This window comes from Pseudomonas sp. 008, assembly GCF_016861935.1.
Classification (GTDB): Bacteria; Pseudomonadota; Gammaproteobacteria; order Pseudomonadales; family Pseudomonadaceae; genus Aquipseudomonas.
This window is the reverse complement of sequence record NZ_BOMA01000001.1, coordinates 173015-230685: the sequence shown is the minus strand read 5'-3', so window position 1 is coordinate 230685 and position 57671 is coordinate 173015. Positions and strand designations below refer to the sequence as shown.

The window sequence follows — 57671 nt, the reverse complement described above, 5'->3', positions numbered from 1 at the left end:
CGGCTGCCCGTGAGCAGGAGGTGATTGCTGAATATGATGAGCGCCTGGGTGCGTTTTACGAGCGCGAGGGACTCAAGTCTTCAGGGTGGTCAGAGCAGGTAGTCAACAGGCTGCGGAGCGCTGCGAACCTGCATGGGCGAGAAGAACTTCTTGGTGAACTGACTCGGATGGGGTTCGGGCTGCGCTGACCATGGAGCTCTAGGTGTGTCATAAGTACCCCGCTTACATCGGCTTGTTTTTTTTAGCGGGAAAGAGTCCGCACACACCTCAAGGCACTAGGGTTATTTGCATGCGATGAAGGATTGGGATCCTTCACGACGGCCTGAATTGGCGCTGAATCGTAAGCGTCTTTGGGGAAATCAATGATAGGTACAGTTTGGTTTGGAAACGACCACAGGGGCTGTGATAAGAGGTCTTGAACTGGAGCGGTGGCTTAATCAGCCTTAACGAATTGGTGCCGATTGTTATTTTCTCACCTGTCACAGATACTCTTTGTTGCGACAATCGAGCGGCCCGAAGCGGTGCACGCTGGCAGAAAGTCACCATGCTATAGAAACATTTCAAGGGATTGCCAGGTTGGCGCAGGAAGCGATGTTTAGGATTGGAATGGCAGTCCGGATAGCATCCCTAAAATACCTTCCTAAAACGTCTACTGGGTACCTAGACCAAATACTCGTCCATTAGAGAAGGTTGAAGTAAATGGGTTTCCATCCAGCGCAATGCCCTTCGTGCCTGAAAGACATCCAGGTGCCTGACGACGCAAAGATTTCACTTTGCATGTACTGCGGCGAAAAAATTTCCATCGCGCAGGTGTCTCCATCCAGCACAGCGCCAAGCGTCGTCAACCTGCTAGGCATGGCACGGACGGCATCTTCCGCTGGTAACCAAGCAGAGGCAGAAATCTACTTCAATCGTGTCCTGGAAATTGATCCGACAATTTCCGAGGCGTGGGTAGGCAAAGGAAAGGCTGCGGGCTGGCTGTCCACTATTGTCCATATGCGTTTCAGCGAGATGCTTGTCGCGTTTGGCCACGCGATTGCGACAGCGCCAACCGCTCAGAAAGAAGATCAATCGAAAGAGTGTTTGCACGAAGTCAACCTGCTCGTGGTGGCACTGTATGGAATGGCTCGCAAGCATCTGATTGAATTCGTGGCGTTGCCTAACATCTGGGCGGATTACCTCGTACAGGTAGCCGAAATGCTGGCGACGTTGGAGCAGGGTTTGGCTTGGGCTCCGACGGATAAGATCACGCTGGAGAATATTGTTCACCTCTGCAAGGACAATATCGAAGGGATAAATTATCGTGATCAATACGATAATAACCTTGCCAAGGTTTGGTACCTGACGCCGGAGTACGAGATCCTTATCCGACAGAAGCTCGATGCTGCCGCCACTGCTTTGAAAGCGCTGGATCCTGACTATGTGCCGCCAGTGGCTCAAGCCAAAAAAGCTGATGCATGCTTTGTCGTGACGGCGACCTTGGGAGATGAAGATCACCCGACGGTTGTGTTCATGCGGCAATTTCGTGATACGTGGCTGGTGGAAAGGCCTGGCGGCAAGGCGTTCATATCCTGGTATTACGTGTATGGGCCTATTGCTGCAAACATCATACGGGATAAGCCTCTACTCAGGGTGCTTTGTTATGCGTTTGTGGTTCAACCTGCTGCTTGGGTTGCGAAACAAATCATAAACCTCTCAACGCCTAACCGGTGATTGGCATCAACAGATTGAAAGCGTGATTGCTAAGTGATGCTCGCTAGATCGACAGGGGCGCGATCTGTTCGTAAGCGCCCGCTGAAGTAACCATGCGTGACGCGGACCGGTATCCACTGATGCGGCAGTAGTTGATCAATCTCGCTTGTCCGCTACGTCGGCAAACGAGTGAGCACGACCATCAGATAAGTATATGGATCCTGCACCTTTAGACGTGCGGACTGGAGCAAGTTCATCATCGCTGTCGCCCAGTTTCCGCTGTGTGGTGATCCGGTAGCCAATCAGTCCGAGCGCCCAATTCCCGCAAGGTCGATCGGATTCTCGACCTGAAGGTTGTCGATGGCCACAGCTGCGTCGCCTAAGTACCGCGTCAGCGCCACCCAGCGTTTGAGGTTGCAATCCAGGGCAATGGCAGTTGCTGATCAACGGGCACCGATCGCCACCAAGCACTGGAGTCGATCTCTACACCAAAGCAGGCCCCGTGCAATATCACAATTATCCGAGTCAAACGCTGATCAACGATTGCTCATTAAACTGGTCGCCTTGATGGCACTGAGTGCCGGCCAACACGTGCTTGTCTTGAGAGGCCACAGGGCAAAGGTTGATCAGGTGTCGAGGTTTTGCGCGACATGCCTCACGAGCTCAAGCGGAGTCGGGCTATTAATTACGTTGTAAATGAGGTCGCGCTTGCCTCGAGGAAGTTTCTTGACGACGCTCTTGGCCGCCTCCCGCACGCCCTCGTCAGTGCCGTGTATACGTTCTGCAAGTAGTAGTATGAGTGTGGCGTCGGTGATATTCATGCGCTGTCTCGGGCAAAAAACGCGTACGAGTATACTGGCTTTTTTTGAAAGGGGCGTTCGTCCTTGGTTAACCCCGCTTTGCAAATGAGGAAAGAGAAAGTTCTAAGCTCGGCGCAAGGATCACTCAACAATATTGGTGCAGTGAAAGTGATGAGAACGGGCACCTGTTTAAGCGACACTCGCAAGAGAGAGATCTCTATTACCCTACATACCGTCGCTCCATGAACGCTAAAATTAACTACCGCTGAAATGCGCTAAGGAAGCATCTTGTCTGTCATCAATATCAATGAGTTTCCTGCCTTCTTTCGTGCCTACAACTGGTCGAACGCAAACCATAAGGCCAGAGGGTATCCGGGTGACCAATATCCCACCTTCCCGTGGATTAAATCCTTAGAAGAACGGGGGCGTTGGCTGGTTGAACAGACATCACTGACCAGTGCACCGACGGATTATGTCCGTGAGCTTCTCGCATGGGGCGCCGGAAAAAATGATCCGCGGATGAGATTTGAGGTGGGCTTGGGCAACGTGTCGCTACTGGGCATCTTCGCGCCAGTGTTGGCCAACATCGATGATCCAAAAACAGCGATCACTGCGGCGCTGCAAATCCCAGGTTGCGGACTAACCTACGCATCGAAACTGTTGCGTTTTCTGCGACCGGACATGCACGCCAGCCTTGATGGGCGTATACGCGAAGCAATGCTTAAAACCCGGTTGTTGGACAGGATCTACGACAGTAATGAAAACTCGATGGTCCGAGGCTATGTCGCGTTCCAGGCTTTTTGCGTTGAGTTGGTGGCGCAACTGGAGGCGGCAAAGATTGCCCGGCCGGAATGCAACCTTCCGGCGGCAACAACCCAGACAGGCTGGCGAGTGGCAGACGTAGAGATGGCGTTGTTTGCTTGGGCCGACCGTACGAGCACGGTACCTGACGCAGAGAGCCAGATGGCTGCCGCTGAGTGAAAATGTGCGGCCCGGACTGGGCCGCCATTTAGGGTGTCACACGCTCAAGGATGTTGAACACTCAAAACACCCGCACCGCGCCGGCGGCCGTCGGCAGGAAAGTCCATCCTTGTGCTACCGGTTTGCCCGACGCCAAATGGATTGCCTTGGCATAGGCTTCGAGTTGGCCGACGTGGTCGTCGGCTAATTCATCCCAGCGCGCCTTCGGTGATGGGTTCGATTTATGATCGATCAGCACCCAGCCTTCATGGGTATCGAGCAGCAGATCAATACGCCCGTTCAGGACCTGACCGGTCTCTAGCACTTGTTGTACGGGATATTCAGCCATTGCCCGAGATCCCTGCCACCGAGACGTAATCCAGTCGTGGAACGCTAGCACTTGATCGGTAAGCGTCTAGCGAACACACCTTCAGAATCTCGCCCTTATAGCTGTAGTCGGGTAGGTGACTTTGTTGGCCGGATACTTTTCGATTGCACGTCCTTACACTTAGGGGACTGCGGCGCAGTGATGCGCTGCGGTTACCCGACGAAGGTGCAATTAAGCCCTGCACCTTTTTGCCCCCATTGACCGGCACCGAGGACGATCTCTTGGATGCAATGAATACACGCGAGCTCGCAGAGCGCCTGTTAGAAGAAGGATGCAACCCGTCCATGTATGCCATCGGCTCCCGTGGCGGGGCGTCAGACGCCTTTTGCCTAAGCCACAGGGACGCGCAGTGGCAGGTCTGTTATACGGAGAGGGGTCTAGATTCACCGCCAATCTATGCCTCAGGCAGTGAGTCCCAAGCATGCGAGTTCTTCTTTAAGTACATCATGGCTATGCGTCATGACCACTGTGTTGGCTTCTTTAAGTCCCAAGACAACGCCGTGGCCCTAGAGCACGAGCTCAGAGAGCTAGGGGTAATTAGTTGGTCTGATCAAATCCCCTACGGTGGTAAACACGATCCTCGGTACCGAGTCTTTGTCACCGGTAAGGAGATATTCGTGGCCAGAGAAGCCCTTGGCGAATTACCGCGACGCGACACTGGTGCTTAATCGGTGAGCAATGGAACAGTACGACCTGAAGTCATACGTCCGGGCATCAAGCTTTGCGTGATTAGACCGGCTGCCACCTATGCGGCAGCAACTCGGAAATTTCACACGCCCGCTGCGTCGGCAGGCGTGTGAGGACGTCCTTCAAATAAGCATACGGATCATGGCCGTTGAGCCGCGCCGACTGGATCAAATTCATGATCGCCGCCGCCCGTTTGCCGCTTCGCAGCGATCCTGCAAAGAGCCAATTCTTGCGACCTAACGCCCACGGCCGGATCAGGTTCTCTGCCCAATTATTGTCAATGGGTACGGCCCCGTCATCAAGGTAGCGCGACAGCGCTGTCCGGCGTTTCAAACTGTAATCCAGAGCTTTACTGATAGCCGAGCCATCATGCACAAGATGGCGCTGGGCGATCATCCAGACATGCATGGCGTCCATCACTGGCACCGCTTTTTCTTGCCGTATTCGGCGTCGTACATCCGGCTCTAGGTCGCGGACTTCACGCTCTATTTCGTACAGCAACTGGATGTATCTCAAGGCTTGCTCGGCAAGATGGCTCTTGTTGGTGGCGTGCAGTTCGAAGAACTTACGCCGCGCATGAGCCATGCAGCCGATTTCGGTAACGCCGAGTTCAAAGCTGGCCTTGTACCCGCCAAAATCATCGCAGACCAACTTGCCCTTCCAGCCTTGCAGGAAGTTACGTGCGTGCTCTCCGGCGCGGCTGGGGCTGAAGTCGTAAACGACCGCCGCCAAGTTCGAGAACTGGCTTGTGGCGTAGGCCCAGACATACGCTCGATGAGTTTTCTTTGCGCCCGGCGTGAGCATTTGTACCGGCGTTTCATCGGCATGGATTACTTCATGTTCGAGCACAGCATCGCGCAGGGCATCGACCAGCGGCTGCAACTCCAAACCACAATTGCCGACCCATTGCGCCAGGGTCGAACGGGCGATGGCGAAACCGGCTCGACCAAAAATCGACTCTTGGCGATAGAGCGGTAAATGGTCAGCGAACTTCGCGATCATGACGTGGGCCAGCAGCCCTGCGGTCGGGATGCCCTTGTCGATGACCTGCGCCGGAACCGGTGCCTGGATCAGGGTTTCGCAGTCATCGCAGACCCACTTGCCACGGATGTGGCGCTCGACGGTGAACACGCCCGGCGTGTAGTCGAGTTTCTCGCTGACATCCTCGCCAATGCGCTTGAGGGCGCAGCCGCACTGGCAGTGACTGTTGTCCGGTTCGTGGTGGATCAGGGTGCGCGGAAACTGCGACGGCAAGGCAGTACGCTTGGGTTTTTGCAGAGTCTCGGTCGAAACAGGAGCGGGCTGTAGCGCTTCAAGTTCGGCTTCGATGACTGCGATGTCGGTGTCGATCAGGTCATCAAGCAGGCTGGTCTGATCCGGGCTCAGTTGCTCGCTGCGCTTGGCAAATTTGAAGCGCTTGAGCTGCGCGATCTCGTGGGCCAGTTTCTCGTTGACCGTTTTGTGAAGATGGATTTGCTTACCCATCATCTCGACTCTTTGATCGAGACTCTCGACACGCTGCATCAACTGCGCCGCCAGAGCGCGCAGTTGTTCAGGGCTAAAGTGGTCGAGATTAGGAAGCGAAGTCATGCCACCGATTTTGCCAGAACAGTCCGAACGCAACGATAGGCCCATCGGACAATTGCACGGCCTAGCTGGTCGTGGCGGGCGTTATATGATGGAAATCGCGCCGCCTGGGCCGACTCTTTGCCAAGGCAAACCCAGCACCAGGGCATGTAGTTGTTCGGCACCCAACTCCATTTGTGAGCCGTGCCGAGAACCCGGCCAGAAGAACTTGCCTTGATGCAGGCGGCGCGCTGCCAGCCAGATACCCATTCCGTCGTGCACCAGCACTTTCATGCGATTGGCCCGACGGTTGGCGAACAGATAAGCACAGTGCGGCTGCGCCGCACCGAACACGGCGACCACACGCGCCAGAGCGGTTTCGGTGCCGGCGCGCATGTCCATGGGCTCAGTGGCGAGCCAGATGGAGTCGATGCGGATCATCGCAACAGGTCTCGCAGAAAAATCGCGCAGTCAGCCGCACTTTCGGTCGGCCAGTTCACTTTGACAGTGCCACGCGGGTGCTGGATTTCAACGCAAATATTCGAGGATGCAGCCTGCGAATTTGCTCCGGCGAGTGGCATGGGTAACGGAACAAACGTAGGTTGCAGCTCAGTGTTTTTCTGCGTTTGGATTCGAATCCATTTGTGGACGAGGTTCGCGTTCAAGCTATGGCACAGCGCGACGCTGGCAATCGAGGCACCGGGCTGGGCGCACTCTTGAATGACTTGGACTTTGAAGGATTTGGAGTAAGAACGGCGTTGTGGCTGCATGGAAAACCCGCTTAAAAGGCTAGAAATGGTGTCCACTTAAATTTAAGTGCACACCATGTCTTGGCTTTGCAGGGCTGGGTAGATGACTTGGCCGGACGGATACGATTTTCTAGGCTAACGAGGCCAAACTCCATACCGGATTGGAAGCCGATTGGGTTGCAGTAAGCACAAATGAGCCGCAGGCATAACGAATAGGATGACCGTATTTGGCCGATTACTGCCTGTCCAAAAGGGAGGGGCAATCGAGCGATTTCTATCGATCAGAAGGGACATCCAACGATCAACGTAAATGCAGGGCAGCCGTTTGTGGCCGCCCTGCAGACATTATCCCCAGCGACGGCTTTTGCGAAAACGGCGTTGTGTTGTTTTCCCGGTCTGGGAACTGGCCTTGCTGCCCTTACAGATCATGCACACGCGGCCGAAACCGCCAGCACCACCGCCTAGTGCCGGATCGTAATAATCCGTCTTTTCCCTAATTTGGCCGCATTTCGAGCACGGTTTGAGCTCTTTGTTTGCCAGGCCTTGAGCCTGAGACTGAATATGGTTGACCGCTTCTGAAATCTGCTCACCCACGGCAATTTCCACTAACTGGTAAAGGCGATCTGAAATAGTTGCGACAGGGTCGTCACCCAAGTTGAAGCGATTGATGCGTAGGAACCGATAGCCGTAGCTCTCCAGCGTTAGCTGGCGTTCCACGTCGGCCTCATTCAGGTAGCGTTCGTGATTGCCCACGTGAACGTGTTTGCCCTTGGCAAAGTGATAATCGAAGCCGTCGTACTCGATCACGATCTGGATGGGGCCCTTGCTCGACTGGTACGTCACCAGAAAGTCAACGCGCCATTTGGGATGCTCGTAGGTCGGGTCAAGTTGCTTGAGATAAGTTCCGATCTCGAACTGAGCAAAGACATCGATGGCGTCGATATTGGACTGATAGAACTTGGTCTGGCGAAACCACTCCAGAACCTTTGCTTCCATAGGGCTGGACTGATCGGTGTCTTCGGCAGAAGGTATTCTATTGGCGTTCTCAAGAATGTTCGCATAGTGGTTAAGCGCTTGTCCGATGGCGCCGCGAAACTCATTGAGTGGCTTGGAGTGAACAAACCAAATCATTTCCTGAGCGCGGCTAAAGCCGACGTTGAGACGCTGTACCTTCAGTTTTTGCTCCACTGCCTGTTCTGCGTCACTCAGCTCAACCGGGAAGATATAGTTGAGCGCGTCCTCATCAGCGGTTGCTACCATCGAGTAGAAAATGATGTGCCGCTCCTCTCCTTGGCAGCTGTCGAAGGTCATAACCTTCAACCGCAACAGACGTTCGAAGTCTGCTCCGCGGGGGTGATTGAACAGCTTCTTGGACAGTAGGGTCTGCTGTTCACGAAAGGGCGAGATAATGCCTACGGTCGGTGGCGATTCCTCCTCGATCAACTCAAGAAGACGGTCAAGAATGAACTCCGCCTCCGCTTCATTGGTACCCCGGGTCACTCTCTTGTCTGTCGTATCGACTATGTCGAATCGGATGACTTCGTCGACCGGGATGCCGCGGATTTTGATGGCCTGCAATTGGTGCCCATAAAACGTGCCCGAGGAGTATCCGATTAGCTCCTGGTAAGAGCGAAAGTGCTTGCGCAGCATGACTGAGTAAGAGGCCGCGTGATTGCAGAATTCCAGAATGGAACGCTTAACGTCGAACATGGACAGCCGCTGCAGGGCATCGGCTGCGCCGCTGACGTGGGAGGTGAAATAGTTTTTCAGCTCATTGCGATACTTGTCATTCTGTTCAATGCTGGCGTTCGCCGATTTCACGTTTGAAAATTGTTTGTCATCACCCAGCACAACGACCTTCTTCGCGCGCAACAAAGCCGGTAATGCTTGGGCGACCGAGACCTGCGAGGCCTCGTCGATGACGACCACATCGAACATGTCCGGGGCCAATGGCATGTATTCACCAAACTCGCGAATACTGGCGATGATGACCGGGAAGCTCTCGCGTACGTGCGTGAACTTGTCTTCTGGAAATTTTTGTCGGTTAGCGATTACACCAGCTAGCGCCCGTGCGTCTGAGCGGTAATTCTCCATGAAACTCAGTAGGCGCGTGTCTACGTGTGCGTTCATGACCGAGGTGTTGAGGCGCTCGAGCTGGGTCTTGGTGCCGGCATAATCATACTGGGGCGCCGATGCGAAGGCCTCCCGAGTGCGCAGCCAGCCGTGCAGGAACCGAACGGACAGGGGCCAGAGACGGGCATCATCCTTTGGTTGTTCAAGCAGCACATCCACTATTTTGCTATCGACACGACGCAGAATGGCCATGGCTTTTGCCGCATTGCCTGCGTTGAGTTTTGGCGTTTTTCCTCGGGCAAGCAGCCGATAGCAGCCCTCGAATTCGTCTTCTAGATCTTCGCTCTGCAGCTTCAGTCGCAGCTTATTTGCCGCCTCAACGAGGTTGGACAACATTGCTTGCCGTTGCTTGAGCTGCAAGGGGCTGCTGACGGGTAGGGCATTAAGCTGACGTTCAACTTCGCGCACCTGTGCGCCACGGAACAGGTAACCGAACAGAGGCATCTTCAGTTGACCATAGCTGACTAGAAGTCCGCCAAGCGCGCGCAGTTGGGAGGGCGACATCGACTCGAACAGATCCCATGGGGTGTCAGAATGTTCCTGAGTGAAGGCTACCAGTAATGCATCCCTGCGCGTTCTGTTCCAAAGGCTTTGTGGGTTAAAGTCTCCCTCAGAAAAGACCTCAAGAAGATACTGTTCCACCCCCGTAAGGTGCTCGGTGATGCCCTCGAGCTCTGAAATCAGATTGGCTCCACTTGCGCGTTTCAATACTTCCAGTACTGACGGGGCAAGCTCAGCGAGCTCGGTTTCGTCTTTGAGCATTGCTTGTACGCTGGTCATTTCGATGGCGCCTAATGTCGCCACAGTCAGCTTGATCTGTTCCTTCAGGTTCTCCGACCGACTTTTTCGCTCCTCTTCGAGCCGGGGCTGATTCGCCTTCATTGCCTTGGCGTAGGCTCCGATCTGGGTCACTGCCTGATTCGAGGTCAGTTTGCGGAAGTTATGGGCTTGCTGGCCGAGACGCAGTATCGGATTCGGGAAATCGCGATCGTGGCGTACGCGTGACATGGCTTCCGACAGTTTGTCGTAGACCACATCCAGCGCCTCGGTCTTATCCGACAACACCAGGCAGGATCGTTGGTTAAAGGCGCAGTCGGCGGCGATTGCTGTGATCGTATGGCTCTTGCCGGTACCTGGAGGGCCGGAGACTACAACGATCTTGCCTTCTGGCTGTCGCACGGCAATCAATACTTTGCGTTGCTCTTCATTCAGCGGGATCGGTGAGTCGAAGACCATTCGGTCCACCATCGGAAGCGCATCCCAGGTGGTCTCCACGGCCGCAGCGATGGACTTTGGGTTCTCGCGCAATACACCACCAACGATGCCCTCGAACAGTTCAACCACGGCCGATCCGCCATGTTTCAGTGCTTCGAGGATCTCTTCGTAGTCGTTGAGTAATGCCTCGTCCGAACGTTCATACGCAGCCAGGGACAGTGAGCTGGACAGTCCGACCGCTATTGTCGAGGCATCGGTATCAGTGGAAGAGAGGCTGATCTTGCCACCGAGGTCCATAGCATTGGCTACGCGCTGGAACAGGACGCGTGCCTCTTCGTATATGGACTGCTCGGGTTTGATGTAATGGATTCGTTCGGGGATCGGAGAAACCCACGCGCGCTCGAGCCCAGCAGCCAGCTCCTGCAGAACGAAGTCTATAGCCTTGCGGTTGGTATAAAGCTGGTTAAGCAGCTTTAACTTATAGCCGGCCCCTTTTTCCTCCCTCTGTACCTCAATGGGGAGAAAGAAGAGTGGGTATTGGTTTCCACCGTACTTCACTGCACCGATGTATAGGTAAAGCTGCATCCCGTCGCTGGTGGCAACATAGGTCTCAAGATCGCGGAATTCGTGGTAGGCGTCAGCCGCCACAAACCCTTCAAAGAACGCCATCAGTGCCTGGCGAGTTCCTTCAAGAGTCAGGAACTGTGGGATCGCCTCCTTGAGCGGGGCTGAGTCCTGGGTGGCGAGCAGCTTGGCCAGCAGCTCTGGGAGGACTCGGGATAGGTCACCGCAGACACGATCAACGAGGTCCTTCTCCGCGGCGAATAATGAGTCCATTACCCAGTACGCCTGATTGCCCAGTGGACCATCCAGGTGTGCAATCAGGGGCTTGATGATGTGTTCAGCGACTTTGCTGCCCAAGTGGTTTTGGACTGACTCCACCCATAACTCAGGGTCTTCTATCGCTTTTGCGTAGGACTCTGCGGCTAGTTCCTCCACCGAAGTATGTACAGTTTGTAGGGATGAAGCGGGGATGGCGTTTACTTGCTCGTGGATCACTTTACGAAGCACATCACTGATCGGACGCGTATAACGCCGTGGGTCGATCGTCAGTGACAAGTCTTCGCTAGATGGACGCCCCAAAAGATTCCATAGGTCGCGATCCAAGGAGGGGTAGGGTGAGGTACGCATCCCCGATCTGAATCCGGTGTCGGTGGTCAGCACGATTCGGCGGCGCGGAGCTTGTTGACGCTTGAAATCCGAGTCTAAAAAGTCGCGGAAATACTGACTGATCCGCGTGGCGACTGGCCGAAGTTGCTGCCCCAGAGCTTCCATTAGATTCCCCTAAAAACGAACACTGGACCTCGCTGCTCGAAACCCCGTGAAATCGGTATCGAGAGCAATCCAAAAAAATGACAATGAGATGGGCGTCACAATACTGGCTCTGGCTCGACCGCGCCAACACACTTGCGTTTCCGCTACCGCCCGGCATATCGAGACCGCAAGCAGCTAACCGGAAACGGTCTTTACTAAGCCGCAACACGTGCGTCAAAGTGGCTTGACGGCTACAGTGGGCCATCATGGTAGGGAGACAAGAGCATGCCACGAGGCGCAGCTTTTTTTGCAGGGATGACCAAGGCTCAGTTGCGAGCCTGTATCCGGTTACGACTGAAAGAGCGAGAGCTTGAAGAGGTCTTTCACTTAGAGTTCCGGTGGATCCCAATCCTCAAAATGCTTGAGAGCGTCGAAATCACCGATCAGATCCTTCGCTTGGGCTAAGCGATCTAATACAGCTTGCCGCTCTCCTGATTCGAGAAGCTCCGCTTTTTGGGCGATGTCGTCGAAGAATACCCGAATGCTGTTCACTTTTACCCAGGCCTGAATAACCGATTCGAGTCGATCGCGGCTGTCCTGGATCGCCTTGAGCCGGCGCTTTTCCTCTTCCTTACACCTCCACTCTTCCATCTCTAACTTGTGCCGCTGTCGTTCCTGCTCGTTCCGCACTCGTTGGATCTCAACCTTGGCAGCCAGCATCGGAGCCTCGGCGATAAGCGACTTTATGATGCTCGGGACTTTCCTGACCAAATGACCAGGCTTGTCTTCAATCCACCGCTGAACCCACTCCACACCGTAGTACGGGGAGTACACCTGCAAGCAGAGTCTGCCGCTTGGCATATCGGCGCTCATCATCCATCCATCTGGAAAATCGGAACGTCGTTTACTCACCGGCAGCGACGTCATTCGGATGTATTTCTTGTCTGGGCGCGTTACGTGAACGTATTCGCTGATCTCATAGATGGACAGGCCAAATACGACCGTCCCGATGTAAGTCACCGTTGGACGCTGTGGCTGCCAAAGGGCAGGGTGGACGTACCTATTTGATGCTTTCTCCCGATGGTCCACGGACTCCCGTCCCATGTGAGTCGTAGGATCAGATAGCGCGACCGCGAGACTCTTCTTCATCAGCGCCAAGTACAGCTGATTTGCAAAGTCGACGGCATGGCTTACTCCAGAGCGGCTTACTATCAGGTCCGCCATGGAGCGTTTCGATGGACGAAGGTAGCCTTCATCTGTTTCGTGGGCTTTCTTAAAATGCTCCTCGATGTCTATCAATAGCGGATGCCGACGAGGAAGTAGTGCAAGACGATCAGCCTGCTTACCGCGGCTCTTTACAGGGGCTTTTGGAAGAGAACGGGAGATTTGCTCGGGCGCTCCATTCCTGCTCCAGGCAACGAGCGCACCTGGTTGAGCATCAGGGAGTGCCGGCAGCGTTTTACGCTTCCCCGCAGCCACTTGGGCCCAATATCCCACCGGAGGGCGGGGTATATTAAGGTTGGTAAAAATGCGTGCTAGGTAACTGGAGGAAACGCCATACCGTTCAGCTATTTTGGTCATGGGTGTAGACCAAGCCTGTTCGTAGAGAGACTCCCGAGTAATGGTGTCCTCTGACGAATCAGCAGTAGTGGCTAAGGCGTTTGGAATGTCTTCCATACATGAGCTTCTTGAGGGTGATTGGCAAATTCAGTAATGACCACACCAGCCTAGCTCAAGGCTTATGACGATTATGGGATTGAACCCCGCACGCACACCAACACCCACAGCGCCCCCGATGATGAAGTTCCGGCATCGCCGGGGCCAGCAGCACCTTTTTAGAACAATCCATCATGTCTCCAAGATGCAGAGTCATACACACGCATGGATCATTCTCCCGAAGTACATCGTTTCGGCCACGTGAGTGGATAAGACACGGGTAGGCCGATTTCTGCCTGTCCCCATCGTCAGCTTTGGGTCGATCCAAGTCATACAGCCGCCAATCATCCGCCCCGTGAAAGACTTCGTTGGAAACCTTTTCTTATATCGCTGAAGGGTGCACGTGTCAGTGAGGCACGTGCCCGGGCTTTCTCTTATGGTTCTAACATGACGTCCAGGCGACCAGCGTCATATTCGTCGAAGAACAGCGCCATGGGCCGGTAGTGCCCAGGACAGGATGCCTTCCTGGAAGTCACAAGTTCGGTATGTGCTGCGGACAAGATGAGGGCTTAGTTAACCATCACCTCGTCCAGTGCCTGCTCGAGGGTGCTGACCGTGCGCTCGATATTGTGCAGCTTTTCAAGTCCGAACAGACCGATGCGGAAGGTCTGGAAGTCGGCCGGCTCGTCGCATTGCAACGGCACTCCGGCGGCGATCTGTAGGCCGTGGTTGGCAAACTTCTTACCGCTCTTGATGTCGGCATCATCGGTGTAGCTCACCACTACGCCAGGGGCCTGAAAGCCGGCTGCGGCCACGCTTTTGATGCCTTTGCCGGTCAACATCGCGCGCACCCGATCGCCTAGAGCCTGTTGTTCGTCGCGGACCTTGTCGAAACCGTAGGCTTGCGTCTCTTTCATCACTTCGTTAAATCGCGCGAGGGAATCGCTGGGCATGGTGGCATGGTAGGCATGTCCGCCTTGTTCGTAGGCCTGCATGATCTGAAGCCACTTTTTCAGGTCGCAGGCGAAGCTGCTGCTATGTGTCTGTTCGATGCGCTCAAGGGCCAAAGAACTAAGCATCACCAGGGCGCAGCAAGGGGAGGCGCTCCAGCCTTTTTGCGGTGCGCTGATCAGCAGGTCGACTGCGCATTTCTGCATATCAACCCAAAGCGTGCCTGAGGCGATGCAGTCCAGCACGAACAGGCCACCCACCGCATGCACGGCGTCGCCCACGGCCCGCAGGTACTCGTCGGGCAGGATAATCCCTGATGAGGTTTCAACGTGGGGGGCGAAGACAATCTGCGGCTTCTGCGCCGCAATGGCTGCCAGCACTTCGTCCAGAGGGGGTGGGGCGTAGGCAGCCTGGCGACCCGTGTCGACCGGTCGGGCTTTGAGCACCGTGGTGGCCGCCGGGATGTTGCCCATCTCAAGGATCTGGCTCCAGCGATAGCTGAACCAGCCGTTGCGTATCACCAGGCATTGCTGGTCGGTGGCAAACTGTCGCGCCACGGCTTCCATGCCAAATGTGCCGCTGCCCGGAACCACCGCAACAGCCTGGGCGTTGTAGACCTGTTTCAGGGTGCTGGAAATGTTCTTCATCACACCTTGAAATGACTGCGACATGTGGTTGAGCGAGCGGTCGGTGTAGACCACTGAGTACTCGACCAGCCCCTCGGGATCGATACTGGGATATAGCTTTGACATGGGATGACTCCTTTGGCAGAGATCTCAGTGGTATCGACCCTGCCCTAAGCGTTGGCAAATGACAAGATTGCTCGGGATTGAATTGTGCCTTCTGTCGAGCGGCTGGCATCGTCAGGTTGATTACTGGACGTAGCAATGCTCGCAGGTCGCTGCTGAGTTGTGGGAGGGTGGGGCTTAAAGGTTCCTACTTACTTACGTTCGGTCGATAACGACCAGTTACGAAGGGCAGCAGCCGACCCATAGCTGACGTTAGGGAAAGGTCCTGGGTACATACAAAAAGCCTGGCCGCTTTCCCAACACTCTTTCTTGGGGGCGTCCAGACTTTTGCGTAATGCTCGAATCAGATGACACCTCTTGGGAAATGGTCGATGCGAGCGGATAGAGCTCAGAGCGAGCCAGCCGGCGTAACGGCAGGGAAGTCCTTCTCGGGATCGAACACGTTATTGAAAAAGTTCGTCAGGGAGTACATGGCTACCAGCGCGACAATCTCCATGATATTCGCATCGGTGTAGCCCGCATCGCGGATGGCTTTCAGATCAGCGTTACTGACCTTGCCGCGAGTCTCGATGACTTTGTGCGAGAACTGGAGGGCAGCGTTGCGCTTCGGGTCGGGGGCATGGCCCTTCCGAGCGAGAATGATTTCATCGGCCGACAGCTTGGCCATATGCTCGGCCGTAAAGCTGTGAACCGTCAGGCAGTAGTTGCAGCCATTCGCTTCGGAGACTGCGAGGCCGATACTGTCACGCGTCTTCACATCGAGCGCTTTGCTCAAGGAACCGAGTAGAGTAGCCCATGAGTTGAACGCGATTGGACTCTGCGCGAAGGTCATCATCATGTTTGGAGTGAACCCGATGTTCCTGGTGAACGCATCGAGAGTCGGTTTCGAATCGGCCGGCACTTGTTCCGGCTTTAGAACTGCACTTCTAGGCATTGTAGTCTCCGTCAATTACCTGGTTTATTAACAGTTAAACGAGATCCAACACATCAGACAGCGGGCGGCGCGGCTTCTGAGCCCAGTTCCCCGGACGTTCCGCGCCTATAGACAACAACATGACCGGCACTTCGTTTTGAGCCAGTCCGAACTCGCGGGCCACTGCTTCGGCATCGAAACCGATCATCGGCGTCGAACCCAGGCCTAGCGAGCGGGCGGCGTAGATGATCGCCGACGCACCGAAGGTGCCCGTGCGTACTGCCTCGTCGCGCTGGCGCTGTGGGTGCTCTGAATACAAATCGCGCGCAGGGAGTTCCCAGTCCGGCACCATCGTTGCGGGCATGACGCCCGCTTCCACCAGCGGTGCAAGGCGTTCCGGTATGACGCTGGAATCGGCCAGTTGGCCGCAGATGATGAAGGTAACGGCTGCTTCAGTGATCGGGGGCTGATTCCAGGCGATAGGACTCAACCGGGCTTTGGCTCCAGGCGTACGGACCGCGATGAAGCGCCAGTTCTGTATATGGAAGGACGTTGGTGCCGTGGTGCCGATTCGTACCAACTCACGGATTTGGTCGTCGCTCAAAGTGGCGGCAGGGTCGTAGTACTTGGCGGCACTGCGACTCACGATACATTCGATGACGGCGTTGATCATGATGGTTCCTATGGTTGAACGGGGAAGGTGCTCCGTTTTGGTCTTTAAATCTTGTACCGTCGATGGTACGAATAAAAGAACCAAGAACCCCTACCTTTGTGTGTACCAAGAATATGAATTCAGACCTGCGAATTCAGCTCGACCGGACGGCAAAGCTGTCCCTGTCAGAGCAGATCCGTACGAGTATCAGCAGGGCAATAGAGTCAGGCCTACTCACACCAGGTACTCGATTGCCTTCGTGGCAGGATCTCGCCGCGCACCTTGGTGTGGCGCGCGGCACCGTTCAAACGGCGTATGAACGATTAGCCGATGCCCAAATGATCGAAACATTCGGAGCAAAGGGCACACGCGTGGCGCCACGCCCCCGTGCAGCGTTGGCCCAACCGGCACCACCGGAGCCTGGAGCTTTTATGAGCGCCTATGAGCGGGTGAACACTGGACCCGCGATCTTTCAGCTCGGCATTCCAGCGTTTGATGGCCTGGAAAAGCTTTTCGCACGTGCGCGCTCGTCCAATCTGTTGAAAGCAGGATCTTTCTCGTCACTGATCTATCCCGATCCTCGCGGGGAATATGAGATGCGTCGAGAGATTGCAGGCTATCTCTCCGTCTCCAGAAACCTCCACTGCCTCCCTGAGCAGGTGTTCATCACTTCGGGATACAGCTCCGGCTTAGGGCTTGCACTGCGAGTGTTAGGTCTGGACGGTAAGAAGGTTTGGATGGAAGACCCCGGATTCTTTCTTACCCGAAAGGGGCTGGAGCTCGCTCGCTTGAATGTCATTCCGATTCCGGTGGACGCCGAAGGCCTCAATGTGGACTACGGAATCGAGAAGGCCGCGGACGCTGCATTAGCCGTCCTGACCCCCGGTCAACAAGCTCCCTTAGGCTCGACTCTGTCATTGAGGCGACGGCTTCAACTGCTCGAATGGGCGGTCTCGAGCGACGCCTGGATCATCGAAGATGACTACCTCAGCGAGCTGCAATTGGAAGGCAGGGCGGCCCCTGCCTTGGCGTCTTTGGACGAGGGTAATCGGGTTATCCACATAGGTTCTTTCAGCAAGACTGTGAGCCCGGGGCTGCGACTTGGATTTGTTGTAGCGCCAACCGAACTTATTACTGCGTTCTCCGAGGTGGCGACGACGCTTGCTCCCGCCCCTTCACCCGTCATTCAACTCGCCACGGCTCAATTTATGCGTGATGGCCACTATATTCGCCGTGTCCGTCGGCTCAAGCGCCTGTATTGCGCTCAGCGTGACGCGCTATGCGAGCAGTTGCGAATGCGCGATGCAGAGTGGGTCAACGCAGGCATGGCTGTACTTCTCAGACTCCCCGACGGCGCACCCGACGTGCAAATCGTTCGGGAAGCGATGACCTTTGGCATGGCTCCATCGCCTTTGTCAGCGTGGTTCGCGACGCCGTCCGGGAGCTCCTCCGGCCTGTTGCTTGGGGTTGCCACAGCGCCTGAACCTTACCTCGCTACATCGTGCCATCGATTATTCGAGATCATCGGGCGATATTGCGAGCCCGGTGTTCGGGGCATCACATAAGAGCAGGAAAGAAACTCCAGTCCCGGCTAGGCCCCTTACTGATGAGCCAGAGCATGTAGAATCGGCGATGCTGGCAATTATTGTTGGTGAGTCCACTTTCCGCTCCTGGCCGCTTTTTTGCCTGTCGCGAAGGTTGCGGTCCACCGAAGACGGGCACTCGCCGATGCCGGAAATGCTTTAAATTGTCGTTTTGAACGAAACTTGACGTGCACTTTTGCTATTGCCTTCTGACAGCTCGACAGCGCCCCCCTGATCCCCAGAGGGTAGGCAAACTTGCCCAGCGTAGTCAGGCTGGCCCCAGATGCGCACCACTGCGCGTCGCGATCGCATGTCTACCAGGCGCAACGTAGGTCCGCCCAAACGCACGGAAACGGCGAATTTCGCGAACTCCGGAGACTATGCCGTTTTTGGCCTTGGTTTCTTCAATCGAGTCAGGTGACAAGGGGGCACGGTACGGTATTTCCCGCCCCCTTTAATATATGCTTTGCCGATCCCACCAGGTTATTGCACTTGGTGCAAATCCGATCGGCTCATGAGCATTATCGGTAGAATCACATGATATTGCGGACAAGCAGGCGCTGCTTCGAACTTCAACCGATTTTTCGCAACGCATCCTGCCAGTATTTCTCGCGCACTTGTCGGCGTAATATTTTGCCTACTACTGATGTGGGTAGCTCATCGACAAATACCAACGACTTCGGCGCTTTGTAGCCACCCAATCGCGCCCGTGCATGGGCAATCAAAGCCTCGGCGCTTACGGTTTCACCTTTGCGCAATACCACTTCGGCATGAACGGCCTCACCCCATTCCGCGTGAGGGATACCGACTACGGCAGCCATCATTACAGAAGGATGCGCCGCCAATGCCGCTTCAACCTCCACCGCGTACACATTGAAACCGCCGCTGATGATCATGTCCTTCAGGCGGTCGACGATGTACAGATAGCCATCGGTATCGAAGTAGCCCAGGTCACCAGACTTCCACGCGCCGTCCTCGAACTCTGCCGCTGTCGCTTCCGGATTCTCGTAGTAACCCTTGATAATGGCCTTGCAGCGGATCCGAATCTCGCCGGTTTCGCCAATGGGCAACGGATTACCCTGCGGGTCGGCAATGAAAACTTCGACTCCGGGCGTTGGACGTCCGGCGGAAAACAAGTGCTGCAGTGTTGTAACGCTATCAGGTCGGTGAGCGGCCTTGTTGAGCGTGGTTATCAGCATCGGGGACTCGGTGGCGGCATAACCCTGAGTAAAAATCTGTCCGAAACACGCTACCAGCTCCCCGAGTTTGTCCGGGCTCATCGGCGCTGCGCCGTAGATCAGTGTGGTAAGGGAAGAGAAGTCTTTCGGTTCGGTTCGCTGCAGCTCCAGCAACCGGTAAAGCACGGTGGGCACCAGGAAAGAATGAGTGACCCGCTCATGCTCCACCGTCTGCCGCCAGCTTTCCATGTCCAGATGATTCAGGGTGATGTTGGTGCCGCCGGCGTAAACCGTCGGGATGAACTTCATCAGCGTGCCGTGGGACAACGGCGAGACATGCAGGAGTCGCGTAGCACCGGAGAATCCCAATTCGGTATTGATGAACGCTGCATCGCGACATGCCATCCAGTTGTCGATGGAGTACATCGCGCATTTTCCCTTGCCGGTGGTGCCGCCGGTGAAGCGCAACATGCAGATATGTTCGTCGGTATCGAGGGTCACCTCGTTGTCGAGATCGCAAGCCGCCTCCACCAGCGGCCAGAAACTGTGCACGCCGGGGAGGGCGGCTTGCTCGGCGGTGGGCGGATCCATCACCACCACCTCACACCCGCGATTGCGCAACATCTCGTAATAGCCGTCCAGAAGGCGGGTCTCGAGAAACACGATGCGCGGCTTCACCAGGTCGATCTGGCGCGCATGCTCGTCGAGCGCATCGCGCAGGTTGGTCATGACCACCGTGCCTTCCTGCTTGAAGGTGCTGGGAAACATCATCAGGCTGAGGTTGTCGTTTTCCAGGATCAGCATGAAGAGCTCGCCTGCGCGCACCTGCAACGTGGTACGCAGCACATCGGCGATGCGATTGCTCAGCAGGTGGTATTGCGCGTAGCTGTAGCGTCGATTGCGCTCGATGTTGACGATTGCCTCGTGATCGCCGTAGCGCAACGCCAGCAAGCGCATGATCCGGCAAAAATTCATTTTCATGGTTGATTGCTCTGATGGCTCAAGAAGGTCGCAGCGTGGTCTAGCGAGCGCGCATTCGCGTTGCGGCATCAAGGCGAATGGTTTCACCGTTGATGTAGGCGTTCTCGATCAGGAAAGTGCAGCAATGAGCAAACTCGCGGGTGTCGCCCAAGCGCTTGGGGGCTTCCATTTGTTCCTTGAGTGAGTCGAGAATTTTTTCCTCGAGCCCGGCAACCATGGTGGTCAGGAACAGCCCCGGAGCGATAGCGTTGACTCGCACCCCGACAGCACCCAATTCGCGCGCGGCCGGCATGTTCATTCCGATTACGCCGGCCTTGGTCGCGGAGTAGGCGCATTGGCCAACCTGACCTTCAAACGCGGCACCTGACGATACGTTGATTACCACGCCACGTTCTTCGCCGGCTTCGGCGTCATTCCTGGCCATCTGTTCGACGCACTTGGACATGACGTTGAACACGCCATTGAGATTGATTGCGGTGGCTTGGGCAAACCGCGCCAGCGGTGCGGCTTTACCTTCCTTACCCAGTACTTTGAAACCCGTAGGTACGGCAGCACCGTTGATACACACGTGAATGGCACCAAACCGGGCCATGACCGTATCCACGGCATGTTGTACCGAGGCTTCGTCGCTGACATCGGTCTGGACGAATATGGCCCGGTCCGCGCCAATTTTGGCGACAGCGGCCTCACCGGCTTCGACGTTGAGGTCGAAAATCGCGACGAACGCGGCTTTCTCCTCCACCAGGTAATGAGCGGTCGCCAGGCCCAGGCCCGAAGCGCCACCAGTGATGACCACGACTTTGTCTTGAATACGCATGAAAGTGTCCTGTTCGTTGCCCGGCCATCAAGGGGCCGGGCTGTTATTGTCGGGTGTCAGACTTTGAGCCAATCAGAACGCATTGATCCCGGTCAGGGCGCGGCCGATGATCAGTTGCTGGATTTGCGTGGTACCTTCGGGGATGGGGACGACGATCGCCTCACGAGCCAGTTTCTCGACGAGGAAGTCGGTGGTGACACCGGCGCCGCCGTGGATCTGCACGGCCTGACGAGCGATGGTGACCGCCGCCTCGCACGCGAAGTATTTGGCCATCGCAGCTTCCATTTCGGCTGGAATTCCGGCCCCGATCATCTCGGCGGCGCGGTAAGTCAACAGCCGGGCTGCATCAACCCGAGTGGCCATTTCCGCGAGCATCGCCGAGATCAATTGATGACCGGCGATCAGCTTGCCGTGCTGCTTGCGTTCCTTGGCATAACGCACCGCTTCTTCCAGGGCGCGGCGGCCGATGCCCAGACCTTGCGCCGCGACGAACACCCGGGAGCGTTCGAACAGCGACAGGGTGTTTTTCAGCGCTTCGCCTTCGTTGCCGATTATGTTGCTGGCCGGCACCCGCACATCGTTAAGGAAAATCTGCGCGGTGGATTGGCTGTTCCAGGCGATCTTGTGAATGTTGCGCACTTCATACGGATGTTCCTTGCGGTCCAGAAGGAAGTGGGTGAGCCCCTTGCGTGGATCGTCGCCCGTACGGCAGGTGCAAATCAGGAAGTCGGAGTAGGAGCCATTGCTGATCCAGGTCTTTTCACCATTGATGATGAAATCGTCGCCGTCACGTCGGGCCCGGGTTTTGATTTCCAGCACGTTGGAGCCGACGTCCGGTTCCGAAATGGCAATGCTGGCAAATAGGTCACCACTGATCAGGCCGGGCAGGTAACGGTCACGCAGGTGGTCCGGTGCCAATTTTTCCAGTATCTGCGCGCCAAAGGAGTTGATCACCACTGGCGACGACAGGTCGACCGAGCACGCCGCGACTTCTTCGAACAGCATGATCAGGGTAGGCCAGTCCAGGCCCAGACCGCCGCAGGCCTCGCTGACTGCGCCGGAAATCATGCCGAACTCGGTGAGCTGGCGCATGATCTCGGCCATCTTCTCCCGGGGTATGAATTTGTCGCGGTATTCCTTGTTGAACACCGGGTCGATCTTATCGGCCAGGAAACGACGGAAACTCTCGACAGCTTCCAATTGCTCCGGGGTGCGCATGACGTGTCCCATGGGGGGCTCCTTAAATATTCTTGTTGGCGAGAATGTTGACGGCGACGACGGCTTCTTCAATGCCGAACAAACCACCACCGTTTTCCTGAATGGCAATGCGCGCGCCTTCGACCTGACGCTTGCCGGCTTCGCCACGTAGTTGCGTGACCAGCTCATGAAGTTGCGCCAGGCCGGTGGCGCCAATCGGGTGCCCTTTGGATTCGAGGCCACCGGACGGGTTGATCGGCATGCAGCCGCCAATGGTGAAATCACCTCGCTCGGCCGCCGGACCGCCTTCGCCGAAAGGCACCAGCATCAGCGACTCGGCATTGATGATTTCGCCAATGGCCGAGGCATCGTGCACTTCGGCGACGTCGACATCGGCCGGGCCAACGCCAGCCTGGGCGTAGGCCTTTTTCGCCGCCAGGTGCGCAACGATTTTTTCCGGCTCGTCGAGGCCACGACTGGTGCCGGTTTGCACCACACTGGCCAATACACGCACGGCGCGCTCGCCGGCATTTTTCAAGCGTTTGAGGCCGTCGGCATTGCACAGCACGACCGCGGCGGCACCGTCGCTGATCGGCGAGCACATCAGCGTGGTCAGCGGGTAGCAGATCGGCGGCGACGCCAGTACCTCGTCAATGCTGAAAGCCTGCTGGAACTGCGCGAGCGGGTTGTGCACCGAGTGCTGGTGATTCTTCGCCGCCACCGCGGCAATCTGCCGTTGAGTCGTACCGTAGCGCATCATGTGATTGCGGCAGATCGCCGCATACACGTCCATGAACACACTGTAAGGGCGCTCGGAAACCGTGCCAGGCGGCGGCACGATGCCTTCGCCCATGGCCAGCAAGGTGCGTTTGTTCTGCTCGACGGTGGATACGTCCCAACCGCCATCGAACACGGCGAACATCCGGGCTTTATCGGCAATGTTCATCTTCTCGGCACCCACTGCCAGGGCGATGTCGCACTGACCGGCACGCAGCGCCAGGATGGCGAGGTTGAAGGCAGACGAACCGGATGCGCAGGCGTTTTCCACCGAGAACACCGGAACACCCTCGATGCCCAGACGGCGCATGGCAATCGGTCCCGGAATGGCGGTCTGCCCCTGCAAAATGCCGTTGGTCATGGTGCTGTAATACACCGAGCCGATGTCGGCGGTCACGGCACCGGCATCCGTCAGGGCCAGGCTGACGGCCTCGCCAACCAGGTCGTGGACGCTGCGCTCGAGCAAGCGGCCAAAGGGGGTCATGCCAACACCCGCTACATAGATATCGTTCATGGTATGTTCCTGCGAAGTCGGAAAATGTGCGGCCTAGCGGCCCTTGAAGTTCGGTGCGCGTTTTTCGCCAAAGGCTTGCAGGCCTTCCTGGAAATCGGCGGAGCGCAGGTGTTGGCGCAACATCACCTGCTCGTGCAGCAGGGCATCGTCGCGAGACTTGTCGGCAGAGGTGCGGGCGACCTCCTTCATGCGCTGCAGCGCGATCGGGCTTTTTCCGGCGATGTGCCGGGCAAGCGCCAGGGTGGCCTCGGCCAACTCGGCATCGGCGTGGACCTCACACACCAGTCCATAACCTTTCATGTCCATGGCCGACAGAGGTTGTCCGGTCAGCAACAGGTACATCGCCATGTTCAACGGGATCAGGCGTGGCAGGATCGCCGCGCCGCCCGCCCCGGGGTAGACGCCGAAGTTGGCATGGGCATCGGCAAGGGTGGCCGATTGCGCTGCCACCACGATGTCGGCGCACATCGCCAGTTCGAGGCCACCGGCCATGGTCACGCCATTGAGAGCGGCAATCACTGGCTTGGGGAAGTTGCGCAATTGACTGAAGACCTGATTGGCACGGTCGAGGAAGTCAGCTTCACCGGCGGCCAGGCTGGCGCCGGCCAACACTTCCTTCAAATCGGCTCCGGCGCAGAAGGCCGGGCCGTTGCCGGTGAGAATCACCACGCGCAATTCGTCATTGCGGGCAATGTCGTCGAGACAGTGTTCCAGCGCGTCTAGCGTCGCCAGGTTCAAGGCGTTCATGGCTCTTGGCCGATTGAGCGTCAGGCGCGCCACCGGGCCGACGATTTCATACCGCAAAATATCTTCACTCATGACAACTCCCCGTTATTGTTGATCGCGCTGATGGCGTAGCGGATGAGCCGATAGTAGGAACACCGTCGGCACTGGCGCAGGTCCTTGCAACGAAAGCGCTTGTCCGTTGAATGAGCTGAAGAACAGCAGCCAGGGCGCAGCGTTCGCCAAAGACAGGAGAAAGGGTTCAGATGACTGGCACGGCGCGGGGGCCTTGCGCACCATCGGGTCAGAACTACCATCAGAACTCAAGGAACCTCATGGCCAGCAGTGAACACCTCGACACCCATGTGACCATCGCCCGAATGCAGGACGTGCTGGCGCGCCAACAAGCCGCGTTCATTGCCGAAGGCCCGCCATCGGCAGCGCTGCGCATTGATCGAATCGATCGCCTCATTGCTTTGCTACTGGACAACCGACAGGCATTTTGTGCAGCGCTGGCTACGGACTTTTCATGGCGATCCCACGACCAGTCGTTGATGAGTGATGTGCTGTTGCCGGTCGCCGGGCTCAAATATGCGCGCAAGCATGTGCGGCGCTGGATGAAACCCGAGCGACGCCGCCCGGAAATGGGTGCTGGATGGTTAGGCGCCAAGGCCGAAATCCATTTTCAGCCATTGGGCAGCATCGGCATAATGACGCCGTGGAATTTTCCGCTGGCCATTTCGCTCGCGCCTTTGGCCGAAGCCTTTGCGGCGGGCAATCGGGCGATGATTACGCTGTCGGAGTTCACGCCCGCCACCGCAACCCTGCTGATTGACCTGCTGGCTCGACACTTCGATGACACCGAGGTGGCGGCATTTGTCGGGGGCGCCGACGTTGGCGCGGCATTCAGTGCCTTGCCGCTGGACCACATCATTTTCACTGGCAGCCCTAGAGTCGGGCGCCTGGTGATGGCGGCCGCCGCGCAGAATCTGACGCCGCTGACACTGGAGCTGGGCGGCAAGTCACCGACCATCATCGGTCGTGGCGCGGACCTTGACGATGCGGCGCGGCGTATCTGGGGCGGCAAGGGCATCAATGCCGGACAGGCCTGTATCGCCCCGGATTACGTGCTGGTGCATGAAGAGGACCTTGAGCGGCTGCTGATCAGCATGCAAGAAGAGCTGGGCAAGATGTTCCCGACCCTGCGCGACAATCCTGACTACACCGCGATCGCCACACCGGGCCAGTATCAGCGTTTGCAAACCTGTCTGGCGGATGCCAAGGCCATGTGTGTGCGTTGCGTCGAAGTCAATCCTCTTCAGGAACAGCTCGCCGACGTACGCAAAATTGCGCCCACATTATTGGTGGAACCGCCCGAGGAAGCCCTGGTGATGCGGGAGGAGCTGTTCGGACCGCTGCTGCCGATCCGTGTTTACCGATCCATCGATGAAGCCATCGCCTACGTCAACGAGCGGCCGAGGCCATTGGCGTTGTACTACTTCGGCAATGACCGTGCCGAATCGAAAAAGGTACTTGAACGCACGTCCTCGGGCGGGGCATGCATCAACGAGGTCATGCAGCACATTTTTCAGAGTGACTTGCCCTTCGGTGGCTGCGGAAACTCAGGGTTCGGGCGTTATCGCGGTGGCGACGGTTTCAAGGCGTTCAGTTTGCAGCGCGCCGTCTACATGCCCCCGTACCTGGACGTCATGGGCCTGCTGCGAGCGCCTTATGGCAAGCTGTTTCGACGGGTGATGAACGCTGTATTGAAGCCTTGATTCGAGCGAGTCGCAATCAGGAGGCAGACTTGTGAAAGGTGATGTCGATGAGTGGGGCCGACGCTTGATCCATCGGCGCACGGTGATGTGCGAGGGATTCTTGCGAGCCGACGGGTTGTGGGATATCGAAGGCCGGCTTGGTGATAGCAAATCCCATCCGATGACGCTGGTGCAGGGCCGGGTGGTGTCGGCGGGTGAGACGTACCATGGCCTGTTGATCCGTCTGACCCTGGACGATGACTTCATCGTGCATGAAGTGCAGGTGTCCATGCCCCATGTACCTACCAGCGAATGTCGCGGTGCTGCGCCTGCCTATCAATCGTTGATCGGCGAGCGGATCGGTCCGGGATTTTCGCGCCGTATCAAGGAACTGTTCGGCGGTGTCGGTGGTTGCGTACATTTGACGGAGCTGTTGCTGCCAATCGCCACCACCGCGTTTCAAACCATCCCGATGGCGCGGGCAACAGTGGCACTACGCACGACGGCGGATGCCGGGGCTTTCGACAAAGCCGCTACCGGTTTGATCAATAGCTGCCACGCCTTGCGTGAAGATGGCCCCGTGGCGCTGATTCTGAAGAAATGAACGGCAGGCTCGCGCACGAGCCTACCGTTTGTTTACGCAGAGTAACGAGACAGACTGGCGTCCTGATCTTTCGGCGTTTGCAGCACGCCGGTACCGCGGCGTTCTTCAGCGATCAAGTCCGAGGCTTTCTCGCCGATCATCACCGTGGCCGCGGTAGTGCTGCAACCGATGATGGTCGGCATGATGGACGCATCCACTACACGCAATCCTTCCACACCGTAGACTTTTAAACGCGGGTCTACCACGGCCATGGCATCGATACCCATTTTGCACGTGCCCACCGGGTGATAAAGCGTGTCGGAGCGACTGCGCAGTACCTGTTCGATCTCCGCATCGGTGTTCATGGGCATTGCAATCACATCCCTGGGATTGAACGCCTGGAAGGCCGGGGTGGCCATGATTTGCTGGATGACACGGTAACCTTTGACCAGCGTCTTGATGTCGTCGGGATGCGTCAGAAATGCCGGGTCGATCAGTGGCGGTTCCAACGGGTCGGCGCTGGCGAGCGTCAGGCGCCCGATGCTTTTTGGGTGCAGCAGGCACGCATGCACGCTCAAGCCATGCCCGCTGTACAAGGTACGACCGTGATTGGCGAACATGGCGATGGTCAGCGCCAGCTCGATGTCGGCTTGAGGCAGTTCCGGTGAGGTCTTGATGAAGGCGCACGCTTCGGCAAAGTTACTGGTCAGCGGGCCGCTGCGACGACGCCAGTAGCAGACTGCGGCTTTGGCCATGTCCCACAATCCGGTAAACGAAAGGCCCATCAGGCGGCGGGATTTGACACGGAAGGAGTGCACGTAATCGATATGGTCCACAAGGTTTTGCCCGACACCCGGCAAGTCGTGGAGCACCGGGATATCCAGTTTCAACAAATCGTCTTTGGGACCGATTCCAGACAGCAGCAACAGCTGCGCCGAGTTGAACGCTCCGGAACTCAGAATCACCTCATGACGGGCGAGCAATGACCGTTTTACACCGTTCTGCAGGAACTCAATGCCTATCGCGCGCTTGCCATCGAAAATGATTCGGGTCGCGTGGGCGTGAGTTTCGATGTGCAGGTTCTGCCGATGTTTATGGGGTGTCAGGTAAGCCCGGGCCGCGCTGCAACGCTGGCCATCCTTTTGCATCACTTGCACACGTCCGAATCCTTCCATGGTCGCGCCGTTCTGATCAGGACATGCGCGATAGCCTGCCTGGAGGCCGGCCTCGACAAAAACTTCACCGAACGGATTGGGGGAGGTGTGGAAGCGTACGTTGAGGGGGCCATTCTGGCCATGCAGCGGGTCGTTGAAATGCTCGTTGTGCTCGGCGCGCTTGAACAGCGGCAATACGTCTTGATAACTCCAGCCAGGGTTGCCCAATGCCGCCCAGCGATCGAAATCCTCAGGGTGGCCGCGGTGATAGGCCATGGCATTAATCGATGAACTGCCCCCCAGCGTCTTGCCCCTGGGCTGATAGCCGATCCGGCCGTTCAAGCCGGACTGGGGCACGGTCTGGTACTGCCAGTTATTGATCGACGTCGGCACCATGGCGGCGATACCCGCCGGCATGTGCACTAGCGGGTGAGTATCAGGGCCGCCTGCTTCGAGCAAGCAGACGTGAATGTCCGGATCTTCCGACAAGCGACTGGCGACGACGCAGCCGGCAGCGCCTGCACCAACTACGATGTAATCGAATACCGTGTTCTCGTTCATGCGTTCTTCTCTTTATCCGATGCACAACTTCACTGCATTGTCAGGAGAAGACCGCTTCGCCACCGGTCAATAGAACGAATTCGACGGTCAGCGGCGCAGGTGACGATCGTGCCAAGCACCGGCACATCTGGCGCAAGGTACCACCGGCAGATTGACCGGCAAGCTGCCCGGAGCGAGTATCGACATTCGCATTTTCAACAGGCAATCCCATGTCAGGATCGACGACAAAACGACCCGGCGACGCACCGGCCGCAGGCGAGGAAGCGCTGCAGCCCACCACCATCGGCAGCTACACCGTTGCCATCGCTCGGGCACTGGACGCCAGTGGTGTGGACAGCAAACGTATCTTCACCTCCGTCGGCATTCCCCTGGGCCTGTCCGCCGACCCGATGATTCGCCTGCCTGTCGCGACAATGACCCGCTTGTTCCAGGCCTGTGTGGATGTGACCAACAACCCGTATTTCGGCCTTATAGTGTCAAAGCATCTGCATCTGACTCACCTTCATGCATTGGGCTATGCCCTCGCGGCAAGCGGCACCTTGATGGATTTCAGCCGGCGTCTGGAGCGTTATTTCCGCCTGGCGTCGCAGGTGGCTACTATCAGCGTCAGCGAGACCGCGAATGAGGTGTCCTTGCGCTTCGAGCATCGGGTGCCTCTCAGCAGCGAGACCGAAGACGCATTTTTCGGCTTTCTGATGCGCACCATGCGCCTGATTGACACGCCAACATTCAGCCCCCTGCGCGTTGAAATGCGCCGCCCCATGCCGCACGAAGGTGCCGAGCCTTACGAGACGTTGTTTCGCTCACCGGTGGTCTTCAGTCAGGACTACGGACTGCTGGTCTTCGACAAGGCCGATATGGTGCGCGAGCTGAGTGGTTCGTGCCCGGAGCTGGCACAAGTCAACGACAACATCATCATCAGTTATTTGGCGCGGCTGGACAAAAACGATGTCATCACCGGCGTGACGCAGAAGATTATCGAATTTCTCCCGGATGGCGATTGCACACGGGACAAGGTTGCCAGCGCGTTGTGCATGAGCCCGACCAAGCTTCAGCTCAAGCTGTCCCAGCGCGGGACGAGTTTCCAGCAATTACTCGATGACACGCGCAAGGAACTGGCATGCAGCTACCTGAGCCAGGCCTCGCGTCCCGTCACGGAAATCACCTTCCTGCTGGGTTTCAGTGATACCAGCAATTTTACCCGCGCCTTCAAGCGCTGGACCGGGTTGTCGCCGACAGATTACCGGCAGCAGGGCTGAGCATATGGCAAACAAAAACCTCGCCGGGACACTTTTCGGCGAGGTTTTCGTTTTTGGCGGCAGCGTTTATTGCGCCGGCGGGTTGGGCAGGACGACTTCGAAATTCGGCGAGAACGTGTCCATGAGGCCAAGCAGACTACCGAAGGCCTGGGCGTTACCCTCGATTTTCAGTTGCCCACCTTGCAGTGCCTGCTGTGGTGTCAGTTGTTGGGTCATGATCGCATTCAGGGTGTCGCGATTCAGCGTCAAGGTGGCGTCCGGGTTCGGCGCAGCCCGATCGGCGGAGTAGGTCAGCGCCGAGTTCTCCAGGTTGAGCACATATTGCTTGCCGCTGTCGGTGAAATTCCAGTTCATGACGATGTGCTTGCCCTCGGCCTTCGGCCCATTGAGACGAACCCCGAGCAAGTCGAAAATGTTTTCGATGGACAACGCGCGAATGGTGTCCGGGCTCGCAGTGCGCAACGGTGACCGCACTTTCTTCCCGCCGCTGCGCAACTCCTGAGCGCCGGTCAGGTAGCTGTTACGTTCTACCGACGATTCGGCTTGGTAACCGAGCTGCTCCAGGGCGTCGGCAAACAGCTCCAGTGCGGGTTGATTGGTCGGTTCGGCATCGACGAGATGGTTCATGGCCTGAGATACCCAGCGATACTCACCAGCTTGATAATCCGTGCGGGCGCGGGCCAGCAAGGCATCGGCACCGCCCGCGTAATCGACAAACTTGCGCCCGTAATCAACATTGCTCAAGGCATCCAGGTTGGCCGGGTTGGCGTCGTACCAGCCCATGTATTGCTGATAAACCGCTTTGGCGTTGCGCTGCACCGACCCGTAATAGCCACGGGTAAACCATTCCCTGGCCAGGCTCGATGGCACGTTCTGACGCATGAACTCGGCGATCTCCACAGGTTTGTAGCCCTTGTTCACCAGGCGTAATGATTGGTCATGCATCCATTTATAAAGGTCGCGTTGCTTGCTCAGGTAGTTGTTGACCTGTTGCTTGCCGAATACGGGCCAAGTGTGTTGGCCCACGAGGATGTCGGTATCGGCCCCAAAACGCTGAAGTGCATCGTTGAGGTATTTGGCCCAGGCCTGGCTGTCACGGATTTCCGCGCCGCGCAGGGTCAGCAACTGGTGCTGCGTCTGAATGGCCAGCTCACCGGTGTCCAGTACTTTATGTTGCGGAAAGTAATGAACCATCTCTGCCGGCGCTTCGGTGCCCGGTGTGAGCATGTTGATGATTTCCACGCCATCGATTTCCAGCGTCTCGATCGGCTTGCTGATTTCCCGGGTGGGCGGGATCAGCGTGATGGTGCCGTTGGGCAATGCCTTCGCACCGCCAAGATCCAGTTGACCGCGATCGCCTCGGGGCAAGGTGGTACCGAACTGGTACTCGGTGCGTCGACTCATGGCGTTGCCGGCCATGACATTTTCGGCAATCGCATGCTCCATGAACCCCGCCGGTGCGATGACTTGTACCTTGCCCGCCTTGACGTCAGCTTCATCGATGATGCCTTTGACGCCGCCATAATGGTCGACATGACTGTGGTTGTAGATCACCGCCAGCACCGGCTTTTTCGGGCGATGGGCGTAGTAGAGATTGAGTGCGGTACGCGCGGTTTCGGCGGTCATCAGGGGATCGATGATGATGAGTCCGGTCTTGCCCTCGATGATGGTCATGTTGGTCAAGTCGATGCCGCGGACCTGATAGAAGCCTTCCGTGACCTTGTACAAACCGTTCGCCATGTTCTTGCGTGCCTGTAACCACAAGCTGGGATTGACGGTTGTCGGTCCTTCTGCCGGTTTGAGGAATTCATAACCCTTGAGGCTATAGATCACCTTGCCGTCGGCCGTCAGCGTCTCGGCATCCGGGATACTGGCGATGAAACCGCGATGAATGTCGGCGTCGCTCTGGCTGTTCATGTTTTTCAGCATCTGGCGCGTTGCGTCATTGGCCGTCACGGTGGCGGGCTCGGCCGATTTCGGTTCAACGGCGGCCAGGGCGGATTGGCTGATCAGGCTGGCCAGCAACGAAGGTAACAGCAGAACAGAAAGGGTCTTTTTCATGAGGTCTGTTTTCAGGTCAGGGGTTTTGGTCGGCGCAGGCCGGACCGCTCGACATTTGTTCTACAGCCCCTGATCCGTGTAGGCCGGTCAATAGCGCCCGTTCGCCAGTCAATACAAAGCACCGCGTGGGTTTGGTCGCCGCCGCGCTGTGCTGACCGATGATTTGGCCCAATTGACCGGCGCCCCCCTCATTGCTCGCGATACAACATCCTCGACCGATCCAGCCTGCGCTCCATGAGAGCAGAGCGTTTGGCCGACGGGCGTTTTTCCTGAATGACTTTTCGTGAAACCACAGAAAGGCGAGCACGCTAGATGAATAACAACAATAAGATCTGCCACCCTAATCTGCGGCGCGGGCTGCTGGCCTCGGCGGTTCTCGCCGGGCTGGGGATGACGCCTGTGCAGGCGTTCGAGTTCGATACGGGCAATGAGGACGTTACGGTTCGTTTCGACAACACCTTGAAGTTCAACTACGCACAGCGAGTGGAGGCGCCGAACAGCAAGCTGGCCAACGCTTGGAACAACAACGACGGTAACCGTAATTTTTCCTCCGGCAGCGCGGTTTCGCAGCGCCTTGATGTGTTGTCGGAACTGGACGTGGTCTACAAAAAACAGATGGGTTTTCGGGTCAGTGCCAACAGCTGGTACGACCATGCCTATGACGACGTCGGTAGCTTCAATCCGTCGACCAACCAGCTGAATAATGGCAAGCCCGACTCGAATCATCTGAGCGGCTATGCCGACCGTTATTACAACGGCCCGTCCTCGGAGATCCTTGACGCCTTTGTTTTCGGCAGCACCGAGGTCGGCGACGAATCGCTGTTGAGCGGCAAGGCCGGCAAGCACACCTTGTATTGGGGTGAAAGCGTGCTGGCCTTTGCCCACGGCAACAGCTATGGCCAGTCCGGTCTGGATTTGTCCAAGGCACTTGCGGTGCCAGGGACTGAAGCCAAAGAGCTGTTCATCCCGCGTAACCAGTTGTCCACCAGCTTCACAGTCAACTCGGAGTTGACCCTGGCAGCGCAATACTTTCTCGATTGGGATGCTGCACGGCTGCCGGAGTCGGGCACATACCTGGGCTTCAACGACGGTATCCAGAACGGCGGCCACAACCTGTCGCTGATCGCTGCACGCAATCCCCGTTTCGGCACTCCGGGGCCTTTGGGTGCCAATGAGTTTCTGCGCCTGACCAATGGCCACACCCATACCCCTGACAAGCAAGGTGACTTCGGTCTCATGGCCAAATGGAGTCCGGCGTGGCTCGACGGCACCCTGGGTCTCTACTACCGCAAGACCTCGGACATCCTGCCTAACCTGGTGCTGCAACCGGTGGCGGTCGGCCCGGCTCAGTTGGCTTCGGGCAATGCCGGCAGCTACAACCAGTTCTACGTCGATGACATCGACATCTACGGCTTGAGCCTTTCGAAAAACGTCGCCGGTGTGAGTGTCGGTTTCGATCTGAACTATCGCCACAACATGCCGCTGTCCAGCGTCCCGGCCACCGTCAACCCGGCTCTGGGAGCAGCGAATGCGCCCGGTTTCATCGAAAGCTTCGATGGCGAGAACGGTGTGGCTCGCGGCAACACCGTACACGCGGTGCTCAACGGATTGACCACCTTTGGCGACACCCCGCTGTGGGATTCCTCGACCTTGCTGGTTGAACTCGGATACAGCCGCTGGCTGGACGTGACCGAGAACAAGCAACTGTTCAAGGGCGAGGATTGGTATCACGGCGTCGACAAGGTCACCAAGGACAACTTCATCCTGGGCATGAACTTCAACCCGACCTGGTATCAGGTATTCCCCGGCATCGATCTATCGCTGCCGGTTAGTTACAACGTTGGTCTCGCAGGCCAATCCGCTGTGCAAATGGGCGGTAACAAAGGCACTGGCAGCTATTCGGTCGGCGTTGGCATGGACGTGCACAGCCAGTACCGCTTCGATCTCAAATACGTCGATAACTTCGGCGACTTCGACACCTGTGGTTCATCCGGCAACGCCGCGGCACAGGGCGATGGTGCCGCTCCCGGCGCCAACGGCCAGTACAACTGCGTTCCCGGCCAGACCACTGCTTTTGCGGGTACCCCGGCCCAGCTCAAGGATCGCGGCATGGTCACTTTCACCTTCAAAACCACCCTCTGATATTCGAGATGTGCGTTAACAGGAGACACTCAATGAATTTCGTCAAATCCGTATTGGCCCCCGCGCTGGCTCTGGCCGTTGCAGGCTCTGCGCACGCCGCTGTCAGTGCCGACCAGGCCGCGAAACTTGGCACCACTCTGACCGCCGTCGGCGCGGACAAAGCTGGCAACGCCGATGGCAGCATTCCGGCCTACACCGGTGGCCTGACCGCGCTCCCGGCCGATTTCAAAAACGGTGACTCGTTCCGTCCTGATCCATTCGGCAATGAAAAACCGCGTTTGGTCATCACCGGCAAGAACCTCGCCGAACAGAAAGACAAACTTAGCGCAACGACCCAGGCGTTGCTCACGCGTTACCCGAGCTATCGCCTCGACGTGTACCCGACTCACCGTAGCGTCGCGCTGCCCAAAGCCGTTCTCGATAACACCGCAAAAAACGCGGTGACTGCCAAGACCACCGATGGTGGCTTGTCGCTGGAAAACGTCCTGCCGGGTGTACCGTTCCCGATTCCGGCAGACGGCAACGAAGCGATGTGGAACCACTTGCTGCGCTATCAAGGCGTGGCCATGACCAACAAGTACGACTCATGGAACGTCGATGCCTCAGGCACCGCCTCCTTGAGCTCCACGGGTGTATTCAATATTGAATACCCGCTCTACGCCCCGGCGCGAGCTGTGGGGCCTGTTACTCCCGATGAATCCTTCTACAAGATCAAGCTGACTTACACCGGCCCAGCCCGCCGTGCCGGTGAAGCACTGTTGCTCATGGACTCGGTCAACCCGTTGAAACAACCGCGTCGTGCCTGGCAATACCTGCCGGGACAACGTCGGGTGAAACTGGCACCGGACCTGGCCTACGACACGCCAAATCCAGGCACCGTCGGCACCGCCACTTACGACGACGCATTCGTGTTCAACGGTGCGATGGACCGTTACGACTTCAAGCTGGTGGGCAAGAAAGAACTCTATGTGCCGTACAACACCTACAAGCTGAGCTATCACAAGAACGCGGTAGAGGCGATGACGGCCAACCACGTCAACCCTGACCTGCTGCGCTGGGAGTTGCACCGCGTGTGGGTGGTGGAAGCCACGCTCAAGCCCGGCAAGCGTCACATCTACAGCAAACGTACCTTCTACCTCGACGAGGACAGCTGGATTGCCCTGGCATCTGACGAGTATGACGCTCGTGGCCAGCTCTACCGTGGCGGCTTCTCGCACCTGACCTACAGCTACGACGTGCAAGCCCCGGACACCATCAACCACATGCTCTATGACCTGGTTTCCGGTGCCTACAACATGAATGGTTTCTACGGGCCTTACGGCGGCCTCAAATACATAGACCCGCTGTCCAAGGCGCAGTGGTCGGCCGAGTCGCTGGCCGGCACCGGTATCCGCTAAAACCCCACGATCCTGCAGGAGCGAGCGGGCGGCGATCCGACTTGCCCGCGCCTGCAGAGGTCTGTGGTGTGCACCCGAGACAATAATAATGACAATGATCAAATGGACCCTGCTCGCCGCGCTGGCATCAGCGATGGCTGTGCCGTTTGCCCGTCCGGTGATTGCCGGCGGGTTTGCCGATGTGCTCGACACACCCGCGCTGCAAAGTGAGTTTGCCGTGCATTCGACCTACACCGGGCTGACCCGGGCCGGTGAGCGATTGGTCGCCGTTGGCCAACGCGGTCATATCCTTTACTCCGATGATGCCGGCGAACACTGGAAGCAAGCACAGGTTCCGGTCAGTTCGGACCTGGTTGCAGTCACATTCCCCACACCGCAGTCGGGCTGGGCTGTCGGGCACGACGGTGTGGTCCTGCACAGCAGCGACGCTGGGCAAACCTGGAACCGGCAACTGGACGGGCGTCAGATCGGCCGGGTGATGCTTGAGTACTATCAACCCCGACTCGCCGATCAGCCAGACGATGCCGATCTGCAAGCGCGTGTCAGCGAAGCGCGGCGAATGCTCGATGAGGGCGCCGACAAAGCCTTTCTGGATGTCTGGTTCGAGAATGCCCGGGTAGGCTACATCGTTGGTGCTTTCAATCTGATTTTTCGCACTGACAATGGTGGCCTTGACTGGACACCGCTGCTGGAGCGTACCGACAACCCCGCGGCATTGAATTTGTATGCATTGCGCCCCGTAGGCAATGATCTGTATATCGCCGGTGAGCAGGGCCTGGTGCTGAAGCTGGACCGTGCCAGCGGCCGATTCAATGCCACGCCAACGCCTTATAACGGCAGCTTTTTCGGAGTTACCGGTAAGCCGGGGGTGGCGCTGGTTTTCGGTCTGCGCGGTAACGTCTTTCGCAGCACCGATGACGGCACGAGCTGGAGCAAGGTTGAACTCGGTCTCCCTCTTAGCATTACCGCCAGTTCCGTGACCGCCGATGGCCGGATCGTACTCGTCAGCCAGGCCGGTCATGTGCTGGTCAGCACCGACGAAGGCGCCAGTTTTCATCCCCGACAGCACACCGTGACGTCCCCGATAGCCGCTGCGCAAGTGACGTCTGATGGTTCGCTGGTACTCGCGGGTACCCAAGGTCTGCGACGATTGGCCCTCGACTGAGCCCGGCATTACAAAGAGAACAACATCATGGGTCACTACGAACTCGAAACAATGCCGGTCATCCGCGAGCTGAAGGGTTTCGATGCCTGCTCTGGTAATGGCCTCGAACGGCTGATCTTCAATAATCGCCTGTGGGTGGTGCTGGCTTGCCTGATCGTGACGGTAGCGCTGAGCTACTTGGCAACCACGCGACTGACGCTCAACGCCAGCTTCGAAAAAATGCTCCCGCAGAGCCAGCCCTTCATCAAAAATTATCTGGAAAACCGCCAGGCCTTGCGGGGACTGGGCAATGCGGTGCGGGTGGTGGTGGAGAGCAGTAACGGCGATATTTTCGACCCTCATTATCTGAATGTCCTGAAAGAGATCAACGACGAACTCTTCGTCACCCCGGGCGTCGACCGTGCTTGGATGAAATCGCTGTGGACGCCGGCAGTGCGCTGGACCGAAGTCACCGAGCAAGGATTCCAGGGTGGCCCGGTAATGCCCGATTCCTATGACGGATCAGTGCAAAGTGTTCAGCAGTTGCGCCAGAACATTGCTCGCTCGGGCATTGTCGGCAACCTGATCGGCAACAATTTCAAGTCGAGCATGGTGTTCGTGCCGCTGCTGGAGAAAGACCCGGTCACTGGCCAGGCCATCGACTATCACCAATTCTCCAGAACCATTGAAGAGAAGCTGCGTGACAAGTACGAGTTCGACGGGGCCGTACGGGTGACCAGCGAGGAGGGCAAGGGCCCGATCAAGATTCGCGTGATCGGCTTCGCCAAACTGGTCGGCGACCTGATCGATGGATTGATGCAGGTCATGCTGTATTTCGGCGCCGCCGCACTGATAGCCACGGCGATTATCTTCTACTTCACTCGGTGCGTGCGCAGCACGGCGTTGGTCATCCTGTGCTCGGTGATCGCAGTCGTCTGGCAGTTGGGACTGGTGGCGCTGTTCGGCTTCGCGCTGGACCCGTTTTCGATTCTGGTACCGTTCCTGGTGTTTGCCATTGGCGTATCCCATGGCGCGCAAAAGATGAACGGCATCATGCAGGACGTCGGACGCGGCACTCATCAGTTGATCGCCGCGCGTTATACCTTTCGCCGACTGTTTCTCGCCGGCCTCACCGCATTGCTGGCCGACGCCGTGGGGTTTGCCGTGTTGATGCTGATCGACATTCCGGTGATCCAGGACCTGGCGGTCACCGCCAGCATCGGCGTCGCGGTGCTGATCTTCACCAACCTGGTGCTGCTCCCGGTGCTGCTGTCGTATTGGGGCGTCAGCCGAAAGGCCGCCGAACGCAGTTTGCGCGCAGAAAATAAAGAGCTGCGGGGCCGCGGCATGGGCGCGTTGTGGTGTTTTCTCGACAAATTCACCGAGCGCCGCTGGGCGGCCATCGCCGTCAGTGTGGCGGGGCTGCTGGCCGTGGGCGGCTTCATGGTCAGCACCCAGTTGAAGATCGGTGACCTCGACCCCGGCGCCCCCGAGCTGCGGGCCGATTCGCGCTACAACCGCGACAACGCCTACATCACCGCGAACTATTCGCTGTCCAGCGATCAGTTCGCGGTGATGCTCAAGACCCCCAGCGAAGGCTGTCTGAAATATGAAAGCCTGGTGGAAGCCGATCGCCTGGGCTGGTTGTTGCAGCAACAACCGGGTGTGCAAACCACGGTGTCGCTGGTGAACGCCGTACGGCAGATCACTGCGGGTTCCTATGAAGGCAACCCGAAGATGCTGACCATCGCGCGTAATCAGGATGTGCTCAACTACGGTGCTCAGCAGGCGTCCGTCAGTAATCAGGACCTGTTCAACAACGATTGTTCGATGATGCCGATCATCGCGTATCTGGCGGACCACAAGGCCGAAACCCTGGATCGCGTGGTGCGAGTGGCCGAAGGCTTCGCCCGTGAACACAGTAATAGCGAGCGTCAGTTTATGTTGGCGGCCGGCAGTGCCGGGATTGAAGCAGCGACCAATATCGTCGTGCGTGAGGCCAACCGCACCATGCTGTTTTACGTGTATGGCGCGGTGATCGTGTTGTGCTTCATCACCTTCCGCAGCTGGCGGGCGGTGGTGGTCGCTGTAGTGCCGCTGATGCTGACCTCGATCCTCTGCGAAGCGCTGATGGTCTGGTTGGGCATGGGCGTGAAAGTCGCGACTTTACCGGTGATAGCCCTTGGTGTCGGCATCGGCGTGGACTACGCGTTGTACCTGCTGAGCGTGCAACTGGCCCAGCAGCGTGCCGGGTTGTCGTTGACCGAGGCTTATCGCAATGCCGTGGCATTCACCGGCAAGGTGGTGGCGCTGGTTGGCATTACCCTGGCTGCCGGCGTGATCACCTGGGCCTGGTCGCCGATCAAGTTTCAGGCCGACATGGGCATCCTGCTGACCTTCATGTTCATCTGGAACATGGTCGGTGCTTTAGTGCTGATCCCGGCGTTGTCACATTTCCTGTTGCAGAAAGTGAGTAGATCCAATCATGTCTGATTACAAAGCGCCCCTGCGCGATATGCGCTTCGTCCTCAATGAAGTTTTCGAGGTCGCCAAACTCTGGGCCGAGCTGCCTGCACTGGCCGAGACCGTCGATGCGGAAACGGTCGAAGCCATCCTGGAAGAAGCCGGCAAAGTCACCAGCAAAAGCATCGCACCGCTGAGTCGTGCCGCTGACGAAGAAGGTTGCCATTGGGCGGACGGTGCCGTCACCACGCCGGCGGGTTTCCCGCAGGCCTATCAGACCTACGCCGAAGGCGGCTGGGTCGGCGTCGGTGGCGATCCGGCCTACGGTGGCATGGGCATGCCCAAGGCCGTTTCGGCCCAGGTCGAAGAAATGGTCAACTCCGCCAGCCTGTCCTTCGGTCTGTATCCGATGCTGACCGCCGGCGCTTGCCTGTCGATCAACGCCCACGCCAGCGAAGAGCTGAAAGCCGCGTACCTGCCGAACATGTATGCCGGCGTCTGGGCCGGTTCCATGTGCCTGACCGAACCACACGCCGGTTCCGACCTGGGGATCATTCGCACCAAGGCCGAACCTCAGGCCGACGGTTCCTACAAGGTCAGCGGCACCAAGATCTTCATCACCGGTGGCGAACACGACCTGACCGAAAACATCATCCACCTGGTGCTGGCCAAGCTGCCGGATGCACCGGCGGGGCCGAAAGGCATTTCGCTGTTTCTGGTGCCCAAGTTCATGGTCAATGCCGACGGCAGCCTGGGCGCGCGCAACCCGGCAAACTGTGGTTCGATCGAACACAAGATGGGCATCCAGGCATCCGCCACCTGCGTGATGAACTTCGACGAGGCCGTGGGTTACCTGGTCGGCGAGCCGAACAAAGGCCTGGCGGCGATGTTCACCATGATGAACTACGAGCGACTGGGCGTGGGTATCCAGGGCCTGGCCACGGGCGAGCGCTCGTACCAGAACGCCGTGGAATACGCGCGTGATCGCCTGCAAAGCCGTGCGCCAACCGGCGCACAGAACAAGGACAAAGTGGCTGACCCGATCATCGTCCACCCGGACGTGCGTCGCATGCTGCTGACCATGAAAGCCTCGAACGAAGGTGGCCGTGCGTTCTCCACCTACGTGGCGATGCAACTGGACACCGCCAAGTTCAGCGAAGATGCCGTCACCCGCAAGCGTGCGGAAGACCTGGTGGCGTTGCTGACTCCGGTGGCCAAGGCGTTCCTCACCGACCTCGGCCTGGAAACCACCGTACACGGTCAACAGATCTTCGGCGGCCACGGTTACATCCGTGAGTGGGGCCAGGAGCAACTGGTGCGTGACGTACGCATCACCCAGATCTACGAAGGCACCAACGGCATCCAGGCACTGGACCTGGTCGGGCGCAAGATCGTCGGCAGCGGCGGGGCGTTCTACAACCTGTTCGCCGACGAGATTCGTCACTTCACGGCGACCGCCAGCGCGGACCTCGCCGAGTTCACCAAGCCGCTGAACGACGCCGTAACCACCCTTGATGAACTGACCGCGTGGTTGCTGGACCGGGTCAAAAGCAATCCGAACGAAATCGGTGCGGCGTCGGTCGAGTATCTGCAGGTGTTCGGCTACGTGGCCTACGCCTACATGTGGGCCCTGATGGCCAAGGCGGCTTTCGGCAAGGAGGCGCAAGACGATTTCTACGCCAGCAAACTGGGCACGGCGCGGTTCTATTTCGCCCGCCTGTTGCCGCGCATTCACTCGTTGAGCGCGTCGGTGAAGGCCGGTAGCGAATCGCTGTTCCTGCTGGATGCTGCGCAGTTCTGAAAATGTTCTCTATTCAATTTGCCATCCGTGTCGCCAATTTTTACAGGTGGTTAGTGTGACCGGTTGAATCCACAGCTGATTGCTGCATTTCGTCACCTGCGGCTTGGGATGGCTTTAGACGGCAAGGGATTTACCCTGATTTGTGGGTGAAGGACGGTAGTAACGAAAAATCGTGTGAAGCGCTGGAGGTTACAGAACATGGGACCTGCAAAGCTATTCAAGAATCAACCTCAGTTGAGGTTTAAATCTGTGGGAAAAGCCCGTCGTAGAGCAAGACAGGAGCAAGATGCCCGACAAGACCAAAAGCGCCGAAAGCAGCGCCGTGTCGGGCCGCGAGCCGAAAACCGAAATTAATCTTATAAGAGGATTTAAAGCGACGAAGTGAGTGAACCCGAGGCAGGCTCGGGCCTCAACCGGGGGCATTTTATCGGCAAACCTAGTCTCTGTTAGGCGTACCCAAAACTACGTTATGACCGACAGCCAAAAGCAGTCATCCGATTCGTTAATGCCTACGGCTCATTTGTGCTTTCCAAAAGCCCAGTCAGAATCAAATCTGATGCGGAGCTTGGCCTCGTAAGCGTGGAAAATCTGCGCCCTTATACTTGCCCACCAGCGTCTGGACTGGCCACACTTCCTCCTTCAGTCGTACCATCCACACTGATTCCAGTGCCAATCCAAGGCCTCTGGACTTACTCGGTGAGAGTTTTGTTTTGGTTGGCGAAGCGGGGAACCATCCAACTTTCCGTACTCAGTATCTTCCAGTTTTGGTGATACCCGTACGACCATCGTCTCGGACTCGATGGCAATCAGTCTTAGATCGAACAACGTATGGATATCCGCCCGTAACAGCAGGCCATTGGATACAACGTTGGTGTGGTCGCCCTTATAGGGGTGGACGTGCGCGGCCTCGAGTACAGCGGGCAGATTGCAGCCTGTTATGGCACAGGCATCGCCATAGGCGTCCATTAGAGCTTTGCGGAAAGCGGGTTGCCCTCTGCGACGGATGATGTCGGCGGTTGCGCGCTTTCTGGCATCGGCGACGTCTGTAGGATCAAAGATGACTGCTTGCTCAGCAGCATCTTCAGCGACTGCTAGTGCTTCTTCGACAGGATTCGAAACCCGTCGAATAGAGACGCCAAATCGGCTCCCCGATGATGCGTCGGGGTAAATTTCCCAAATGCCATGCTGAGCCGGATCGTAAATCTCAAAGATGCCCTTGCCGACCTTGAACAGTCTGTCGTAACGGTTGCCCTGGTCAGTCCTTCGAGGCTTTTCGTTTTGCGAGTAGCCAGTCCGGGCTGGAGAGTTAACAGCCATCATGTAGAGGTCTGCCAAGTTCTTGGTGTTGTACCCCGGATCACGGGCGAGTATCCAATCTTCGACCTGCTTGCGACTGGCGGTGCCCCCAAGTTGAGTCACGGCAGCAAGGGCTTTCTCCCACATGCGACTGTCCCCTAGGTTGCCTCCACCAGTGTCTTTTTCGGAAGCCTTGCCTTGAATGAGTCTTATCAGCCTGGCCATTCTGCCCTTACCAACATTCATCGCAAACTTCAGGCCGGGTTCCCGCGGTAAATCCAGCTCATTGAGCACCTCCGAGATGTCCTTCATAAGGTATCCGTATGCCTTCGTGGTGCGATTGAATCGAGCGGCCAGCTCCTCACAGGCCTGATTCTCTGAGTAGCGAACCCCGGCCTCTTGCTTCTCTACCATTCGGTGGTAGGCCTCGACAGATGCTAGAAGCTCTTTGTCGCTCCAATTGGCCAAAGGTCGTCCTCCCATGAATGCTATGTTTGCGTTTAAGCGAATTTCTGGTGGGCGCGCTGCCACAGTTCGTGCGCGTCATCGATTAGGCTGACGGCAATCGATTCCCTCGTATCTGGATCTCGGAGGAGCGCCAGGTCCTCGTTGGAAGGGGCATGTAGGTTCACATTGAACTTAGAGAACTTCCAGAACAGGTTGCCCGAATTGCGATTGTTGGGTGCAATCTCTCGACTCAGCGCTAATAGGCGCTCCCGGTCTTCCGGGAACTGCTCACCGTCACAGTAGTAGCCACAGTAGAGACGGTGGTTGAGTTCGATGTACACACCACCATTCATAAACGTAAAGGGGAAAGAGAGGCCGATATATTTGCTGTTTTTGGCCTTTTTGTAATAGGTGGAAACCGCCTCCTTCGTGGCCGAAATTTCGGGCTTCCCGAGGTGTGGATACTGGCTCGCTTGGCAAGCCGTCATGCGCTCCCAAATATCAAACTGTAGGTCGGCCAATACGGACATGAATGCATGGTTGATGTCGGCGATCACGAAGAGGTTCTCGCCTAGCAGGATCTGTTCTTTTAGCTTGCTCATGTAGATCTCGCCCTGGTCACTGGATGTCAGCTTTTGGAGTAGTTCGATGAACTGGAAAACGCTTTCCCGCACGCCGGGCTCGCGGGCAACCAGCGGGATACAATCCTTCAGCCATGCGAGGATTTCGGCTTCGTAGCTGAGAAGAACTACAGGCAGGGACTTGCGACTCTGTTCACTGGGCTCGGAACCATCCAAGGTGAGATACGTGGTCCAAATCTCGCCGTAGCCTTCCGCCTGCACTCGTTGGTGGTAGCGCCAGAGCTGCTCGTCCTGATCACCGGCGTAGATCTTGTTCTCGATGATCACTGCCTGCTTGGATTGGTTGCGGACCAGGATATCGATGTTCTGGTACTCGACCTCGACAATCGCATTCTCTGAATCGAAGTTCTGGATGCCCAGTCGCTTCAACAGGAGATTCAGCAGCGCTGTTCCCTGATTGTGGGTAGCCTTAGGGTTGAGCAGGAAGGCGAGGAACCGCGAGTGAAGCCGAACCTCGTCACTTGAGCTGCGGAGTACGGAGAAGAGGTTGAAGCCCGCCGGGCGCTGATACCTCGCGCGCAGCAGAGCCACAGTTTGCAAAAAATCGTCCATGAGAGAGGGTCTCTGATTAAGGCCGAGTTACGGCGCGCAGTATCAGGCAAATCACGCGCCGACGTAATGGCTATTTGCTGCTGCGGGCAACATACAAGTCTTGTTTTTGAGCTGTGTCGACCGCTCAGACCTTACCAATCAAACGTTTTCCGAAGTCGCATCGCACTGAGTAATCCGGAATCGCTTTAAACAGCCCCCGCTTTTGTAGGCACTTGATCATGCTTATAACCGTTCTCTGCCTACCGTGAATGACCGGCTTTGGTCGTTTACTACCCTTGGCGACAGGCAACAATCGGCCATTTGCAGTCGCTCACATCCTCAGAGTTACCACCCGGTAGCTACCACTTGGCAACGCGGGAGCCTGCCGCTCGCCTCTTGCTTCAAATAGGTCAGGCAATCGTTCGTCTATGGCCATCCAACTAACACTTCCTGCGTAAAGACTGCGCTTCGCGGCAAGATCCCGCTCGCCACGACGTTTTCCAGGGTGGTCGCCGGATCGGCGACAAAGAACATTAGTACCAGCCCCCGCTGGGCACGAGTGCAGCAGACGTAAAGCAGTCGCAGCGTTCGGCTCCAAGTGTTTTCATCACCGCCCAGTGCTCGTGCACGATCTGCAGCGCGGGCCTCAGCACTCGCGAAGACTCGCTCGTAGTTGTACGTTCGGTAGTCGCTTTCTTCCTCGTCCATAACCACCATGACGCGTTCAAACTGCGCTCCCTTCACACCGTGCTGTGTAGCATACGGGGAGCCTTCTGAGACATAGCGCTCATAGGGCCAAAGCTCTTGTGCAGAGCACTTGAAGAACTTGGCCATTGCCGCGTCCGAGGATAGTCCTTCGGCCGGAACTGCATCAGCAGCCTCGGGCTCCTGAGCAGCGTCAGCAACATCCCTGACAAATCCAAGAACACGCGCATAGCGATCGTCGAACTCGAAAAGACCCGTGTCACAGAGATGGAGTGCTATGTCACCAATGGTGGTCCCTGCCTCGTCCAGCATGGCGACAAGTCTCGACATAGCAGCGTGCAGTTCTCGCAATACAGCCGCGGCACGTCGTCCGGTAAGAGCCCCTGGCGCCAGACGCGGGCTGAACTTCCGGAGCAGGTTCATCGCCGCGAACTCGTTGCCGGCCTTCACGGCGGAAATGATCGGTAGCGCAAAACTTAGAAAGGGTCGAACGGGCCAGCCGGTGCCATCCTGCATCCCCTGCTTCATACCCTCCGATGTCTTATCGTTCAGCGCCGAGTAGATGCCACCGAAGCCGAGCCGGTTTGCGGCCATGCGGTGCACGATGACAAGAATCTTGAGCGCGATGTCTGGGGTCGTCCAACCTTCGTCGTTGTTCGTCGCCGCACTCCACGCCTGGACTCTTGCCAGGGCCTCAATTCGGTTCAGCGTGTTCGGCAGGACGAACATCCGGGCCGAGCCCTCCACCGGCTTGAGATCTCCATCAACCCTTTCGTGCAGCCCGCGGACTTGCTCCATGCCGTCGCCCTGCGCGCGCACGGCGTTGGCGACGTCAAGGATCTGCTTGGCACAGCGAAAATTCTCTGGTTTCGTGATGGCCCGCCAATGGTCCTCAAGCGGGATGTCTCCCGCCCCTCTCATGAAGATCGCTTGCATCGGGTCGCCAAAAAAACCGAGACAGAACTTGCGCCGCATCTGGGCTTCCACTTCCTTGAAGGACTTCACCACGCTCGGGAACGTGTCCTGACTCTCGTCGATGAACACAAACGGGAAGTTCAGCGCTACGACCCGTCGGAACAGCGGGCGATTTTGCAGCAGGAAGTCGGCGAGCTGAAGGATGTCCTCGTGGCCGAGGATGCCCTTCGCGTAGTCACTGCCCACGCCGTAGTTGAAAGTCTTGACGCCAGCAATAGCCTCCAGGTTTCGGACATAACGCTCCTGGTCAGCCTTGTTCCTGTCGCGTGTGGTCTGCCGAACGCGCGAGCTGTAGTTCTTGAACTCTTCTTCCAGCTCGGAGATCCGCCTGCGGATGTCGTTCTGTAGCCAAACCTTAATGTCCGCCTGAAACGTCTTGGTAATAGACCAGTAGAAGCTGTGGATGGTCGAGACATGAACCAGCGGGTCGTCGTTAACATCCGCCAAGATTTCTTTGGCGGCGAGGTCGGTATATGTGATGCAGGCGACCTTCTGCTTTTTCGCCCGCATGCTGGCACCGTGCTCTGAGATCACCCAGTCCAGCGCCTTGATAAGGGAGGTGGTCTTGCCGGAGCCTGCGCCGGCGCGGACCACGAACGGCTGCGGGGGGGTCGCGGCAATACAAGCTTGGATCTCGCGGTCAGCGTCGGTGTCTGGACTATCAATTCGCCTGCTCATGTCGTCTACCCCGCGTCTGCAATCACGGCGACAACACCGGCTGCAGTCGGCTCAATTGTCGCGACCTCGGTGGCAACAGCCGCGTTCGCCTCAATCTCGTGGGCCACTTTGGCTTCGAGCCACGCTAAGCCCTCGGCGATGTACGTGGGGACCTTCCAGCAGTTGAGCGGCCCGCTTGCGAGGACCTCCAGCGCAAAGCGAGTCTTGTCGAAGTTCTTGCCGATCACCCTGGCGTGCAACTTCTCAGCCAGTTCCTCAGGGCTGTTTGGTGCGCGCTTCAGCTTGAGTCCGACCGCTCGGTTAGCCTCAGCCTGACACCAGTCGGAGTTCTCAAGACCGAAGGCCTCCTCAAGCGTACGGCCACAGAGCTGCGAGGTCGTGGCACCCACCGTCACCAAAACCTTGGTTTGATAGGCCACCCGAACCTCAGCGCTGGCCCCCTCGGCAAGCGCCAGCGTCTTTTGCTCCGCCGTGACTTCCCAGAGTTCGGCTACCGACCGCTTCTTAGGGATCCAGCTGATAAGGGTTTGGTTGGAGGTGACGGCCCCCTCCACGTGAGCATGGCAGGTGCTGCCACGCTTTTTGGACTTTTTCTTGCCGCCCGGTGCTGCTTCGTCGTCGTCTTCGAGCTCGAAGGGCTTCAGGTCGTCGTCCTCGTTATCTCCGTCGACGGTGCCGCCAGCTCCTGCATCTTGCTCGGCGGCATCCTCGGCATCCGTCTTGACTGTTACGCTGTCCAGATCCGTGATAACCAGCGTAGTGAGTCCAAGGAAGGCGATCAATTCCTGGAACCGATGCGCGAACGCGCCACCGACTTCAAGGATGGTCAGGGCGGAGGAACGCAGGCGCTTGGCCGCCGACTCGATCATGGCTGGTAAGAGCAGGCGCTCGACATTGCCCTCCACCAAGATGATCGCATCGGAAAAGAAGAGATCGCAGTGTGTCAGTTTCAGATACCGCTGCAAGAATTCGCGCGCTGGAGCGTCGGCCGCGCCCGTCTTGAAGAGCGAAAGATTCCTTACCTCGGTATTATGGTCCAGCTTGTCGCTGACACGGCGGAAGTACCTGATGGGAGAGAACCCGCGCTCATAGAGGATGTGTGGGGAGTGCGTGGTGACAACGAGCTGCGTGTGGAATAACGTCGCGTGATCGTTGGCATCCTCAAGGAGGCGCAAAACGTTCCTGATGAAGACCTGCTGGATCTGCGCGTGCAGATGCGCCTCAGGCTCTTCAATGAATACCAGATGCAGTGGCGCCCGTTTTTCTTCCTCAGCTTTCCACTGCTCGTGCAGGTCGAGGAGTTCAACCACCATATAGACTAGGTTCTTGAACCCCAGACCGTTATAGCTGTCGGGAAGTTGCGCGGTGACCGCACCAGGAACCACGTAGTGAACCTTGGCATCCTGCGCCAGGACGGTGGTCGGATCCAAGACTGCCCGAATCACGATCTCGGGGTTGTTGACGCCTGGATAGCCGAGTTTGGCGAGGCGCTTGAGGGTGTCGCTGAAGACTTCCTCCAGGTGGAAGTTCAGTTCTTTCTCCGATGTATCGAGCGCTTTAAGCGCTGCATGGTCGTCGCCACGCTTCTCCAGATTGCGGTGATAGAAACGGCTCAGACGCCGTGACAAGCTCTCGGCGCGGTCGGAGCTGCCAGCATCCGGGTCATCGAGGTGCCGCTGCGCGCGCAGGAAGTCCACCCTCACCAGAGACTTGAGAATGGCCGCGCCACCCGGCTCCTTGCCTAGGGGCAGCGGCTCATAATCGGCCTCCTTTGCCTGATAGCCGACAAATGCGCGCTCATCGAGCACGTAGTAGCGGAACATATATTCCTTGTTCAGCTCCTTGGTGAGGTACTTCGTCAAACTTTCCGGCCAGGGCTTGTACTCGCCGGGATCCGCTACCACCGCAGCCGCATTTTCCGCGCCTGCCTCCGCGGCTGAACTGCGCCTAGCCACCAGTGCGGTCGCTGCGTTGTTGGCCTTTTCATGCAGTTCATGGAACTTCCGGACGAGCGCATGGGCGTCCCGAGGCTCGAACGCCACCCGGATCCCGACGCACTTGCCGTCCCACTCCGTGCTCGGAAGAAGCGACATTGCAGTGGCGAGGTCGTCTTCACCGACGCGGAACCAGAGATCCAAAAGAATGGACGGCAACTGCTTGGGCGCGTCCTCATCGCCTGGAGGCGTCCTGCCGATGGCGTCGATCTCGGCCCACAGCGCCGCGCTGAAGTCGAAGAGTTCGAACTTCTTCGCTTCGCCACGGAGCATCGAGAACAGGCCTTGTACGGCAGACGTCTTGCCGCTGTTGTTGGCGCCAACGAAGATGGAAATCTCGTCGTCAAGCTCGATGACGACGTCGCGCAGTCGGCGATAGTTCTGCAGCCGATATGCCTGTAGCTTCATGATCACCTCTTCCTAAGTGTTGCCGGGACAGCTAGGTGCTGAGCACGTAGGCCGGCTGCTTTCCTTTGAGCGCTCGCGCTTTTTCCCACTTGCTGAATCTAGCAGCATCTATGTGCGGATGCCGAGATGAGATTTATGTAGCGCACGCCATGCTGACTCGCCACGCTAAACTTCCAATCAGCACATCCACGCCGAAATAACGACGACCTTACCTATACATACATGCATCAGAGAGCTGGCTGCACGGATCGCAGTCCTTGGAATAACTGTGTCGAATGCAAGTGACTGATCCGCAGCTATGCAAGCGGGTGGTCAGATCGAGTGCAATTTCGCACATGCACTCAACCGGGTCCCTTGAAACAAGTAAAAGTACCATCGCTTCGCATTCCCGAGGCGGCCTGGGATCACTTGGTCAACGGCAAGGCCGCATTGGACTGGGTGATGGAGTGCCAAACGATGCGTACTGACAAAGCCAGCGGAATCGTTAATGACGCCAACGATTGGGCCGTGGAAACCATGGGCAACCTAAGTCTCCTCTAGAGCTGTTGAACAACACATGCAAGCCTTCTAGATGCTTTTGAGCGTCTGCTTTTGGCCGTTTTCTGCCTGTCACGAAGGGCTGCAACCCTAAGCTGACGTTTAGCATGTTAAAACGCATTAACGTCAGCGAATGTCGTCGGTTAGAAAAGTTTTGGTTGATCAGCTAGCTGACACGGCCCACTTCAACATGCCATCAAGTACTGGACAAAGCTTTTGTCCCCAATCCGTCAGGCGGTAGTCCACTCGAGGTGGCTTTTCGTCGTAGACGGTACGTATCACCAGCCCATCCTGCTCCAGCCCCCGCAGTTGTTGAGCCAGCATTTTTTGAGATATGCCACTGACCATGCGCTCGAGATCTGAAAAGCGTTGAACCTTGCCATCGAAGAGATGAAACAAAATGACCAGTTTCCATCTGCCGCGCAGTAGTGCAAGTACGGCATTGACATCTTCGGCCGCTGAATCAGGCGTGTAGATTTTGTTGTGGCTCATTGGTACTCACTTACTTTTTCGTGCGTTCTTGTCGAGTTTGGCTGAGGCGCTGATCATGAGTGGCACTTGTCCATCAGGAGAATAACTCGATGAGTATTACTCGGCACCCAGCCATTGAAGCCTATTTTACAAGTGAGACCGGCACCGACGTCGGCACCTTGAAGACAGTATTTACGCAGGATGCGATTGTCCTGGATGAGGGAAAAACCATCGTGGGCATTGATGCCATCACCGCATGGAGAGCGGCTGCAAAAGCGAAGTACCAATACACGGCCGACCCCGTGAGCAGTCAGGAGGATGAGGCAAAGTCAGAGATCAGCGTGCGGCTCTCCGGTAATTTTCCCGGCAGCCCAGCGGTAGTGACGTACACCTTCAGTGTTCATGATGGAAAGATAAATACCCTGGAGATTGGTTGATGACTGCCGGCAATGGGTTGAAAGGTTGTCGCGCTCTTGTGACCGGAGGCACACAGGGGATAGGGAAGGCTGTCGTTCAAACGTTGCAGGAGCAGGGCGCCGACGTTCTTGCGACTTCGAGGCACCGTCCGGAATGGCTTTCAGACGTACATTTTTTCGCAGCGGACTTAACCACGCTGCACGGTTGCCAAGCCGTCGTCGGTGAAGTGCAACGCAGATGGAGCAGCATCGATATCGTCATACATGTCTTGGGTGGCTCTTCGGCCCCAGGCGGCGGGTTCCAGGCTTTGACGGAGGAACATTGGAGCGCAGCGTTCGACCTGAATTTCTACCCCTCGGTTCGAATAGACCGTGTGTTGGCACCCCTCATGGTCGCGCAACGCTCCGGGGTGATCGTTCATGTCACGTCGATCCAAAGCCAGTTACCGCTGTGTGAGGCAACCACAGCGTACGCGGCCGCAAAATCGGCGCTTTCAAATTACAGCAAGGCGCTATCCAAAGAGCTCAGTCCGCAGGGCGTACGGGTAGTGCGGGTGTCTCCAGGATGGGTAGAAACGGAGGCTGCTATTGGTTTGGTCAAGCGAATTGCGCAGTCAGGCGGGATTGACGAAGAGGCAGCCAGGCAGTCTGTTATGGACTCCCTGGGCGGGATTCCCCTCGGTCGTCCCAACCAACCGCAGGAGGTCGCTGACCTTATCAGCTTTTTAGTTTCAACCAAGGCAAGCGCCCTAACAGGTGTCGAATACGTAATCGATGGCGGGACAATTCCTACTGTCTGAGCATTGCGACTTTGAGTGCCGTGCCAGTGGGACTATCGGCATCACTGGCATGCACTCAACTCAAGTCAACTGAACTCGGATGGTCCTGATCTGAATTAAAGACGTGGGGGAGTTGTAAAGTTGCCAACGATCGTCTGCTTTGGCCGATTGCTACTTGTCTTGCGGATCTCTCCGAGGGTAAACGTGCGGCGCGTCGATCCGGTCCTTGAGCTTGGCAGCATAATCCTGAGCACTTTTTTCATCCTGAAACTGCACTCGTCTGGTACCAAAACGTACGGACCAAGGCGCATGGCTTTGACTGGGTAGATACTCGATCCGCACGGACATGATCATGTCTCCAGAGTGTGACCCAAGGGTTAAAAATGGATTTCAGCGGTCTTGAGACCCAAGTCTCGAAGCTCGGCGATCAAGTCATCCAAATGCCCGAAAGACTCGACCTCCTCGTTGTCGTCCACCAGGAAATAACTTCTCCCAGCGTCCTTCTTGAAAAACACAATCCACTCCTTGGGGTTGGTCGGATTTGCGATCACATGGGTGTCGAAGGTCACGCCTTCGGCATGTTTGGTTTTCACAGCTTGACGATTCATGTCTGTCACCACGCTACGCGCGTTCTCAAAATTTCTCTATTGGCAGTGCATGCCCGCTCAGCTCCCTCTGAGCTTCCACTATAGGCATCTCCAGCCGCACGAGGCAGTGGAACTAGGGGATTTTAATTATCACTGCATGTTAATATTATGCACATGCATCCACTGAGGAGCTAGCCATGATTGCGATAGGTGAGGCATGGAAGGCGGGGTTGTTGGGACGAGGACACTGGCTTCGCAACATGGTGTCTGGCGTGATCGTCGGGGTCGTGGCACTCCCGCTGGCCATGGCGTTTGCCATTGCATCCGGCGTCAAACCTGAGCAAGGCATCTACACCGCCATCATCGGTGGCCTGCTGGTTTCGCTCTTTGGCGGAAGCCGCTTGCAGATTGCCGGGCCGACAGGTGCGTTCATCGTGATTCTGGCGGGCGTCACAGCCGAGCATGGTGTTGACGGCCTGCAAATCGCCACGATGATGGCGGGGGTCATGTTGTTGTTGCTGGGGATGGCCCGGCTCGGTGCAATCATCAAGTTTATCCCTGACCCGGTGATCGTCGGATTCACTGCGGGCATCGGCGTGATCATCTGGGTCGGGCAGTGGAAAGACTTTTTCGGATTACCGAAGGTCGGGGGAGAGCACTTCCATGAAAAGCTCTGGCATCTACTCCAGGCCCTGCCGGATCTTCATATGGCCACGACCCTGCTGGCGGTACTTAGCCTTTTCCTGGTCATCACCGCGTCCAGAATTCCCGGTCTCAAACGAGTGCCTGGCCCACTAATCGCCATGGCGGTCGCGACAGCGATACAGTCCACCTTTCATTTCGAGGGGGTCGCCACGATTGGCAGTGCGTTTGGTGGCATACCTCAAGGTTTGCCAGCGTTGAGCCTGCCTGAAATCACGCTGTCGCGTGTTATCGATCTGATTGGTCCGGCGTTCACTATCGCCATGCTTGGGGCAATCGAATCGCTGTTGTCCGCGATGGTGGCCGATGGCATGGCAGGTACCAAGCACGACTCCAATCAGGAACTGATCGGTCAGGGGGTGGCCAACCTGGTCACGCCATTGTTCGGCGGCTTCGCCGCTACCGGGGCCATTGCCCGTACGGCAACCAATATCCGTAACGGCGGCACAAGCCCGCTGGCCGGCATTACGCACGCAGTCACCCTGGTACTTATTATTCTGCTTCTGGCACCTCTGGCCTCAAACATCCCACTGTGCGCACTGGCCGCGATACTTTTTGTGGTCGCGTACAACATGAGCGAGCTAAAACACTTCAAGCGCATGGTCCAGCGAGCCCCGCGCGCAGACGTATCGATCCTGCTAATCACCTTCGGCCTCACCGTGTTCAGTGATTTGGTGATCGCCGTGAATATTGGCGTCATTCTGGCGATGCTGCACTTCATGCGCCGCATGGCCTCATCCGTGGAGGTGCAACAGGTCGTCGAGCACGAGCTTGAAGAAGAGCTGAAAGCTAATGGCCATGCTCAACTGCCGCCTGGGGTATTGATCTATACGATTGAGGGGCCGCTGTTCTTTGGGGCGGCCGAGACGTTCGAGCGTGTCTTGGCACAGACCCATACCGACCCACGCCTGCTGATTATCCGTTTGAAGCGCGTACCGTTCATGGATATCACGGGATTACAGGTGCTGGAGGAGGTCATTCAGCAGCTGCACAAGCGGCAAATCGTGGTGAAACTCTGCGAAGCGAACACAAAGGTGCTCGGCAAACTCGATAGGGTGGGGATCCTGCAAGAAATCGGCGCGGAGCATTACCACACCGACTTCAACACCGCGCTGGCTAAAGCGGTCAGTCTCGCAGAGGAGACATCGACTCTCTAGAGGCTAACTGCCCGTGTTGGGTTATGACTTGGTGCTGGTGGCATGCTTGCTTTTGGTCGAATAGCTGGCACCGTGGGTGTCCAGGTAGTCACGAATCAGCTGACGTACCACCTGCGAAGGCGTCAAATCCTGTGCTGCACAGAGCTCCTCGAACGCTTTTTTCTTGATGGGATCAATGAGCACAGTGAGGCGCGCAGTCTTGCTTTCCATGGGGTATTCAATCACTCAATCGCTAGATGTTAATCAAATTGTAATTGCCTTGTCCGGTGCTGTCACTGTTACGACCGGGGGTCGTTCGGCAGGTCGATTGTGATCAGTCATGTGCGACCGGTAAAGACTTCAGAGCTATCCTGAGTCTTTAAGCTGAGCACTGTAGTGATCTTGTGTGCAGGGGCAGGCAGAGCAGCGTTTTTTGACATCAAAATCCAGTATTGGATGTTGCGCTCACCCTCTAGTGAAGAGGGCTCTTTTGGTGCTCCACGAGGCCTTTAAGGATAAAGCCCGGTGGCCGTATGGAAAGTAGCAGCAATGAATGCAAAAGTCGGATTGACGAGTGATGCAGAGGCGGAAGACTTTTTCATACAAACACTGGAGCAGGCGATCGATGCCGTTGTGATCATTGATGATCACAATAGGGTGGTGTTTTTCAATGCCGCTGCCGAAGCGTTTTGGGGCTGCTCTCGGATTGAGGTGCTCGGTCGAAATGTCCACGCCTTGGTGCCTCACATCCTGCGCGCCCATCATGATGGCTATATCAGCGCTAACCGGGAGACCGGGATCAACAAAATTGTGGGCGTCAGTCGGGATGTCCGAATTGTGCGTGAGGACGGGGAGGAGCGCTGGGGCTCGATGTCGATCTCGAAAATCGCCCTTCATGACCGAATCCTGTACGCGGCCTTTCTCAAAGATATAACGCAATTACGCTTGAACGACATCGAACGCCGGTTGCTATCGATGTCGGTCAATGTCACCAGCTCGGCCACCTGCATCGTCGACGCGAACTCATGCCTTATCTATGTCAACGATGGGCTCATTCGGCTGCTGGGTTATTCCCGTGAGGAAATGATCGGGAAGTCGCCACTGATGTTCTTTGTCTCCGATGCTCCTGCGAAAGCGCCTGCGGAACCAGGGCTGGAAGGTATTCTCTGTGGTCAGCCTCATGATGTCAGCGCTCTCATCAGCAAGCGCAACGGTCAACGACTTTGGGTGCACGTCTCATCAACGCCCGTGTTCGACGCGCAAGGGTTGCTCGAAAATGTCGTGATCGTGCTGACCGACATAACCCAGTCAAAACTGCATGAGGTCCTACAGGAAAGGGTCATTGGGGCACTGCTGAAAGAGGAACCTCTAGAGAGCGTGCTAACCATGATGTGCCACGAGATTGAGCGCATCGCCCCCGAAGTCATTGTCTCGATCCTGAGCGTGGACGAGGAGGGGATCTTGCACCCGTTGGCCAGTCCAGGCTTGCCCACCGATTACTCCAGGGCCATTGAGGGATTATCCATCGGCCCGGTGGCGGGTTCCTGCGGCACGGCCGCCTATCGGGGCGAGCCGGTTCTGGTAACGGACATCAACAATGACCCGCTGTGGGCCGAGTACAAATGGCTGGCGAAACAGTCAGGCTTACGGGCTTGTTGGTCTATTCCTGTGCGCAACGGCTCAGGACGGATTGCGGCGACCTTTGCGCTCTACTTTAGGGAAAGCCGCGGCCCTGACCCCTTGCACGCTCACTTGGTGACGGCGGGAACGCACTTGTGCATGTTGGCACTTGAACGAGAGGAGGCACGTCAATCCATTCGAAGAATGGCCTTCTATGATGCGTTGACCGGCTTGCCCAATCGAAATTTCCTGCTTTCCCAGGCACAGCAGTGCGTTCTCGAAATGGCCCGGGAGGTCGCAGAGCTTGCCGTCCTGTTTATCGATCTGGACCGATTCAAACAAGTCAACGATGCCTTGGGGCACGCGTCGGGAGACGAGTTGCTGCGAGTCATGGCACAACGGTTACGCAGCGTGCTTCGAGAGTCTGATTTTGTTGGGCGTTTATCCGGTGATGAGTTCGTGCTGGTATTGCCGCGGATGAATGCAACACAGGTCACGATTTTTCTTGAGCGACTGATGATGATCCTGAAGGCTCCGATGGCAATAGCAGGCACTTCCGTCGTCGTTTCAGCCAGCATTGGTATCAGCCTGTTCCCAGGGGATGGTCAAGACATGGAGAGTCTGCTGCATTGCGCTGACATTGCCATGTACCAGGCCAAACGGGCCGAGCGCGGTACCTTCAGCTTCTTTCTTGAAGAAATGAACAGACTCGCTCAAGGGCGATTGATGCTGGAAACAGAACTGCGCAAAGCGCTGACTGACAGTGGTCTGGAACTGCATTATCAGCCACAAGTCGACCTGAACAGCGGGCGCCTGGTCGGTGTTGAGGCACTGGCGCGTTGGGCACACCCAACACTCGGTGCTATCTCGCCAATGCAATTCATTCCGCTTGCTGAGGAGTGCGGGTTGATCAATGACCTGAGTCAATGGGTGTTGCGGGAGGCCTGTGAGCAGCTTGCCGAGTGGCAGCAGCACGGCTTAGAGGTTCCATCCATGTCGATCAATCTCTCACCCATCAATTTTCACAACCTGAACTTGGCGACGCTGATTGCTCAACAACTGCAACGTTGCGGCTTGCAACCCGCCAACCTATGCGTGGAAGTGACCGAGGGTGTGTTGCTGAGCGACAGTCTAGGGGCCGAGCAAGCCATCCGGGATTTGCACGCTTTAGGGGTACGACTGGCCATTGATGACTTTGGCACAGGCTATTCCAGCCTCGGGTATTTGCGGCACCTGCCAATCAGCGAGCTGAAACTGGATAAGAGTTTTGTCGACGATCTGGATCACGATACGTCCTGCCGCGCTTTAAGCGAATCCGTCATTGCGATAGGCAGAGGGCTTTCCTTGCACGTAGTGGCTGAAGGTATAGAACACGCTACTCAGTGTGAGATTCTCAAAGCCCAAGGCTACAAGGTTGGGCAAGGTAACTATTTTTCAGCACCGCTGTCTTGCCGCGACTTTGAACAATGGTTCACTGCCTACAACCTCGATTGAGCGCGGTTTTCAGATTCAAATGACCAGTCGCTTTTATGGTGTGAGGTCCAAGGCGTCCGGATCATGATGGCGGATATCAGAAATCTGCGGCTTATAATTCATTAGAAACTTTCGCAGGGTGACGTTGTAGGTATCGAACCCAGGCCAATAATTATCCCAGTAATCATAGTTAAGCGTGACCGCATCTTCACGCTCAAGATCATTAAGGTCTTGCCACACAACTTCAAAACGTTCTTTCCAGTTTTTTGCAACCAAAAGCTGCTCGGCAGACTTCGTGTCCATTTTTGCATATTTGATCAGCGCATCGAACGCAAAGCTTTCATTCAAGAGGTTGTCTGGGTGTGTTTTGTTGTGAACGGTGTCGACAATATCCAATATCCAACCGATTGTTTGAAATCGGCACTTGCGTGCCGATCGAGACTCTTCGCTTAGTCCGTGGATTTCAACCCACGCAAGCTCTTGCCCTTCTCTGTATTCAATGTGAATGATGTAGCCAGCCATTATCGTTATTCCTGTTTTTATTTTTATAATTCAATCTAACATGCAGTTTTTTGGCTCGCAATTATTTTTGAGTTGACATTTTTATGTTTGCAGCTATATAGCGAGGAGGAGGGCACTTAGAACGCAGTAATAGTACGGCTTCTATGATGGCGAGTTAGGGAACGTCCAGCAGCTTATTGTTTCAAGAGCCTTGGCCGGTGGACAGCAAACAACTTCTATGCGTGTTTGACTACGTCGAAGTGATTGCCATCGCTGGCGAATTTAACAGAGCCCCGCAACCTGGAGGACCTCATACCCATCCTTCGGATTAAGGCAGATGTCGCCGGAGCTCAACCGCGATCGCGCATACCGATGCGTTTGACCGAATACCCACGCGCTTGATCGTGGGAATGATAGTACGTGTCCTGCGTGGTACTCAGGTTGCTGTGCCGTAGATCGACCTGGAGGTCTTTGGCGTCACGTAGCGGCGCATCGAACGTCGCCGAGGTGTGGCGCAACCAATGAGCAGACGCCACCAACAAACTGTCCATTTCATGCTTCTCACGCCCCTCACCGCGCATTCTTTCCAGCGCCTTGTCGAAGACGATTTGGAGGAGGGCGCGAACCTGCCGATCCGATAGGCCCGATCGGCCTCTGAGGGTCGAGATCAGCGGCGTGGACTCGTTGCGTTCAGGCAGATCACTCAGTCCTAGAAATTTGCGGTAGCGCTTGAGGTAACTTTCGATGTACTCGTCGCGCACAGCGATCTTGCCGGCTTTATTGCCTTTTCCCACTGCGTGGTACCACCAGAAACCCTCAGCGTCTTGGCGGAAGTCGCCCATGGTGGGCTTCCAGTTCTTCCGGCCCACCACATCGGAGACGCGCAGGTACATCGCAAAAAGCGTTGCGAGGATGAAGAGGGTACGTTCAAAACGAACGGGATCATCCTCCGCCAGCTTTTCGGCGGTTTCCAATACGTAATCCCATTGAAGGGGCGTCAAGACCCGCCCCGAAGTCACGTCGAGCGTGTCGTCGGTAAAGCGGTTCGATTTTTTCAGCATTCTGAATGGATTGGCGGCCGCGGCGCCATCCTCGATCAGAAATTCATAAAACCGACTGCACACCGTAAACACCTGTTTGAGGCTGCTTTCAGTGGTCGTATAAACCGGGTTCGTCGAGCTCGGCACTGAAGTCGTTCCTACCGCCTTCGTCGTTTTTGAATTGAACGGGAACCACTTTGGATTCGGAATCAGGGCA

At 56.9% G+C, this 57671-nt stretch carries 42 protein-coding genes and 2 pseudogenes (2 of these 44 running past the window's edge); 17 read left to right on the top strand and 27 right to left on the bottom strand.

Translation table 11 applies throughout. From position 1 onward, the window contains the following. Both JUI81_RS00950 and JUI81_RS00945 read left to right on the top strand, forming a co-directional pair. On the top strand, window positions 1-188 hold the 3' portion of the coding sequence (locus tag JUI81_RS00950; protein ID WP_204123418.1) for an NADPH-dependent oxidoreductase. It extends 634 nt beyond the left edge of the window; 188 of the gene's 822 nt are visible here — the last part of the coding sequence; its start codon lies beyond the left edge, outside the window; the stop codon is at window positions 186-188. Between the two features lie 511 nt (window positions 189-699). Then, a complete protein-coding gene (locus JUI81_RS00945; protein ID WP_204123417.1) occupies window positions 700-1713 on the top strand; it encodes a CFI-box-CTERM domain-containing protein in 1014 nt (337 codons plus the stop codon). A gap of 152 nt (window positions 1714-1865) precedes the next feature. On the opposite strand, the pseudogene JUI81_RS31700 reads toward JUI81_RS00945, so the two are convergent. Further along, window positions 1866-2135: pseudogene (locus JUI81_RS31700) on the bottom strand (transposase); the annotation flags it as partial. Window positions 2136-2318: 183 nt separating this feature from the next. Next, window positions 2319-2513, bottom strand: a complete 195-nt coding sequence (locus JUI81_RS00940) for a hypothetical protein (RefSeq protein ID WP_204123416.1) — start codon at window positions 2511-2513, stop codon at window positions 2319-2321. Between the two features lie 267 nt (window positions 2514-2780). Between JUI81_RS00940 and JUI81_RS00935 the strand changes: the two genes are divergently transcribed. Next, on the top strand, window positions 2781-3473 hold the full coding sequence (locus JUI81_RS00935; protein ID WP_204123415.1) for a hypothetical protein: 693 nt from the start codon (window positions 2781-2783) through the stop codon (window positions 3471-3473). Between the two features lie 61 nt (window positions 3474-3534). Here the strand turns inward: JUI81_RS00935 and JUI81_RS00930 are convergent, their stop codons facing one another. The 9 genes from JUI81_RS00930 to JUI81_RS00890 form a co-directional block, all read right to left on the bottom strand. Further along, complete coding sequence (locus tag JUI81_RS00930; protein WP_204123414.1) at window positions 3535-3801, bottom strand: PD-(D/E)XK nuclease family protein; 267 nt, start codon at window positions 3799-3801, stop codon at window positions 3535-3537. Between the two features lie 768 nt (window positions 3802-4569). Further along, window positions 4570-6117 carry an IS66 family transposase gene (locus JUI81_RS00925; protein ID WP_204123413.1) on the bottom strand — a complete coding sequence of 516 codons (1548 nt, stop codon included), beginning with the start codon at window positions 6115-6117 and terminating at the stop codon, window positions 4570-4572. An 81-nt stretch (window positions 6118-6198) separates the two neighbouring features. After that, complete coding sequence (gene tnpB / locus JUI81_RS31695; RefSeq protein ID WP_046481531.1) at window positions 6199-6534, bottom strand: IS66 family insertion sequence element accessory protein TnpB; 336 nt, start codon at window positions 6532-6534, stop codon at window positions 6199-6201. After that, window positions 6531-6863, bottom strand: a complete 333-nt coding sequence (locus JUI81_RS00915) for a transposase (RefSeq protein WP_239077632.1) — start codon at window positions 6861-6863, stop codon at window positions 6531-6533. Before JUI81_RS00915 ends, tnpB begins: the two co-directional genes overlap by 4 nt. A gap of 324 nt (window positions 6864-7187) precedes the next feature. Continuing rightward, window positions 7188-11525 carry an AAA domain-containing protein gene (locus JUI81_RS00910; protein WP_204123411.1) on the bottom strand — a complete coding sequence of 1446 codons (4338 nt, stop codon included), beginning with the start codon at window positions 11523-11525 and terminating at the stop codon, window positions 7188-7190. Between the two features lie 366 nt (window positions 11526-11891). Next, the gene (locus JUI81_RS00905; RefSeq protein ID WP_204123410.1) at window positions 11892-13181 is read right to left on the bottom strand and encodes a hypothetical protein; all 1290 of its coding nucleotides are present in this window, start codon (window positions 13179-13181) and stop codon (window positions 11892-11894) included. A gap of 548 nt (window positions 13182-13729) precedes the next feature. Next, window positions 13730-14863, bottom strand: a complete 1134-nt coding sequence (locus tag JUI81_RS00900) for an aminotransferase class V-fold PLP-dependent enzyme (protein ID WP_204123409.1) — start codon at window positions 14861-14863, stop codon at window positions 13730-13732. Window positions 14864-15248: 385 nt separating this feature from the next. Further along, the gene (locus JUI81_RS00895; RefSeq protein ID WP_204123408.1) at window positions 15249-15794 is read right to left on the bottom strand and encodes a carboxymuconolactone decarboxylase family protein; all 546 of its coding nucleotides are present in this window, start codon (window positions 15792-15794) and stop codon (window positions 15249-15251) included. A gap of 34 nt (window positions 15795-15828) precedes the next feature. After that, window positions 15829-16446: a nitroreductase family protein gene (locus tag JUI81_RS00890; RefSeq protein WP_204123407.1), complete on the bottom strand. Its 618-nt coding sequence runs from the start codon at window positions 16444-16446 to the stop codon at window positions 15829-15831. A 62-nt stretch (window positions 16447-16508) separates the two neighbouring features. On the opposite strand from JUI81_RS00890, the gene JUI81_RS00885 reads away from it, so the two are divergent. After that, window positions 16509-17990 carry a PLP-dependent aminotransferase family protein gene (locus tag JUI81_RS00885; RefSeq protein WP_308442591.1) on the top strand — a complete coding sequence of 494 codons (1482 nt, stop codon included), beginning with the start codon at window positions 16509-16511 and terminating at the stop codon, window positions 17988-17990. Window positions 17991-18580: 590 nt separating this feature from the next. Here the strand turns inward: JUI81_RS00885 and JUI81_RS00880 are convergent. From JUI81_RS00880 to JUI81_RS00860, 5 genes are all read right to left on the bottom strand, one after another. After that, complete coding sequence (locus tag JUI81_RS00880; protein ID WP_204123406.1) at window positions 18581-20167, bottom strand: class I adenylate-forming enzyme family protein; 1587 nt, start codon at window positions 20165-20167, stop codon at window positions 18581-18583. Between the two features lie 40 nt (window positions 20168-20207). Next, window positions 20208-20984, bottom strand: a complete 777-nt coding sequence (locus JUI81_RS00875) for an SDR family NAD(P)-dependent oxidoreductase (protein ID WP_204123405.1) — start codon at window positions 20982-20984, stop codon at window positions 20208-20210. Window positions 20985-21056: 72 nt separating this feature from the next. Next, complete coding sequence (locus JUI81_RS00870; protein WP_204123404.1) at window positions 21057-22214, bottom strand: acyl-CoA dehydrogenase family protein; 1158 nt, start codon at window positions 22212-22214, stop codon at window positions 21057-21059. A 10-nt stretch (window positions 22215-22224) separates the two neighbouring features. Beyond that, window positions 22225-23472, bottom strand: a complete 1248-nt coding sequence (locus JUI81_RS00865; protein ID WP_192415892.1) for a thiolase family protein — start codon at window positions 23470-23472, stop codon at window positions 22225-22227. A gap of 33 nt (window positions 23473-23505) precedes the next feature. After that, window positions 23506-24291 carry an enoyl-CoA hydratase/isomerase family protein gene (locus JUI81_RS00860; protein WP_204123403.1) on the bottom strand — a complete coding sequence of 262 codons (786 nt, stop codon included), beginning with the start codon at window positions 24289-24291 and terminating at the stop codon, window positions 23506-23508. Window positions 24292-24530: 239 nt separating this feature from the next. Here JUI81_RS00860 and JUI81_RS00855 point away from each other — a divergent pair, with 239 nt between their 5' ends. Further along, the gene (locus JUI81_RS00855; RefSeq protein WP_204123402.1) at window positions 24531-25973 is read left to right on the top strand and encodes a coniferyl aldehyde dehydrogenase; all 1443 of its coding nucleotides are present in this window, start codon (window positions 24531-24533) and stop codon (window positions 25971-25973) included. A 31-nt stretch (window positions 25974-26004) separates the two neighbouring features. Then, window positions 26005-26556 carry a DUF2889 domain-containing protein gene (locus JUI81_RS00850; protein ID WP_204123401.1) on the top strand — a complete coding sequence of 184 codons (552 nt, stop codon included), beginning with the start codon at window positions 26005-26007 and terminating at the stop codon, window positions 26554-26556. 32 nt (window positions 26557-26588) lie between these two features. Here the strand turns inward: JUI81_RS00850 and JUI81_RS00845 are convergent, their stop codons facing one another. Then, the gene (locus JUI81_RS00845; RefSeq protein ID WP_204123400.1) at window positions 26589-28250 is read right to left on the bottom strand and encodes a GMC family oxidoreductase; all 1662 of its coding nucleotides are present in this window, start codon (window positions 28248-28250) and stop codon (window positions 26589-26591) included. Window positions 28251-28459: 209 nt separating this feature from the next. On the opposite strand from JUI81_RS00845, the gene JUI81_RS00840 reads away from it, so the two are divergent. Then, window positions 28460-29509: an AraC family transcriptional regulator gene (locus tag JUI81_RS00840; RefSeq protein ID WP_204123399.1), complete on the top strand. Its 1050-nt coding sequence runs from the start codon at window positions 28460-28462 to the stop codon at window positions 29507-29509. Window positions 29510-29575: 66 nt separating this feature from the next. On the opposite strand, the gene JUI81_RS00835 is transcribed toward JUI81_RS00840, so the two are convergent. Then, window positions 29576-31570 carry an alkyl/aryl-sulfatase gene (locus JUI81_RS00835; protein WP_204123398.1) on the bottom strand — a complete coding sequence of 665 codons (1995 nt, stop codon included), beginning with the start codon at window positions 31568-31570 and terminating at the stop codon, window positions 29576-29578. A gap of 312 nt (window positions 31571-31882) precedes the next feature. Between JUI81_RS00835 and JUI81_RS00830 the strand changes: the two genes are divergently transcribed. From JUI81_RS00830 to JUI81_RS00810, 5 genes are all read left to right on the top strand, one after another. After that, a complete protein-coding gene (locus JUI81_RS00830; protein WP_204123397.1) occupies window positions 31883-33712 on the top strand; it encodes a DUF1302 domain-containing protein in 1830 nt (609 codons plus the stop codon). A 32-nt stretch (window positions 33713-33744) separates the two neighbouring features. After that, window positions 33745-35109, top strand: coding sequence for a DUF1329 domain-containing protein (locus JUI81_RS00825; protein WP_204123396.1), 1365 nt, complete (start codon window positions 33745-33747; stop codon window positions 35107-35109). 88 nt (window positions 35110-35197) lie between these two features. After that, window positions 35198-36274 carry a YCF48-related protein gene (locus JUI81_RS00820; RefSeq protein WP_204123395.1) on the top strand — a complete coding sequence of 359 codons (1077 nt, stop codon included), beginning with the start codon at window positions 35198-35200 and terminating at the stop codon, window positions 36272-36274. Window positions 36275-36301: 27 nt separating this feature from the next. Then, entirely contained in the window at window positions 36302-38746 is a 2445-nt protein-coding gene (locus JUI81_RS00815; RefSeq protein WP_204123394.1) for an RND family transporter, read from the top strand. Then, window positions 38739-40517, top strand: a complete 1779-nt coding sequence (locus JUI81_RS00810) for an acyl-CoA dehydrogenase C-terminal domain-containing protein (RefSeq protein WP_204123393.1) — start codon at window positions 38739-38741, stop codon at window positions 40515-40517. Before JUI81_RS00815 ends, JUI81_RS00810 begins: the two co-directional genes overlap by 8 nt. A gap of 639 nt (window positions 40518-41156) precedes the next feature. Here the strand turns inward: JUI81_RS00810 and JUI81_RS00805 are convergent. From JUI81_RS00805 to JUI81_RS00790, 4 genes are all read right to left on the bottom strand, one after another. Then, the gene (locus JUI81_RS00805) at window positions 41157-42125 is read right to left on the bottom strand and encodes an HNH endonuclease (RefSeq protein WP_239077631.1); all 969 of its coding nucleotides are present in this window, start codon (window positions 42123-42125) and stop codon (window positions 41157-41159) included. A 188-nt stretch (window positions 42126-42313) separates the two neighbouring features. Further along, window positions 42314-43453: a PD-(D/E)XK nuclease family protein gene (locus tag JUI81_RS00800; protein WP_204123392.1), complete on the bottom strand. Its 1140-nt coding sequence runs from the start codon at window positions 43451-43453 to the stop codon at window positions 42314-42316. A 405-nt stretch (window positions 43454-43858) separates the two neighbouring features. Then, complete coding sequence (locus JUI81_RS00795) at window positions 43859-45790, bottom strand: UvrD-helicase domain-containing protein (RefSeq protein ID WP_204123391.1); 1932 nt, start codon at window positions 45788-45790, stop codon at window positions 43859-43861. Window positions 45791-45795: 5 nt separating this feature from the next. Further along, window positions 45796-48192: an ATP-dependent endonuclease gene (locus JUI81_RS00790; protein ID WP_204123390.1), complete on the bottom strand. Its 2397-nt coding sequence runs from the start codon at window positions 48190-48192 to the stop codon at window positions 45796-45798. Window positions 48193-48576: 384 nt separating this feature from the next. Here JUI81_RS00790 and JUI81_RS32080 point away from each other — a divergent pair. Continuing rightward, window positions 48577-48737: pseudogene (locus tag JUI81_RS32080) on the top strand (type ISP restriction/modification enzyme); the annotation flags it as partial. A gap of 154 nt (window positions 48738-48891) precedes the next feature. Here the strand turns inward: JUI81_RS32080 and JUI81_RS00780 are convergent. Beyond that, a complete protein-coding gene (locus JUI81_RS00780) occupies window positions 48892-49221 on the bottom strand; it encodes a helix-turn-helix domain-containing protein (RefSeq protein ID WP_204123388.1) in 330 nt (109 codons plus the stop codon). A gap of 89 nt (window positions 49222-49310) precedes the next feature. Between JUI81_RS00780 and JUI81_RS00775 the strand changes: the two genes are divergently transcribed. Both JUI81_RS00775 and JUI81_RS00770 read left to right on the top strand, forming a co-directional pair. Continuing rightward, window positions 49311-49637, top strand: coding sequence for a nuclear transport factor 2 family protein (locus tag JUI81_RS00775; RefSeq protein ID WP_204123387.1), 327 nt, complete (start codon window positions 49311-49313; stop codon window positions 49635-49637). After that, complete coding sequence (locus JUI81_RS00770; RefSeq protein ID WP_204123386.1) at window positions 49637-50416, top strand: SDR family oxidoreductase; 780 nt, start codon at window positions 49637-49639, stop codon at window positions 50414-50416. The genes JUI81_RS00775 and JUI81_RS00770 overlap by 1 nt, the downstream gene beginning before the upstream one ends. 356 nt (window positions 50417-50772) lie before the next feature. Here JUI81_RS00770 and JUI81_RS00765 read toward each other — a convergent pair whose 3' ends face one another. Continuing rightward, window positions 50773-51003, bottom strand: a complete 231-nt coding sequence (locus JUI81_RS00765) for a hypothetical protein (protein ID WP_204123385.1) — start codon at window positions 51001-51003, stop codon at window positions 50773-50775. Window positions 51004-51179: 176 nt separating this feature from the next. Here JUI81_RS00765 and JUI81_RS00760 point away from each other — a divergent pair, with 176 nt between their 5' ends. Further along, window positions 51180-52841, top strand: coding sequence for a SulP family inorganic anion transporter (locus tag JUI81_RS00760; RefSeq protein ID WP_204123384.1), 1662 nt, complete (start codon window positions 51180-51182; stop codon window positions 52839-52841). Between the two features lie 21 nt (window positions 52842-52862). On the opposite strand, the gene JUI81_RS00755 is transcribed toward JUI81_RS00760, so the two are convergent. Continuing rightward, the gene (locus JUI81_RS00755; RefSeq protein WP_204123383.1) at window positions 52863-53051 is read right to left on the bottom strand and encodes a ribbon-helix-helix protein, CopG family; all 189 of its coding nucleotides are present in this window, start codon (window positions 53049-53051) and stop codon (window positions 52863-52865) included. 318 nt (window positions 53052-53369) lie between these two features. On the opposite strand from JUI81_RS00755, the gene JUI81_RS00750 reads away from it, so the two are divergent. Further along, window positions 53370-55934, top strand: a complete 2565-nt coding sequence (locus JUI81_RS00750) for an EAL domain-containing protein (RefSeq protein WP_204123382.1) — start codon at window positions 53370-53372, stop codon at window positions 55932-55934. 33 nt (window positions 55935-55967) lie between these two features. On the opposite strand, the gene JUI81_RS00745 is transcribed toward JUI81_RS00750, so the two are convergent. Both JUI81_RS00745 and JUI81_RS00740 read right to left on the bottom strand, forming a co-directional pair. Further along, on the bottom strand, window positions 55968-56435 hold the full coding sequence (locus tag JUI81_RS00745; protein ID WP_204123381.1) for a hypothetical protein: 468 nt from the start codon (window positions 56433-56435) through the stop codon (window positions 55968-55970). Window positions 56436-56764: 329 nt separating this feature from the next. Continuing rightward, a protein-coding gene (locus JUI81_RS00740) for a site-specific integrase (protein WP_204123380.1) crosses the window boundary here: on the bottom strand, window positions 56765-57671 show its 3' portion. 386 nt of this gene lie beyond the right edge of the window; only the last 907 of its 1293 coding nucleotides appear in the window; the start codon falls outside the window, past its right edge; it ends in the stop codon at window positions 56765-56767.

What these genes read in the sequence shown, in the direction of transcription:
- JUI81_RS00945 (WP_204123417.1), top strand. Translation starts at nt 700, where the DNA reads ATGGGTTTCCATCCAGCGCAATGCCCTTCGTGCCTGAAAGACATCCAG.
- JUI81_RS00940 (WP_204123416.1), bottom strand. Translation starts at nt 2,513, where the DNA reads ATGAATATCACCGACGCCACACTCATACTACTACTTGCAGAACGTATA.
- JUI81_RS00930 (WP_204123414.1), bottom strand. Translation starts at nt 3,801, where the DNA reads ATGGCTGAATATCCCGTACAACAAGTGCTAGAGACCGGTCAGGTCCTG.
- JUI81_RS00925 (WP_204123413.1), bottom strand. Translation starts at nt 6,117, where the DNA reads ATGACTTCGCTTCCTAATCTCGACCACTTTAGCCCTGAACAACTGCGC.
- tnpB (WP_046481531.1), bottom strand. Translation starts at nt 6,534, where the DNA reads ATGATCCGCATCGACTCCATCTGGCTCGCCACTGAGCCCATGGACATG.
- JUI81_RS00915 (WP_239077632.1), bottom strand. Translation starts at nt 6,863, where the DNA reads ATGCAGCCACAACGCCGTTCTTACTCCAAATCCTTCAAAGTCCAAGTC.
- JUI81_RS00910 (WP_204123411.1), bottom strand. Translation starts at nt 11,525, where the DNA reads ATGGAAGCTCTGGGGCAGCAACTTCGGCCAGTCGCCACGCGGATCAGT.
- JUI81_RS00905 (WP_204123410.1), bottom strand. Translation starts at nt 13,181, where the DNA reads ATGGAAGACATTCCAAACGCCTTAGCCACTACTGCTGATTCGTCAGAG.
- JUI81_RS00900 (WP_204123409.1), bottom strand. Translation starts at nt 14,863, where the DNA reads ATGTCAAAGCTATATCCCAGTATCGATCCCGAGGGGCTGGTCGAGTAC.
- JUI81_RS00895 (WP_204123408.1), bottom strand. Translation starts at nt 15,794, where the DNA reads ATGCCTAGAAGTGCAGTTCTAAAGCCGGAACAAGTGCCGGCCGATTCG.
- JUI81_RS00890 (WP_204123407.1), bottom strand. Translation starts at nt 16,446, where the DNA reads ATGATCAACGCCGTCATCGAATGTATCGTGAGTCGCAGTGCCGCCAAG.
- JUI81_RS00885 (WP_308442591.1), top strand. Translation starts at nt 16,509, where the DNA reads ATGGTACGAATAAAAGAACCAAGAACCCCTACCTTTGTGTGTACCAAG.
- JUI81_RS00880 (WP_204123406.1), bottom strand. Translation starts at nt 20,167, where the DNA reads ATGAAAATGAATTTTTGCCGGATCATGCGCTTGCTGGCGTTGCGCTAC.
- JUI81_RS00875 (WP_204123405.1), bottom strand. Translation starts at nt 20,984, where the DNA reads ATGCGTATTCAAGACAAAGTCGTGGTCATCACTGGTGGCGCTTCGGGC.
- JUI81_RS00870 (WP_204123404.1), bottom strand. Translation starts at nt 22,214, where the DNA reads ATGGGACACGTCATGCGCACCCCGGAGCAATTGGAAGCTGTCGAGAGT.
- JUI81_RS00865 (WP_192415892.1), bottom strand. Translation starts at nt 23,472, where the DNA reads ATGAACGATATCTATGTAGCGGGTGTTGGCATGACCCCCTTTGGCCGC.
- JUI81_RS00860 (WP_204123403.1), bottom strand. Translation starts at nt 24,291, where the DNA reads ATGAGTGAAGATATTTTGCGGTATGAAATCGTCGGCCCGGTGGCGCGC.
- JUI81_RS00855 (WP_204123402.1), top strand. Translation starts at nt 24,531, where the DNA reads ATGGCCAGCAGTGAACACCTCGACACCCATGTGACCATCGCCCGAATG.
- JUI81_RS00845 (WP_204123400.1), bottom strand. Translation starts at nt 28,250, where the DNA reads ATGAACGAGAACACGGTATTCGATTACATCGTAGTTGGTGCAGGCGCT.
- JUI81_RS00840 (WP_204123399.1), top strand. Translation starts at nt 28,460, where the DNA reads ATGTCAGGATCGACGACAAAACGACCCGGCGACGCACCGGCCGCAGGC.
- JUI81_RS00835 (WP_204123398.1), bottom strand. Translation starts at nt 31,570, where the DNA reads ATGAAAAAGACCCTTTCTGTTCTGCTGTTACCTTCGTTGCTGGCCAGC.
- JUI81_RS00830 (WP_204123397.1), top strand. Translation starts at nt 31,883, where the DNA reads ATGAATAACAACAATAAGATCTGCCACCCTAATCTGCGGCGCGGGCTG.
- JUI81_RS00825 (WP_204123396.1), top strand. Translation starts at nt 33,745, where the DNA reads ATGAATTTCGTCAAATCCGTATTGGCCCCCGCGCTGGCTCTGGCCGTT.
- JUI81_RS00820 (WP_204123395.1), top strand. Translation starts at nt 35,198, where the DNA reads ATGACAATGATCAAATGGACCCTGCTCGCCGCGCTGGCATCAGCGATG.
- JUI81_RS00815 (WP_204123394.1), top strand. Translation starts at nt 36,302, where the DNA reads ATGGGTCACTACGAACTCGAAACAATGCCGGTCATCCGCGAGCTGAAG.
- JUI81_RS00810 (WP_204123393.1), top strand. Translation starts at nt 38,739, where the DNA reads ATGTCTGATTACAAAGCGCCCCTGCGCGATATGCGCTTCGTCCTCAAT.
- JUI81_RS00805 (WP_239077631.1), bottom strand. Translation starts at nt 42,125, where the DNA reads ATGAAGGACATCTCGGAGGTGCTCAATGAGCTGGATTTACCGCGGGAA.
- JUI81_RS00800 (WP_204123392.1), bottom strand. Translation starts at nt 43,453, where the DNA reads ATGGACGATTTTTTGCAAACTGTGGCTCTGCTGCGCGCGAGGTATCAG.
- JUI81_RS00795 (WP_204123391.1), bottom strand. Translation starts at nt 45,790, where the DNA reads ATGAGCAGGCGAATTGATAGTCCAGACACCGACGCTGACCGCGAGATC.
- JUI81_RS00790 (WP_204123390.1), bottom strand. Translation starts at nt 48,192, where the DNA reads ATGAAGCTACAGGCATATCGGCTGCAGAACTATCGCCGACTGCGCGAC.
- JUI81_RS00780 (WP_204123388.1), bottom strand. Translation starts at nt 49,221, where the DNA reads ATGAGCCACAACAAAATCTACACGCCTGATTCAGCGGCCGAAGATGTC.
- JUI81_RS00775 (WP_204123387.1), top strand. Translation starts at nt 49,311, where the DNA reads ATGAGTATTACTCGGCACCCAGCCATTGAAGCCTATTTTACAAGTGAG.
- JUI81_RS00770 (WP_204123386.1), top strand. Translation starts at nt 49,637, where the DNA reads ATGACTGCCGGCAATGGGTTGAAAGGTTGTCGCGCTCTTGTGACCGGA.
- JUI81_RS00765 (WP_204123385.1), bottom strand. Translation starts at nt 51,003, where the DNA reads ATGAATCGTCAAGCTGTGAAAACCAAACATGCCGAAGGCGTGACCTTC.
- JUI81_RS00760 (WP_204123384.1), top strand. Translation starts at nt 51,180, where the DNA reads ATGATTGCGATAGGTGAGGCATGGAAGGCGGGGTTGTTGGGACGAGGA.
- JUI81_RS00755 (WP_204123383.1), bottom strand. Translation starts at nt 53,051, where the DNA reads ATGGAAAGCAAGACTGCGCGCCTCACTGTGCTCATTGATCCCATCAAG.
- JUI81_RS00750 (WP_204123382.1), top strand. Translation starts at nt 53,370, where the DNA reads ATGAATGCAAAAGTCGGATTGACGAGTGATGCAGAGGCGGAAGACTTT.
- JUI81_RS00745 (WP_204123381.1), bottom strand. Translation starts at nt 56,435, where the DNA reads ATGGCTGGCTACATCATTCACATTGAATACAGAGAAGGGCAAGAGCTT.